Source organism: Lysobacter sp. TY2-98 (assembly GCF_003367355.1).
Lineage (GTDB): Bacteria > Pseudomonadota > Gammaproteobacteria > Xanthomonadales > Xanthomonadaceae > Cognatilysobacter.
The window spans coordinates 1,193,964-1,251,494 of sequence record NZ_CP031413.1; the positions used below are offsets into that span (position 1 = coordinate 1,193,964).

The 57,531-nt window shown below is 67.9% G+C and carries 52 protein-coding genes and 1 other RNA gene (2 of these 53 running past the window's edge); 19 read left to right on the forward strand and 34 right to left on the reverse strand.

Going from position 1 to position 57,531, the window contains the following annotated elements; genetic code table 11:
- The 7 genes from DWG18_RS05625 to dapB all read right to left on the reverse strand — a co-directional run.
- Window positions 1-877: the 5' portion of a phosphoglycerate mutase gene (locus DWG18_RS05625; RefSeq protein WP_115646166.1), read on the reverse strand. Its footprint begins 71 nt before the window's first position; 877 of the gene's 948 nt are visible here — the first part of the coding sequence; it begins with the start codon at window positions 875-877; its stop codon lies beyond the left edge, outside the window.
- A gap of 3 nt (window positions 878-880) precedes the next feature.
- The gene (greA, locus tag DWG18_RS05630; protein ID WP_115646167.1) at window positions 881-1,357 is read right to left on the reverse strand and encodes a transcription elongation factor GreA; all 477 of its coding nucleotides are present in this window, start codon (window positions 1,355-1,357) and stop codon (window positions 881-883) included.
- A 140-nt stretch (window positions 1,358-1,497) separates the two neighbouring features.
- Entirely contained in the window at window positions 1,498-4,740 is a 3,243-nt protein-coding gene (gene carB / locus DWG18_RS05635; protein ID WP_115646169.1) for a carbamoyl-phosphate synthase large subunit, read from the reverse strand.
- Window positions 4,741-4,747: 7 nt separating this feature from the next.
- Window positions 4,748-5,134, reverse strand: coding sequence for a hypothetical protein (locus DWG18_RS05640; protein WP_115648055.1), 387 nt, complete (start codon window positions 5,132-5,134; stop codon window positions 4,748-4,750).
- Window positions 5,135-5,190: 56 nt separating this feature from the next.
- Entirely contained in the window at window positions 5,191-5,754 is a 564-nt protein-coding gene (locus DWG18_RS05645; protein ID WP_115646170.1) for a hypothetical protein, read from the reverse strand.
- Entirely contained in the window at window positions 5,751-6,875 is a 1,125-nt protein-coding gene (carA, locus tag DWG18_RS15240) for a glutamine-hydrolyzing carbamoyl-phosphate synthase small subunit (RefSeq protein ID WP_162823731.1), read from the reverse strand. The genes DWG18_RS05645 and carA overlap by 4 nt, the downstream gene beginning before the upstream one ends.
- 177 nt (window positions 6,876-7,052) lie before the next feature.
- Window positions 7,053-7,763, reverse strand: a complete 711-nt coding sequence (dapB, locus tag DWG18_RS15245) for a 4-hydroxy-tetrahydrodipicolinate reductase (RefSeq protein WP_162823732.1) — start codon at window positions 7,761-7,763, stop codon at window positions 7,053-7,055.
- Window positions 7,764-7,844: 81 nt separating this feature from the next.
- On the opposite strand from dapB, the gene DWG18_RS05655 reads away from it, so the two are divergent.
- A complete protein-coding gene (locus DWG18_RS05655) occupies window positions 7,845-8,534 on the forward strand; it encodes a 2OG-Fe(II) oxygenase (protein WP_115646172.1) in 690 nt (229 codons plus the stop codon).
- Window positions 8,535-8,776: 242 nt separating this feature from the next.
- On the opposite strand, the gene dnaJ is transcribed toward DWG18_RS05655, so the two are convergent.
- The 5 genes from dnaJ to hrcA all read right to left on the reverse strand — a co-directional run bounded on the left by dnaJ (window position 8,777) and on the right by hrcA (window position 14,220).
- Entirely contained in the window at window positions 8,777-9,901 is a 1,125-nt protein-coding gene (dnaJ, locus tag DWG18_RS05660; RefSeq protein WP_115646173.1) for a molecular chaperone DnaJ, read from the reverse strand.
- The gene (locus DWG18_RS05665; protein ID WP_115646175.1) at window positions 9,888-10,487 is read right to left on the reverse strand and encodes a TMEM175 family protein; all 600 of its coding nucleotides are present in this window, start codon (window positions 10,485-10,487) and stop codon (window positions 9,888-9,890) included. The genes dnaJ and DWG18_RS05665 overlap by 14 nt, the downstream gene beginning before the upstream one ends.
- A 57-nt stretch (window positions 10,488-10,544) precedes the next feature.
- A complete protein-coding gene (gene dnaK / locus DWG18_RS05670; protein WP_115646177.1) occupies window positions 10,545-12,473 on the reverse strand; it encodes a molecular chaperone DnaK in 1,929 nt (642 codons plus the stop codon).
- 93 nt (window positions 12,474-12,566) lie between these two features.
- Complete coding sequence (gene grpE / locus DWG18_RS05675) at window positions 12,567-13,091, reverse strand: nucleotide exchange factor GrpE (protein WP_115646178.1); 525 nt, start codon at window positions 13,089-13,091, stop codon at window positions 12,567-12,569.
- A gap of 73 nt (window positions 13,092-13,164) precedes the next feature.
- Window positions 13,165-14,220: a heat-inducible transcriptional repressor HrcA gene (hrcA, locus tag DWG18_RS05680; protein ID WP_115646180.1), complete on the reverse strand. Its 1,056-nt coding sequence runs from the start codon at window positions 14,218-14,220 to the stop codon at window positions 13,165-13,167.
- 84 nt (window positions 14,221-14,304) lie between these two features.
- Between hrcA and recN the strand changes: the two genes are divergently transcribed.
- Window positions 14,305-15,981 (forward strand): DNA repair protein RecN, encoded by a 1,677-nt coding sequence (gene recN / locus DWG18_RS05685; RefSeq protein WP_115646181.1) that lies wholly within the window; start codon window positions 14,305-14,307, stop codon window positions 15,979-15,981.
- A gap of 81 nt (window positions 15,982-16,062) precedes the next feature.
- Here the strand turns inward: recN and fur are convergent, their stop codons facing one another.
- On the reverse strand, window positions 16,063-16,470 hold the full coding sequence (gene fur / locus DWG18_RS05690; RefSeq protein ID WP_115646183.1) for a ferric iron uptake transcriptional regulator: 408 nt from the start codon (window positions 16,468-16,470) through the stop codon (window positions 16,063-16,065).
- A 165-nt stretch (window positions 16,471-16,635) separates the two neighbouring features.
- Here fur and bamE point away from each other — a divergent pair, with 165 nt between their 5' ends.
- The gene (gene bamE, locus DWG18_RS05695; protein WP_115646184.1) at window positions 16,636-17,037 is read left to right on the forward strand and encodes an outer membrane protein assembly factor BamE; all 402 of its coding nucleotides are present in this window, start codon (window positions 16,636-16,638) and stop codon (window positions 17,035-17,037) included.
- Window positions 17,038-17,045: 8 nt separating this feature from the next.
- On the opposite strand, the gene DWG18_RS05700 is transcribed toward bamE, so the two are convergent.
- Both DWG18_RS05700 and DWG18_RS05705 read right to left on the reverse strand, forming a co-directional pair.
- The gene (locus DWG18_RS05700) at window positions 17,046-17,297 is read right to left on the reverse strand and encodes an RnfH family protein (protein WP_205289403.1); all 252 of its coding nucleotides are present in this window, start codon (window positions 17,295-17,297) and stop codon (window positions 17,046-17,048) included.
- Window positions 17,294-17,725: an SRPBCC family protein gene (locus DWG18_RS05705; RefSeq protein ID WP_115646186.1), complete on the reverse strand. Its 432-nt coding sequence runs from the start codon at window positions 17,723-17,725 to the stop codon at window positions 17,294-17,296. The genes DWG18_RS05700 and DWG18_RS05705 overlap by 4 nt, the downstream gene beginning before the upstream one ends.
- 48 nt (window positions 17,726-17,773) lie before the next feature.
- Here DWG18_RS05705 and smpB point away from each other — a divergent pair, with 48 nt between their 5' ends.
- Window positions 17,774-18,283: an SsrA-binding protein SmpB gene (gene smpB, locus DWG18_RS05710; protein WP_115646187.1), complete on the forward strand. Its 510-nt coding sequence runs from the start codon at window positions 17,774-17,776 to the stop codon at window positions 18,281-18,283.
- A 12-nt stretch (window positions 18,284-18,295) separates the two neighbouring features.
- Here the strand turns inward: smpB and DWG18_RS05715 are convergent, their stop codons facing one another.
- The 16 genes from DWG18_RS05715 to DWG18_RS05785 form a co-directional block, all read right to left on the reverse strand.
- The gene (locus DWG18_RS05715) at window positions 18,296-20,458 is read right to left on the reverse strand and encodes a CHASE domain-containing protein (RefSeq protein WP_115646189.1); all 2,163 of its coding nucleotides are present in this window, start codon (window positions 20,456-20,458) and stop codon (window positions 18,296-18,298) included.
- A 77-nt stretch (window positions 20,459-20,535) separates the two neighbouring features.
- Window positions 20,536-20,889, reverse strand: a transfer-messenger RNA (tmRNA) gene (gene ssrA, locus DWG18_RS05720).
- A 52-nt stretch (window positions 20,890-20,941) separates the two neighbouring features.
- The gene (pdeM, locus tag DWG18_RS05725; RefSeq protein ID WP_115646190.1) at window positions 20,942-21,640 is read right to left on the reverse strand and encodes a ligase-associated DNA damage response endonuclease PdeM; all 699 of its coding nucleotides are present in this window, start codon (window positions 21,638-21,640) and stop codon (window positions 20,942-20,944) included.
- Window positions 21,630-24,362, reverse strand: coding sequence for a ligase-associated DNA damage response DEXH box helicase (locus DWG18_RS05730; protein ID WP_115646192.1), 2,733 nt, complete (start codon window positions 24,360-24,362; stop codon window positions 21,630-21,632). Before DWG18_RS05730 ends, pdeM begins: the two co-directional genes overlap by 11 nt.
- Window positions 24,359-25,951, reverse strand: coding sequence for an ATP-dependent DNA ligase (locus DWG18_RS05735; protein ID WP_115646194.1), 1,593 nt, complete (start codon window positions 25,949-25,951; stop codon window positions 24,359-24,361). The genes DWG18_RS05730 and DWG18_RS05735 overlap by 4 nt, the downstream gene beginning before the upstream one ends.
- On the reverse strand, window positions 25,948-26,943 hold the full coding sequence (locus DWG18_RS05740) for a ligase-associated DNA damage response exonuclease (protein WP_115646195.1): 996 nt from the start codon (window positions 26,941-26,943) through the stop codon (window positions 25,948-25,950). Before DWG18_RS05740 ends, DWG18_RS05735 begins: the two co-directional genes overlap by 4 nt.
- Window positions 26,944-27,137: 194 nt before the next feature.
- Window positions 27,138-27,815: an OmpA family protein gene (locus tag DWG18_RS05745; RefSeq protein ID WP_115646197.1), complete on the reverse strand. Its 678-nt coding sequence runs from the start codon at window positions 27,813-27,815 to the stop codon at window positions 27,138-27,140.
- 85 nt (window positions 27,816-27,900) lie between these two features.
- Window positions 27,901-29,346 carry a deoxyribodipyrimidine photo-lyase gene (locus DWG18_RS15385; RefSeq protein WP_205289404.1) on the reverse strand — a complete coding sequence of 482 codons (1,446 nt, stop codon included), beginning with the start codon at window positions 29,344-29,346 and terminating at the stop codon, window positions 27,901-27,903.
- A gap of 3 nt (window positions 29,347-29,349) precedes the next feature.
- On the reverse strand, window positions 29,350-30,444 hold the full coding sequence (alr, locus tag DWG18_RS15390; RefSeq protein ID WP_205289405.1) for an alanine racemase: 1,095 nt from the start codon (window positions 30,442-30,444) through the stop codon (window positions 29,350-29,352).
- A gap of 20 nt (window positions 30,445-30,464) precedes the next feature.
- Window positions 30,465-30,677 carry a KTSC domain-containing protein gene (locus DWG18_RS05755; protein WP_115646199.1) on the reverse strand — a complete coding sequence of 71 codons (213 nt, stop codon included), beginning with the start codon at window positions 30,675-30,677 and terminating at the stop codon, window positions 30,465-30,467.
- Between the two features lie 9 nt (window positions 30,678-30,686).
- Entirely contained in the window at window positions 30,687-32,099 is a 1,413-nt protein-coding gene (locus DWG18_RS05760) for a replicative DNA helicase (RefSeq protein WP_115646201.1), read from the reverse strand.
- Between the two features lie 299 nt (window positions 32,100-32,398).
- A complete protein-coding gene (gene rplI / locus DWG18_RS05765) occupies window positions 32,399-32,851 on the reverse strand; it encodes a 50S ribosomal protein L9 (RefSeq protein WP_115646203.1) in 453 nt (150 codons plus the stop codon).
- A 128-nt stretch (window positions 32,852-32,979) separates the two neighbouring features.
- Window positions 32,980-33,210: a 30S ribosomal protein S18 gene (gene rpsR / locus DWG18_RS05770; RefSeq protein ID WP_031372470.1), complete on the reverse strand. Its 231-nt coding sequence runs from the start codon at window positions 33,208-33,210 to the stop codon at window positions 32,980-32,982.
- Window positions 33,211-33,222: 12 nt separating this feature from the next.
- Window positions 33,223-33,645 (reverse strand): 30S ribosomal protein S6, encoded by a 423-nt coding sequence (rpsF, locus tag DWG18_RS05775; RefSeq protein ID WP_115646204.1) that lies wholly within the window; start codon window positions 33,643-33,645, stop codon window positions 33,223-33,225.
- 184 nt (window positions 33,646-33,829) lie between these two features.
- The gene (locus DWG18_RS05780) at window positions 33,830-35,632 is read right to left on the reverse strand and encodes a DUF885 domain-containing protein (RefSeq protein ID WP_115646206.1); all 1,803 of its coding nucleotides are present in this window, start codon (window positions 35,630-35,632) and stop codon (window positions 33,830-33,832) included.
- A 73-nt stretch (window positions 35,633-35,705) separates the two neighbouring features.
- Complete coding sequence (locus DWG18_RS05785) at window positions 35,706-36,041, reverse strand: iron-sulfur cluster assembly accessory protein (RefSeq protein WP_115646208.1); 336 nt, start codon at window positions 36,039-36,041, stop codon at window positions 35,706-35,708.
- 135 nt (window positions 36,042-36,176) lie between these two features.
- Between DWG18_RS05785 and asnS the strand changes: the two genes are divergently transcribed.
- From asnS to DWG18_RS05860, 15 genes are all read left to right on the forward strand, one after another.
- Window positions 36,177-37,577 carry an asparagine--tRNA ligase gene (gene asnS, locus DWG18_RS05790; RefSeq protein WP_115646210.1) on the forward strand — a complete coding sequence of 467 codons (1,401 nt, stop codon included), beginning with the start codon at window positions 36,177-36,179 and terminating at the stop codon, window positions 37,575-37,577.
- On the forward strand, window positions 37,577-37,885 hold the full coding sequence (locus DWG18_RS05795; RefSeq protein ID WP_115646212.1) for a hypothetical protein: 309 nt from the start codon (window positions 37,577-37,579) through the stop codon (window positions 37,883-37,885). The genes asnS and DWG18_RS05795 overlap by 1 nt, the downstream gene beginning before the upstream one ends.
- Window positions 37,886-37,887: 2 nt before the next feature.
- Window positions 37,888-38,184: a hypothetical protein gene (locus DWG18_RS05800; protein ID WP_115646213.1), complete on the forward strand. Its 297-nt coding sequence runs from the start codon at window positions 37,888-37,890 to the stop codon at window positions 38,182-38,184.
- Window positions 38,181-38,822, forward strand: coding sequence for an FMN-binding negative transcriptional regulator (locus DWG18_RS05805; RefSeq protein ID WP_115646215.1), 642 nt, complete (start codon window positions 38,181-38,183; stop codon window positions 38,820-38,822). The genes DWG18_RS05800 and DWG18_RS05805 overlap by 4 nt, the downstream gene beginning before the upstream one ends.
- A gap of 4 nt (window positions 38,823-38,826) precedes the next feature.
- Window positions 38,827-39,612: an SDR family oxidoreductase gene (locus DWG18_RS05810; RefSeq protein ID WP_115646217.1), complete on the forward strand. Its 786-nt coding sequence runs from the start codon at window positions 38,827-38,829 to the stop codon at window positions 39,610-39,612.
- Window positions 39,613-39,652: 40 nt separating this feature from the next.
- On the forward strand, window positions 39,653-41,086 hold the full coding sequence (locus DWG18_RS05815) for an aldehyde dehydrogenase (RefSeq protein ID WP_115646219.1): 1,434 nt from the start codon (window positions 39,653-39,655) through the stop codon (window positions 41,084-41,086).
- Entirely contained in the window at window positions 41,083-41,748 is a 666-nt protein-coding gene (gene can, locus DWG18_RS05820; RefSeq protein WP_115646221.1) for a carbonate dehydratase, read from the forward strand. The genes DWG18_RS05815 and can overlap by 4 nt, the downstream gene beginning before the upstream one ends.
- A complete protein-coding gene (locus tag DWG18_RS05825; protein ID WP_115646222.1) occupies window positions 41,745-42,173 on the forward strand; it encodes a RidA family protein in 429 nt (142 codons plus the stop codon). Before can ends, DWG18_RS05825 begins: the two co-directional genes overlap by 4 nt.
- Window positions 42,170-42,721 carry a 3-hydroxyanthranilate 3,4-dioxygenase gene (locus DWG18_RS05830; RefSeq protein ID WP_115648057.1) on the forward strand — a complete coding sequence of 184 codons (552 nt, stop codon included), beginning with the start codon at window positions 42,170-42,172 and terminating at the stop codon, window positions 42,719-42,721. The genes DWG18_RS05825 and DWG18_RS05830 overlap by 4 nt, the downstream gene beginning before the upstream one ends.
- Window positions 42,722-42,828: 107 nt before the next feature.
- Window positions 42,829-43,839, forward strand: coding sequence for an amidohydrolase family protein (locus DWG18_RS05835; RefSeq protein ID WP_115646224.1), 1,011 nt, complete (start codon window positions 42,829-42,831; stop codon window positions 43,837-43,839).
- 7 nt (window positions 43,840-43,846) lie between these two features.
- Window positions 43,847-45,118 (forward strand): kynureninase, encoded by a 1,272-nt coding sequence (gene kynU / locus DWG18_RS05840; RefSeq protein WP_115646226.1) that lies wholly within the window; start codon window positions 43,847-43,849, stop codon window positions 45,116-45,118.
- A 44-nt stretch (window positions 45,119-45,162) separates the two neighbouring features.
- Entirely contained in the window at window positions 45,163-46,524 is a 1,362-nt protein-coding gene (locus DWG18_RS05845) for an NAD(P)/FAD-dependent oxidoreductase (RefSeq protein WP_115646227.1), read from the forward strand.
- Window positions 46,521-47,960, forward strand: a complete 1,440-nt coding sequence (gene sbcB, locus DWG18_RS05850; RefSeq protein ID WP_115646229.1) for an exodeoxyribonuclease I — start codon at window positions 46,521-46,523, stop codon at window positions 47,958-47,960. Before DWG18_RS05845 ends, sbcB begins: the two co-directional genes overlap by 4 nt.
- 181 nt (window positions 47,961-48,141) lie before the next feature.
- Window positions 48,142-51,033, forward strand: coding sequence for a ligand-binding sensor domain-containing diguanylate cyclase (locus DWG18_RS05855; protein ID WP_162823733.1), 2,892 nt, complete (start codon window positions 48,142-48,144; stop codon window positions 51,031-51,033).
- Window positions 51,034-51,079: 46 nt separating this feature from the next.
- On the forward strand, window positions 51,080-51,640 hold the full coding sequence (locus DWG18_RS05860; RefSeq protein ID WP_115646232.1) for a DUF2939 domain-containing protein: 561 nt from the start codon (window positions 51,080-51,082) through the stop codon (window positions 51,638-51,640).
- Here DWG18_RS05860 and DWG18_RS05865 read toward each other — a convergent pair.
- The 3 genes from DWG18_RS05865 to DWG18_RS05875 form a co-directional block, all read right to left on the reverse strand.
- On the reverse strand, window positions 51,637-52,566 hold the full coding sequence (locus DWG18_RS05865; RefSeq protein WP_115646234.1) for a 5'-nucleotidase: 930 nt from the start codon (window positions 52,564-52,566) through the stop codon (window positions 51,637-51,639). The genes DWG18_RS05860 and DWG18_RS05865 overlap by 4 nt on opposite strands.
- Before the next feature lie 192 nt (window positions 52,567-52,758).
- On the reverse strand, window positions 52,759-53,532 hold the full coding sequence (locus DWG18_RS05870) for an NAD kinase (RefSeq protein WP_115648058.1): 774 nt from the start codon (window positions 53,530-53,532) through the stop codon (window positions 52,759-52,761).
- Between the two features lie 143 nt (window positions 53,533-53,675).
- Window positions 53,676-57,531: the 3' portion of an NAD-glutamate dehydrogenase domain-containing protein gene (locus DWG18_RS05875; RefSeq protein WP_115646236.1), read on the reverse strand. It continues 1,100 nt past the right edge of the window; 3,856 of the gene's 4,956 nt are visible here — the last part of the coding sequence; its start codon lies off the right edge, out of view; the stop codon is at window positions 53,676-53,678.

The following is a 57,531-nucleotide window of genomic DNA, read 5'->3' on the forward strand; positions in this document are numbered from 1 at the left end:
TGTCGAAGCGCTCCCCGTCGGCCCACATCAGGCGTAGCGTGCCGATGCGCTTTGCAGCGACGGCCGCCAGTGCGGGCTCGATCCATGCCTGGCACAGGGCGGCGAAGTTACGGGCCGGACGAAGATCGAAGGCGGCGTCGCCGTCCGGCAGCGACCACATCTCCAGCGGGGCGACGGTCACACCCGCGAGTTGCGCGAACGCACGCACCGTCGGGTCCTGCGAATGGATCGAACCGTATGACGTGCGCACATGATCGGGCAGACGGCCCGCACCCCAGAACCAGATCGAATTGATCGGCGCGAGGCCGCGATTCAGCCGATCCGCATTGATCGGATGGTGATGCAGCAGCACCTGCGCCTCGGACATCAGCGCACGCCAGCGGCGGCCTTCCGGGCCCTGCGGCATCTGCTCGAACAGATCGCTGCCGAGCGCGTCGTCGGGCGACGGAAACGTCGGCAGCGGCGAACCGGGCGCGAGCCGCAGGTACCACGCGTTCGGTCGACCGGCATCGATCGGCATGCCCGCATCGCCGAAGAGCGGACGCAGCGGTCGCAGCAACGCTTCGCTCGCGTCCGCATCGAGACCAAGCATCTCGCCGATAGCCAGCAGTCGCGCACCATTGATGTCGGCGCGCACATAGGCGGGATCGGCGCGCACCCATGAGGCATCGCCCGCGTCACCGCATTCCGCCTGTCGCGTCACCGCCGCCGCGGGCCAGCCGCGCGGCAGCACGTCGAACAAGATCTCGACGCCGGTTGCGGTGATCGCGCGATCCGCGCGGCCGAGCGCACGCGCGACCACGTCGGGCAACAGCTCGCCCGCGAACCGCTGGCGCGACGGCAGGACGAACGTGACGTCGACGGCGCGCGCAGGCATGGCTCAGCCGATGTAGCGGACGCTCACGATCTCGTATTCGCGCGTGCCGCCCGGGGCGTCGATCGTGATCGCGTCGCCCTCGTGCTTCCCGATCAGCGCGCGCGCCACCGGCGACGAGATGGCGATCAGGCCGGCCTTGATGTCGGCTTCGAGGTCGCCAACGATCTGGTAGGTCTTCTGCTCGTCGGTGTCGACGTCCGCAAGCTCGACCGTCGCCCCGAACACGACGCGCGAACCGGCGTTGAGCTTGGTGACGTCGATGACCTCCGCGTGCGACAGCTCGCCCTCGAGCTGCTTGATGCGGCCTTCGATGAAGCCCTGCTGCTCGCGGGCGGCGTGGTACTCGGCGTTCTCCTTGAGGTCGCCATGCGCGCGCGCTTCCGAGATCGCGTTGATCACGGCCGGGCGCTGCACCGACTTCAGGTTCTCGAGTTCGGCGCGCAGACGCAGCGCACCCTTGGCGGTGATCGGAGCTCGCATAAGGATTCCTTGATGGCGACGGCGTCAGGCGCCGGCGCCCGGTTCGATGGGTCGATTGTGCCGCGTCCAGGCCCGAAAACGCAGCCCGCGAAACGCGACCGGCCGCACGCGGCGGCCGGCCGGGCATCACTGTGAATAGATCAGGCGATGCTGGCGTGCAGTTCCTGCAGCGACCAGACCGGGCCGGTGCCCCGGTATTCGAGCGATTGCAGCAGCGCACGCGCACCGGACACCGTCGTCGAATAGGTGACGCGGTGCTGCAGCGCTTCGCGGCGGATGGAGAAGGAGTCCGCGATCGCCTGCCGGCCTTCCGTGGTGTTCACGATGTAGGCGATCTCACCATTCTTGATGAGGTCGACCACGTGCGGGCGGCCCTCGATCACCTTGTTGACGACTTCACACGGCACGCCATTAGCCTGCAGGAAGTCGGCGGTGCCCTTCGTAGCGACCACCGTGTAGCCCCGTGCGACAACTTCGGCCGCAACAGGCAGCACGCGCTGCTTGTCCGGATCGCGCACCGAGATGAACACCTTGCCCGCTGCCGGCAGCGCGCGGATGCCCGCGGCCTCATGCGCACGCGCGATCGCCGCGCCGAAGTTGCGGCCGACGCCCATCACTTCGCCGGTCGAACGCATCTCCGGCCCGAGGATCGGGTCGACGCCCTGGAACTTGGCGAACGGGAAGATCGCTTCCTTGACCGAGAAGTAGTCGGGGACGATCTCCTTCGTCGCGCCCTGCTCCGCCAGCGTCATGCCGGCCATGCAGCGCGCCGCGATCTTCGCCAGCGGCATGCCGATCGCCTTCGACACGAACGGCACGGTGCGCGAGGCGCGCGGGTTCACTTCGAGCAGGAACACGGTGTCGCTGCCGTCGGCTTCGTGCTGGATGGCGAACTGCGTGTTCATCAGGCCGATGACCTTCAGCGCCCGCGCGAGGGCGACGACCTGCTCGCGTAGCTTGTCCTGCGTGGCCGTCGACAGCGAATACGGCGGCAGCGAGCACGAGGAGTCGCCCGAATGCACGCCGGCTTCCTCGATGTGCTCCATGACGCCGCCGATCAGCACGTTGCCATCCTTGTCCGCGATGACGTCGACGTCGACCTCGACCGCGTGGTCGAGGAAGCGGTCGAGCAGCACCGGCGAGTCGTTCGATACCTTGACCGCGTCTCGCATGTAGCGCGCGAGGTCGGAGTCGGCGTGCACCACTTCCATCGCGCGGCCGCCGAGCACGTAGCTCGGGCGCACGACCAAGGGATAGCCGATCTCGCGCGCCAGCGTCAGCGCTTCCTCGGCGCTGCGCGCGGTGCGGTTCGGCGGCTGCTTCAGGCCGAGATCATCGACGAGCTTCTGGAAGCGTTCGCGGTCTTCGGCCAAGTCGATGCTGTCCGGCGAGGTGCCGATTACCGGCACGCCGTTGGCTTCCAGCGCACGCGCCAACTTGAGCGGCGTCTGGCCGCCGTACTGCACGATCACGCCGAACGGCTTCTCGAGATCGACGATCTCCAGCACGTCTTCCAGCGTCAGCGGCTCGAAATAGAGGCGATCCGACGTGTCGTAATCCGTCGACACGGTCTCCGGATTGCAGTTGACCATGATGGTCTCGAACCCGTCCTCGCGCAGCGCGAGCGCCGCGTGCACGCAGCAGTAGTCGAACTCGATGCCCTGCCCGATGCGGTTCGGCCCCCCGCCGAGCACGATGATCTTCTTGCGGCTGGATGGATTGGCTTCGCACTCGTCCTCGTAGGTCGAGTACATGTAGGCCGTCTCTGTCGCGAACTCGCCCGCACAGGAGTCGATGCGCTTGTAGACCGGGCGCACGCCCAACGCCCGGCGCAGCACGCGCACGGCGGCTTCGTCGGTGCCGGTGACCTGCGCGATGCGCGCATCCGAGAAGCCCATGCGCTTGAGCGCGCGCATGCGGCGTGCGTCGAGCGACGCGAGGCCGGCATCGGCCAGTTCGTTCTCCGCCTGCACGATCTCCTCGATCTGGTCGAGGAACCAGCGGTCCACGTGCGACAGCGCATGCACGTCCTCCACGCTCATGCCGGCGCGGAAGGCGTCGCCGATGTGGAACATGCGTTCCGGACCCGGCTCTTTCAGCTCGCGACGCAGCTTCGCGAGATCCTCGGCGTCGGTCAGGTCGAGACCGGTGGGATCGAGGCCGACCTTGCCGGTTTCCAGCCCGCGCAGCGCCTTCTGCATCGATTCCTGGAAGCTCCGCCCCATGGCCATCACCTCGCCCACCGACTTCATCTGCGTGGTGAGGCGCGCGTCGGCCTGCGGAAACTTTTCGAACGCGAAACGCGGGATCTTGGTGACGACGTAGTCGATCGACGGCTCGAACGACGCTGGCGTCTGGCCGCCGGTGATCTCGTTGCGCAGCTCGTCGAGCGTGTAGCCCACGGCGAGCTTGGCGGCGACCTTCGCGATCGGGAAGCCCGTTGCCTTCGACGCCAGCGCCGACGAGCGCGACACGCGCGGATTCATCTCGATCACGACGACCCGACCGTTCTGCGCGTTCACGCCGAACTGGACATTCGAGCCACCGGTATCCACGCCGATCTTCCGCAGCACGGCGATCGACGCGTCGCGCAGGCGCTGGTATTCCTTGTCGGTGAGCGTCTGCGCCGGCGCGACGGTGATCGAGTCGCCGGTGTGCACGCCCATTGCGTCGAAGTTCTCGATCGAGCAGACGATGATGCAGTTGTCCGCCTTGTCGCGGACGACTTCCATCTCGAATTCCTTCCAGCCAAGCACCGATTCCTCGACGAGGATTTCGTGCACAGGCGAAAGCTCGAGGCCGCGCTTGGCGATCTCCTCGAACTCTTCCTTGTTGTACGCGATGCCGCCACCCGTGCCGCCGAGCGTGAAGCTCGGACGGATGATGGTCGGGTAGCCGACGGTCGTCTGGATCTGCACGGCTTCGTCGAAGCTGCGCGCGACCGCGGCCTTCGGGCATTCGAGACCGATCTCCGCCATCGCAACGCGGAACAGCTCGCGGTCTTCCGCCATGCGGATGGCGTCGCGCGACGCGCCGATCAGCTCGACGCCATACTTCTCCAGCACGCCGTTGTCGGCCAGGTCGAGCGCGCAGTTGAGCGCCGTCTGGCCGCCCATGGTCGGCAGCAGCGCGTCGGGCTTTTCCTTGGCGATGATCTTCTCGACCGTCTGCCAGTTGATCGGCTCGATGTAGACCGCGTCCGCCATGTTGGGGTCGGTCATGATCGTCGCAGGATTGCTGTTCACCAGCACGACGCGGTAGCCCTCGTCGCGCAGCGCCTTGCAGGCCTGCGCGCCCGAGTAGTCGAACTCGCACGCCTGTCCGATGACGATGGGGCCCGCGCCGATGATCAGCACGGTCTTGATGTCGGTGCGCTTGGGCATCGTGTCCTCAGTACAGTCGGTTCTGCCACCGCGACGGCGGCAGCCAGGTGATTCGATCCGGATCGGTCGCGTCGACGGCGCCGTGGCGCACGGCGTCGCGGATCGCGGCCTGCATGTCGCTCCAGCTCGTGGCGTTCGCGCCGATGCGCGCGCCGAGCAGGTTGTTGTGCGCGTCCATCGTGCGGGCGCTGTTGCCCTGCCCGCCGCGTTCCATCACGGCGGTGACCCATTCGACGCAGCGTGGTGACGCCGTGTAGGCGACGATCGCGCTCGCGAGCGAGTGGCGGTATGCGTCCGCCGGGCCGTTACGGCCACCCGGAAGATCCGCCTGGAAAAACTGCGCATACGTCGCGGCGAGCACGAACGCGGGATAGACGCCAAGCACCAGCAGCATCGCGATGGCCACGCGGACGCGTCGCCGTAAGATCGAATTGCGGGGCTTGGCGGTCGTCATCGCGAGCCGCTGGTACTCGGCAGGTCGCACGCTGCAATTACGCGATGGGCGAGCGCCTGCGACTCTGCGTCGCTCGCTACGAAACCCGGGATGAGGTCGCCGTCGAGCAACTTCGCGGCGGGGGTCGCCATGAAGTCCAGGATGTCCTTCTGCTCGACCGCGGACAGGCTTGCGGCCTCGGACTGTGCGTCAGGCGAGGTCGCGCCCGAGATAGCCGCGGTTACCGCGCGACCGAAGATGTCCATCCTCTTCTTGCCCCCGGCTGTGCGCGAAAACGCGATCCATGTCTCGATGTTTTCGCCGCTCGCGAAGCCACGACCAAGCGATGCCTGCAGTCGAAGCTCGAATTCTCGCGAGAACCCGCCGACGACACAGGCCCGCTGCGCCGGGGTCCAGACGGTGGCCGCCTCGGCCGGAATCGCCTTGTCGACGACCGCGGGAATTGCAGCGTCGAGGCCTAGCACCGCTTCGATCTGATTGATCTGCGCCGGCGTAGGCTCGCTCGCCGATGCCGAGGCGCTGAGGATCGTCACGAGCGCCGCGACTGCGACTCGCATCATCGAGCCGACTCCATCGCGGTGATGAAGCGATCGAACAACGGTGCAACGTCATGCGGACCGGGACTCGCTTCCGGGTGGCCCTGGAAGCTGAAAGCCGGCGCATCGGTGACGGCGATGCCCTGGTTCGAACCGTCGAACAGCGAGCGATGCGTGACGCGCACGTTCGCCGGAAGCGTCGCCTCGTCGACCGCGAAGCCGTGGTTCTGGCTCGTGATCAGCACGCGCCCGCTGTCGACGTCCTGCACCGGATGGTTCGCTCCGTGGTGGCCGAACTTCATCTTCAGCGTCTTCGCGCCGACGGCGAGACCGAGGATCTGGTGGCCGAGGCAGATGCCGTAGAGCGGCAGCTTGCGCGAGAGGAACTCGCGCGTCGCATCGATCGCATACGTGCACGGCTCCGGATCCCCCGGGCCGTTCGAAAGGAACACGCCGTCTGGATTCATCGCGAACACATCGGCTGCGGGCGTCTGCGCGGGCACGACGGTGATGCGACAACCGCGCGACGCAAGCATGCGCAGAATGTTGAGCTTGATGCCGAAGTCGTAGGCGACGATGTGGAAGCGGCCATCGGTCTGCGCGAACGCATCGGTGTCGAGATCGAGTTCCGTCTCGCGCCATTCGTACGGCGTGCGCGTGCAGACCTCCTTCGCGAGGTCCATGCCCTTGAGGCCGGGGAACTTGCGGGCGGCTTCGATCGCGCGATCGGCATCGATCTCGCCCGCCATCAGCGCGCCGTTCTGCGCACCGCGGTCGCGCAGGATGCGCGTGAGCTTGCGGGTATCGATGTCGGAAATCGTGACCACGCCCTTCGCCGCCAGCCATTCCGGCAGGGAGAGCTGCGAGCGCCAGTTGCTGGGGCGCTTCGGCACATGACGCACGATCAGCCCGGCCGGCCAGACGGTCTTCGCCTCGTCGTCCTTGTCGGTCGTGCCGGTATTGCCGATGTGCGGATAGGTCAACGTGACGATCTGCCGCGCGTACGACGGATCGGTCACCACTTCCTGGTAGCCGGTCATCGCCGTGTTGAACACGACTTCGCCGACGGACAGGCCGGGCGCGCCTACGGAAACGCCCTCGAAGATCGTTCCGTCTTCGAGCGCGAGGATGGCAGGTTGATTCACGGGGGACGCCTGTGCAGCTACGGGATGCCTCGCCGTGCAGGCGCTGGATCGCGGCTGCAGAAAATCGCGGACGCGGTGCGGGACCGGTCCGACGATGGGCTTCAGGCGAGCGGGAATTCTAGACGGCCGGGGCCTCGGGCGCCAGCGGCGGTTTCACGTTTTGCGCTGAAAACGTCGTCAGTCGAGCAGATCGGCGACGCGGTAGGCGCCCGGCGCGCGAGCGTGCAGGCGTCGCGCAACGTGAAGGGCGCCGCGCGCGAAGATGTCGCGATTGGTCGCACGGTGGATCAGCTCGACGCGCTCGCCGGCCGTGGCGAACTGGACCGTGTGCTCACCGACGATGTCGCCCGCACGCAGTGACGCATAGCGCGGCGTTGCGCCACCCGCTTCCGCTCGGGCGCCCAGTGCGAGCGCGGTGCCCGACGGCGCGTCCTTCTTGTGGACGTGATGGGACTCGACGATGTCGCAGTCCCAATGGGCCAGCGCACGCGCGGCGCGTTCGACGAGATCGCCGAGGACGGCAACGCCGAGGCTGAAGTTGGCGGCCCAAACAACGGCAATCGTTTTCGCCGCCGCGTCCAGCGCCGCGCGCTGCGCGTCCGACAGGCCGGTGGTCCCCGACACCAGCGGCACGCCGCGGCGCACGCAGAGATCGAGCACCGGATCGAAGGCCTCCGGCAGGCTGAAGTCGATGGCGACATCGAAGTCCGGGGCGGCGTCGAGCGAAGCAGCGGTGATCGACTGCGCACCCGCCGGGAGGTCCCCGGGGGCGCGGCGCGCCGCGGCCGCCACCACGCGGAGGTCGTCACGCTCCCCAGCGAGTCGCATCAGGGCCTGGCCCATGCGGCCGGAAGCGCCGTGGATCAGCAGTCGGGTCGATTCATTCATCGCGCGCAGGCTAGCGGCCGTCGACCGGTGCGACAAGCGCCGGTGACGCCCTAGAATCATGTCAACACGCACGGAGCCGCCATGGACGCACTGCTCGACATGCACCGCCTGCGGGCGCCGATCGACGGGCGCACCCCCACGCCCTTCCCGCTGTTCGTGCTCGACCGCATGCTGCCGGGCGACGCCACCGACGCACTCGAGGCCGATTTCCCGCGCTACAGCAGCGCCGGCTTCTTTCCGTACGCAGCCGAGGACTGCGGGCCGACGGTGCGCGCGGTCGTCGAGCAGATGACGTCACCCGAATTCGGCGACGCGGTCGGTCGGCAGCTGGGGATCGAGGGGCTGGGCGCCAAACCAACGCTCGCGACGCTGTGCCGCTCGCTCAATCGCCGCCACGGCACGATCCATACCGACAGCCGCTCGAAGGTCGTCACCGCCCTCCTCTATCTCAACCGGGATTGGCCGGCGACCAGCGACGGCTGCCTACGTTTTCTCGCGAAGATCGACGACATCGATGCGCTGGTGGTGCCCGAGGTGCGACCGGTCTACGGCACGCTCGCGGCGTTCAAGCGCGAGGACAACTCCTTCCACGGGCATCTGCCTTTCGAAGGCGAGCGGCGCGTGGTGCAGGTGGCGTGGCTCACCAGCGAGGAGGAGAAACTACGCAAGACCAAGCGCGGCCGGTTCTCACGGGGGCTGAAGTGGTTGCTCGGCGCGCTGGACAAGCGGTTCGGTGCGGGGCGGGCGGATAACGCATCGCATCGGGATTGATTGCCGAAGCGGTCCCGAAGAAGAAAAAGGCGAGCTCGTGGCTCGCCTTTTCTGGTTGGTCCGTTTGAGAGGGTGGCGCGCAGCGGCTCGCTGCCGTCACGTCGCCCGCCCATCGCTAATCGCGATGGTGTTTGAGCCTGCAGGACGCGGAAGGTCGCGCTCGGGCGCTTCTCGTTGCCCTGCCATCGCTATTCGCGATGGCGTTCGCGCCCGCAGGACGCAGTGCGTCCTAGCGCGGGCGCTCACCCCGTCATTCGTTCCCAGAACCCTTTGACGCCGTCGAGAAACGTGGACGCCCGCGGCGAATGGCGACGCGCCCCCTCGCCCACGAACGTCGCCTCGAACTTCTCGAGCAACTCGCGCTGCTCCGGCGTCAGGTTCACCGGCGTTTCGACGACCACGCGGCAGTAGAGGTCGCCCTCGCTGCGGCTGCGCACCGAACGCACGCCCTTTCCGCGCAGGCGGAACTGCTTGCCCGTCTGCGTCTCCGAGGGAATGCGCAGCTCGACCTCGCCACCCAGCGTCGGCACGCGGATGGTGTCGCCGAGCGACGCCTGCGAGATGCGGATCGGCACTTCGCAGTGCAGGTCGTCGCCGTCACGCTGGAATATCTCGTGCTCGCGCACGCGGATGTCGACGTAGAGATCGCCGGGCGGCGTGCCCGCGGGGCCGGCTTCGCCCTCACCGGCGAGCCGGATGCGATCGCCGTTGTCGACGCCGGCCGGAATCTTGACCTGCAGCGTCTTGGTGCGTTCGACGCGGCCCTGCCCGCCGCAGTCGTCGCACGGGTTGGCGATGATCTTGCCGCGCCCGCCGCAATGCGGGCAGCCCTGCTGCATCGAGAAGATGCCGCGCTGGAACCGCACTTGGCCACGTCCCTGGCAGGTGCCGCAGGTCTCGAGCTTGCCGTCTTCAGAACCGCTGCCGTCGCAGGTTTCGCACTCTTCGAGCGTCGGGATCTCGATCTGCTTGTCGACGCCGCCGACCGCTTCCTCGAGCACCAGTTCCATCACGTAGCCGATGTCGGCGCCGCGGCGTGGGCCGCGCTGCGCGCCGCCACCAAAGATGTTGCCGAAGATGTCGCCGAAGATGTCGCCCATGTCGGCGAAACCGGGGCCCGGGCCGCCACCGCCCATGCCGTGCTCGAACGCGGCGTGGCCGTGCGCGTCGTACGCGCGGCGCTTGTTGGCGTCGGACAGCGTTTCGTACGCCTCCTTGCACTCCTTGAACGCTTCCTCGGACGCCTTGTCGTCCGGATTGCGGTCCGGATGGTGCTTCATCGCCAGGCGGCGATAGGCCTTCTTCAGGTCGTCGTCGCTGGCGTCGCGGGCGACGCCCAGGACTTCGTAGTAGTCACGCTTGCTCATGGTGCACGGTGTCTTGGAGGCGGTGTTCGATACGGCGGTCGGGGACAATCCACATCGCGGCGACGAGGGCGTACAACGCCTGCGCTGCCCATGTGTTGACGAAGGCCAGCGCGATGCCGGTCATGTAAAGCGCAACGGGTAGAACGGATTTCCAGCCCCACGGATCGACTGCGCGCGATAGCGTCGAATCGCGTCCGCTGGCGCGCATCAGCGATGACTGGAACGGCAACCACGCGATCGCCGCCATCATCAGCATCACGCCGTAGACCGCCACCGGCGTCGCCGCGTCGTGGTGTTCGCCCATCCACGCGGTGGCGAAGGGGAACATCGACAACCAGAACAGCAGATGCAGGTTCGCCCAGAGCACCCGACCGTCGACACGCGTCGCCGCGTGCAGGAAATGATGGTGGTTGTTCCAGTAGATCCCGACGTAGATGAAGCTCAGCACGTAGCTCACGAACACAGGCAGCAGGGGCTGCAGGTCCGCGAGCTGGTTGCCGTGGGGCGCGCGCAGCTCCAGCACCATGATGGTGATGATGATGGCGAGCACGCCATCACTGAACGCTTCGAGCCGCCCCTTGTTCATCGCCGTCCCCGTCGAAGGAAAGGCGCCGGTCGGTGACCGGCGCCTCGCGACAGCATCTTACTTGGCGTCGTCGCCCTTCACCTCGGTGAATTCGGCATCGACGACATCGTCGTTGCGCGACCCACCGCCCGGATTCGCACCCGCGGCGCCGTCATCACCACCGCCCGCACCTGCCTGCGCGACCGCCAGCAGCGACTGCGCCGCCTCTTCAAGTGCCCGGCTCTTCGCCTCGATCTGGCCCTTGTCGTCGCCCTTCATCGCGGTCTCGAGGTCGGCGATCGCCGTTTCGGCGCGACCGATCGCGTCGCCCGGCACCTTCTCGCCGTGCTCCTTGATCGCGCCGCGGGTCATGTGGATCAGGCCGTCGGCGTGGTTACGCGCAGCGACGAGTTCGTGGAACTTCTTGTCCTCTTCGCGATTGGCCTCGGCGTCCTCGACCATCCGCTTGATCTCGTCCTCGGACAGACCGGAGCCCGCCTTGATCTCGACCTTCTGCTCCTTGCCCGTCTTCTTGTCCTTGGCGGTGACGTGCACGATGCCGTTGGCGTCGATGTCGAACGTGACCTCGACCTGCGGCAGGCCGCGCGGTGCCGGCTCGATGCCGGTCAGGTCGAAGCGCGCCAGCGACTTGTTGTAGCGGGCCTGTTCGCGCTCACCCTGCAGCACGTGCACGGTGACAGCGGACTGGTTGTCTTCCGCGGTCGAGAAGGTCTGCGAGGCCTTGGTCGGAATGGTCGTGTTCTTCTCGATGATCTTGGTGAACACACCGCCCAGCGTCTCGATGCCGAGGCTCAGCGGGGTCACGTCGAGCAGCAGCACGTCCTTGACGTCGCCCTTCAGCACGCCGCCCTGCACGGCCGCGCCGATCGCGACCGCTTCGTCCGGATTGACGTCCTTGCGCGGCTCCTTGCCGAAGAAATCGGCAACGGCCTGCTGCACCTTCGGCATGCGGGTCTGGCCGCCGACGAGGATGACTTCGGTGATGTCGGAGGCGCGCAGGCCGGCATCGTTGAGCGCGACACGGCACGGCTCGATCGTCTTCTTGACGAGGTCGTCGACCAGCGCTTCGAGCTTGGCGCGCGTCAGCTTGATGTTGAGGTGCTTCGGGCCCGACGCGTCGGCCGTGACGTACGGCAGGTTGACGTCGGTCTGCTGCGCGCTGGAGAGCTCGATCTTCGCGCGCTCGGCCGCGTCCTTCAGGCGCTGCAGCGCCAGCGGATCCTTGCGCAGGTCGATGCCCTGCTCGCGCTGGAATTCCTCGACGAGGTAGTCGATGACGCGCTTGTCGAAGTCCTCGCCGCCGAGGAACGTGTCGCCGTTCGTCGCGAGCACTTCGAACTGCTTCTCGCCGTCGACTTCCGCGATCTCGATGATCGACACGTCGAACGTGCCGCCGCCGAGGTCGTACACGGCGATCTTGCGATCGGCGCCGCCCTTGTCGAGGCCGTAGGCCAGCGCGGCCGCGGTGGGCTCGTTGATGATGCGCTTGACGTCGAGACCCGCGATGCGGCCGGCGTCCTTGGTCGCCTGGCGCTGCGAATCGTTGAAGTACGCCGGCACCGTGATCACGGCTTCCGTGACCGTCTCGCCCAGGTAGGCCTCGGCGGTCTTCTTCATCTTCGCGAGCACTTCGGCGGAGATCTGCTGCGGCGCCATCTTCCTGCCATCAGCGGTTTCGACCCACGCGTCGCCGTTCTCGTGCGCGACGATCTTGTACGGCACCAGGTCGATGTCCTTCTGCACCTCCGCGTCGGTGAACTTGCGGCCGATGAGGCGCTTCACCGCGTAGAAGGTGTTCTTCGGATTGGTCACCGCCTGGCGCTTGGCCGAGGCGCCGACGAGGACTTCGCCGTCCTTCGTGTAGGCGACGATCGACGGGGTGGTGCGATCACCCTCCGCGTTCTCGATGACGCGCACCTTCGTGCCTTCCATGACCGCGACGCACGAGTTGGTCGTGCCGAGGTCGATACCGATGATCTTGCCCATGGGTTGCTCCTGCGAATTCAAATGTCGGGGGCGCGGTGCGCCGATAAGCCGTATCTATGGACCGTCGGCGCCGGTTCAAGGCGCCGGCCGCGATCAGGACTGCGCGACGACCACCAGCGCGGGCCGCAGCAGCCGGTCGTTCAGCAGCCAGCCCTTCTGGTAGACCTGCACCACATGGTTCTCCGGGGTGTCGCCGCCCGGCACCATGCTCATCGCCTGGTGGTGTTCGGGGTTGAACGGCTGGCCCTTCGGATCGACGGGCACGAGGCCATTGTCCGAGGCCACCTTCAACAGCTGGCGCAGCGTCAGCTCCATGCCTTCGCGCAGCGCCCCTGCGCTCTCGCCGGCCTGGCCGAGGCCTGCCTCGAGGCTGTCGATCACCGGCAGCAGGTCGCTGAGCAGGCGCTCGTTCGCGAACTTGCGTGCGCTGTCGATATCGCGCGCTACGCGGCGGCGCTGGTTCTCGAGATCGGCGCGGTCGCGCAGGACGTCCTCGCGCAACTGGGCGAGTTCGGTGGTCGCGGCGTCGAGCTGGGTCTGCAGTGCGGCGCAGCAGTCCTTCACGGCGCCATCGCTGACGGGTGCGGCGTCAGGGGGCATCGGCTGTTCGGTGGTCATCGCAGGCGGGGTCTCCATCGCGCAGGGTCGCGCGCCGGTGCCTGCTATGGGGTCGTACGGTCTCGATTCAAGGTCAGACGCTGCGATCGCCGGTGTTCAGCGCATCGCCGAGGATGTCCGCAGCCGCCTGCACCACGGGGATCACGCGGTCGTAGGCCATGCGCGTAGGCCCGATCACACCCAGCACGCCGAGCACGCGCCCACCCGACGTATACGGCGCCGTCACGAGGGACACGCCGTCGAGCGGTGCGAGCCCAGTCTCCTCGCCGATGAAGATGCGGACACCCGGCGCCTGTGCAGTACGTTCGAGCAACTGCAGGATCTCCCGCTTGCGCGAAAACGCGTCGAACAATTCGCGAAGCCGCTCCACGTCGGCGAGTTCCTGCACGCCCATGAGCCGCGTCTGCCCGGCGACGAGCATGTCCTCGTCGGCTGGCGCGAGTGCCTGCTCCGCGAGTTCGATCGAACGCCCCATCAGGCGATGCAGTTCGTCCTGCGCAGTGCGCATCTCGTGCAGCAGGACGTTGCGGATGTCCGCGAGCGGACGTCCCGCGAAGTGCTGGTTGAGATAGTTCGCGACGCGTTCCAGCTCGCCCGACTCGAAGGGCCGTCGCGCCTGGATAATGCGGTTCTGCACGTCGCCGTCGGCGAATACCACGATCGCGAGCACACGCTGCTCGTCCATCGGCACGAATTCGATGCGTCGGAATGCGAACTGCTCGCGCCCGGGCACGCTGACGACGCCGACGAAATGCGTCATCGCGGACAGCAGCTCCGTCGCGCTCCCCAACAATGCCTGCGTGCCCGAACCGGTCGGCAGCTCGCCGCGCAGGCGCGCGACTTCGCCGTCGGGCAGCGGGTTGACCTGCAGCAGCGAGTCGACGAACAGTCGATAGCCCTGCGCCGTCGGAATGCGCCCGGCGGACGTATGGGGCGCGCTCAGCAGGCCGGCCTCCTCCAGGTCCGCCAGGATGTTGCGGATCGTGGCCGCGCTGACGTCCAGCCCTGCATGGCGTGCCAGCGTCTGCGAGCCGATCGGCTCGCCGCTATGGATGTAGCGCGCGATCAGCGTGCGCAGCAGCTGGCGCGCACGCGGATCCTGGGCGGGGTCGAGGGGACGGCGACTCATGGCGGACCTATAAGCTGCGGGACGGGCGCGTGCAAGCCGTGTCGTCGCTTCGCGTGCGACGCCCGCCCGGGCACAATTCGCGCCATGCTGACCCAACTCTCGCTGAAGCAGTTCGCCGTCGTCACGGGGGCCGAGCTCGAATTCGGACCCGGCCTCACGGTCATCTCCGGCGAGACCGGCGCCGGCAAGTCGCTGCTCGTCGACGCGCTGGGCCTGTTGTCGGGCCTGCGCGCGGACAGCGGCGTGGTCCGCCACGGCGCTGAGCGCGCGGAACTCTCCGCCGGGTTCGACCTGGCCGACGCACCCGCCGCCCGCGACTGGCTGCGCGAGAACGAGCTGGACGACGAGGACGAGGTCGGCGCCTGCCGCATTCGCCGCGTCATCCGCGCCGATGGCGGTTCGAAGGCCTGGATCAACGGCCGACCGGCGACGATCGCGCAGCTCACCGAGCTCGCCGGCCACCTCGTCGAGATCCACGGTCAGCACGAGCATCAGGCCCTGCTCTCCCGCAGCAGCCAACTCGCGCTGCTCGATGCGTTCGGCCGCACCGACGCCGAAGTCGCCGCGGTGGCGACCGCCGCGGCTGCGTGGAGCGAACTGCTGCGCGAACGCGAACACCTCTCCGCGCAGGGCGACGTCTCCGATCGCATCGACTGGCTGCAGCACCAGCTCGAGGAGCTCGAACGCGAGGACCTGGAACCCGAGAGCCTGGAAAAGCTGCAGGCCGACCACCGCCGCTTCGGTCACGCCACCGCGCTCATCGGCGCCTGTGACAACGCCTTCGCGCGCCTTGGGGGTGACGACGGCCCGTCGATTTCACGCGTGCTCGGCCAGGTGCGCGGCGAACTCGCGCGTGCGACCGAACACGAACCACGCCTGGCGGAGGTCGACACCATGCTCGACCTCGCCACCATCCAGATCGACGAGGCCATCGCGGCGCTCGACCGCGTGCGCAGCGATCTCGACATCGAGCCGGACACCTTCGAGCGCCTCGAACGCCGGCTCGGCCGCCTGCACGAGCTCGGACGCAAGCATCGTGTGCCGGTGGAGCAGCTCGCCGCACGACGCGACGGCATCCGTGAGGAAGTCGATGCGCTGCGCGGTGCCGGCGAACGTCTTGCGAAACTCGACGATGAGATTGTCCGCGCACGCGACGGCTGGAGCCTCGCCGCCGTACGCCTCACCGCGGCGCGCACGAAGGCGGCGCGCGAGCTGTCCTCAGCAACGACGGCGCTGATGGGCGAACTCGGGATGGGCGGCGGCACGTTCGACGTTGCCTTCGAACCGACGTCAGCCGACCGTCCCGATCCGCACGGCGCCGAGCGCATCGAGTTCATGGTCAGCGCCAATCCCGGCCAGCCGCCGCGCGCACTGCGCAAGGTTGCTTCGGGCGGTGAACTCGCGCGCATCTCGCTGGCGATCGAAGTCGCGTCGCTGGGCATGGATGCGGTGCCGACGATGATTTTCGACGAGGTCGACACCGGAATCGGTGGCGCCGTCGCGCACATCGTCGGGCAGAAGCTGCGTGCGCTCGGGGACCATCGCCAGGTGCTGTGCGTCACCCACCTGCCGCAGGTCGCCGCGCAGGGCCATTCGCACTATCGCGTCATGAAGTCCAAGAGCGACGGCGTCACGCAAAGCGAAGTGCGGTCGCTGTCGACGAAGGAACGCGAAGAGGAACTCGCGCGCATGCTGGGAGGCGTCGAGCTCACCAAGGAAGCGCGTGCTGCGGCGAAGCGCCTGCTGCAGGACGTCGACTGAGAACGTCGAGACGCGCTTCGCTACGCGATCAACGCGGTCTCTTGGGGCGCCGCCGCCAACCGCGGCAGCGGCAAAGGCCCGTCAAGCGGTCTTCTTGCGACGCACGTACAGCACGAGCGAGTGCGCCTCGATCTCGTAGCCATGCTGGGCGGCGATCTTCTGCTGCAGCGCCTCGATCTCGGCGCTTTCAAATTCGATGATCTTGCCGGTGTCGACGTCCACCATGTGGTCGTGATGGTCGCCGCGATCGAGTTCGTACACCGACTGGCCCGACTCGAAGTGGTGCTTGAGCACCAGCCCGGCGGCCTCGAACTGCGTCAGCACGCGGTAGACGGTGGCGAGACCGATGTCCTCGCCGTCCTCCAGCAGACGCCGGTAGATGTCCTCGGCGGTCATGTGGCGCACCTGCGCCTTCTCGAGCACGTCGAGAATGCGGAGCCGGGGGTGGGTGACCTTCAGGCCGACGTTGCGCAGGTCTTGCGATTCCATCGAAGCTCCGGAGCGGCCGCGTGCGATGCGCGGCCCGGCGGGACGGGATCGCCGAATCGCACGCTCAACCGGAGCTGACGCGGCGTTCCGCGCGGGGTGCGACAGGCGGACGGCAGTGTATCATCCGCCGGTCCACGACCCTCGTCGTGCCGAGTCTTCGAGCCCATGCGAAAGCTGCTTCCCGTCCTCGCCGCCGCCCTGCTCACCGCGGGTTGCGGCATCGTCTATCACCAGCCGGTCTACCAGGGCAATCTGCTCGAGAAGTCGGCGGTCGATCAGCTCCAGGCGGGCATGGACAAGCAGCAGGTCATCCTCCTGCTGGGTTCGCCGTCGGTGTCCGACCCGTTCCATCAGGATCGCTGGGACTACACGTCCACCGAGCGCACCGGTCGCACGAGCCGCGTCGAGAAGAAGAACTTCACCGTCTACTTCGAAGGCGACCACGTCACGCGCTGGGAAGGCGACTACTTCCCGGAGCAGGACGAGCAGCTCGCGCGCGAGACCGTGCGCCAGTTCGGTCCGAACCTCGCGAAGGACAAGGACAAGAAGAAGCGTCGCGGCGGCTGATCGCCGCCTCAGGGCACCTTGCGCTGGGCGCGCCGTCGGCGCGCGTCTTTCGGGTCCGCGATGAGCGGACGCAGTATCTCGATCCGGTCGCCATCGGCGAGCACACGCTCGCCGTTCGCACGTTCCCCGAACACTGCCACGTCGCCCGCGTCCCATCCGCTGGCCTGCAGCGCCTGCGCGACCGTCGTTCCGTCGGCGAGATCCAGCCACAGCGATTCGTGACGGCGCGGCCACGCGCGCACGAGTTCGACGCGGATCATGCGTCGCCGCGGTCCGCGGCTTTGACGAAGTCGTCGACCATGCGATCAGCCAGGCTCTGGAAGCCGAGCGCGAAGGCGCCGCCGAGCAGCTTCACGGTCGGCTCGAACTCCAGGGTGAGCGTGACGCGGCAGGCCGACTCGTCCAGCGCGTGGAATTCCCAGCGTCCCTTGAGGCGACGGAAGGGCCCGTCCACCAGCTGCAGGTCGATGTGGTGCGGCGGTGCGAGCGTGTTCTCGGTGACGAACCAGGTGCGGAAAGCGGCGACGCGCAGGTCGAGCCGCGCCTTCATTCGATCCGTCGATTCCTCGAGCACGGTCGCGCCGTCGCACCAGTCGAAACGCGACGGATAGGCGCGGACGTCGTTGACCAGCCCGAACATGCGGGCGGCGGAATGCTCGACGAGCGCCGTGCGGCGGATGGTGGGCATCTGCAGTCCTTCTCGCCGGGCCGCCCCGCGATCGGGGACAATGGCGCGATGAGCAAGAATTCGAAGGGTAAGGCCGGCAAGGATAAGTCAAAGGCCGCCGGCGGCACGATCGCGCTGAACAAGCGCGCGCGCCACGAGTACCACCTCGAGGAGCGCACCGAGGCCGGTCTCGCGCTGCAGGGCTGGGAGCTGAAGGCCATCCGTGCCGGTCGCGCCAACATCGGTGAGGCGTATGCCGTGGTGCGCAACGGCGAGATGTTCCTGTTCAACGCACAGATCACGCCGCTGATCTCGACGTCGACGCACACGATTCCGGAGGAACGTCGCACCCGCAAGCTGCTCATGCACCGCAACGAGATCGACTCGCTGATCGGCCGCATGCAACGCGACGGCTACACCGTCGTGCCCACCGCGCTGTACTGGAAGGGCAACAAGGTGAAGGCCGAGGTCGCGCTCGCGAAGGGCAAGAAGGAGCACGACAAGCGCGATACGGCGAAGGAACGCGATTGGCAGCGCGAAAAGCAGCGCGCCATGCGTGCGCACAACCGTGACGCGTGAACCGGCGCCGATCTAGACGTCGACCGCACCGGGCAGCGTGAAGTAGAACGTCGCGCCCTCGCCCACCGCGCCTTCCGCGCGGATCGTGCCGCCATGGCGTTCGACGATGCGGCGGACGGTCGCCAGTCCAATGCCGTGGCCGGCGAAATGCTCTTCGGTATGCAGGCGCTGGAACGGGCGGAACAGCTTGTCGACGTAGTCCTGCGAGAAACCCGCGCCGTTGTCGCGGACGAAGTATTCGCCGAGGGCGGTCATGCCAAACGCGATGACCGCCGGGTCGCGGTCACGCGTGAACTTCCACGCATTGCCGATCAGGTTGTGCAGCAGGTTGCGCAACAGCGTGGCGTCGCCGTCGAGTTCGAGGCCGGGCTGGACGATGGCTTCGACCCTGCGCGTGGAGTCGGCGACGTGCAGCTCCTCGATGACTTCCGTCGCCATGCGGCTGAGGTCGACCGCCTCGATCTTCAACGCGCTGCGTGACAGGCGCGACAGCTGCAGCATCGAATCGATGAGCTCGCCCATCCGCGTTGCCGCACGCCGCACGCGGGACAAGTAGTCGCGACCCGGGTCGTCGAGACGATCGGCGTAACGTTCGGCGAGGATGCGACTGAAGCCGTCGATCGCACGCAGCGGCGCGCGCAGGTCATGCGAGACGCTGTAGGCGAAGGACTCCAGCTCCTGATTGGCCCGCATCAGCTCGCGCGTGCGCAGCGCGACGCGCGCTTCGAGTGTGCGGTTGAGTGCGTGTACGCGTGCTTCGGCGAGCAGCCGCTCGGTGACGTCCTCCATCTGCAGCAGGCCGGAGACGTCCTGCCCGATGTTGCCGGGAATCGGCGAATAGGTGAGATGCACGTGGCGCGTCGTGCCGTCCGGGCGATGGAACCGACGCATCGCGCGCCAGACGCCGTCGCCGTCGTTGCGCGCCAGCGATTCGCCTTCGCGCAGCTCGAACAGCGATTCGAACGGCAGCCCGACGATCACATCGGGACGGCGCCCGAACATCGCAGCGAACGCCGGATTGATGTCGACGATGCAACCACGACTGTCGACCAGCGCCTTGCCGATGGCGGAGTACTGCATCGCAGCGCGGAAGCGGACTTCACTGCGGCGGAATTCTTCCGTCAGCCGACCGGCGATCTCGCGCGCCCGTGTGCCCGTCCGCGCCAGCGTGAACGCGACGCCGTACAGCAGCAACGCAGCGATCAGACCGAGCGCGAGACTGCCCTGCAGCGTGCGCAGACCGGGCACGGCATCGTTGACTGGTTGCGACGCGAAGTCGAAGCGCCAGCGACGTCCGTAGAGATTGACGGTGGTGCTACGTCGGAAGGCCGGATCGACGACACGACGACCGCCGTCGTACAGGGAGCGCGCCACCGGGTCGCTGACGTCGACGATGCGCACGTGCATGTCGTCGAGATGGCTGCCGAGCGCCGTTTCGACCATCTCGCGCACGTGGAACGGCACGTAGATCCAGCCCTGCATCGCCTCGCGACGCGCCGACACCGTCGCCGGCTGGTCGCCCGCGCGATAGATCGGCAGGTAGATCTGCACGCTGCTGCGGGGCGTCGGGGCGTCCTGGATCAGCTGCACCGCGCCACTGAGGCGCGGCCGACCCGTCTCCAGCGCCGCCTCCATCGCCTCGTGGCGGATGGGCTCGCTGTACATGTCATAGCCGATCGCGGCGACGTTTTCGGGGCGACGCGGCTCGAGATAGAGGACAGGGCCGTAGTACGCGCGGATGCCGCGGGGACGGACGTTCAGTAGGCCGTAGCCGGACTCGCGCCACTCCAGCTGGAGATCGGGCAGGCGCGAATTCGGCACGAAGCCTGCGAAACCGAGGCCGAGGATCGCCGGATAGCGGTCGGCGATGCCCATGCCTTCGACGTAGGACTGCCACTGTCGCGGCGTCGGGCGCGCGACCGAGGCAAACAGCGAAACGCCGCCGCGCGTGATGAGTTCGTACTGCGCGAGCCGCGCCTGCACGATGCCCGCGACTTCATCGCTGTCGGCTTCGAACTGCGCACGCGCGGCGCGCATCTCGCGGGTGCGCGTATTCGTCCAGGCCCACGCGACCAGCAGCAGCGACGCGATGAGCACGCCGAACGCCAGCAAGTGGCTGCCGCGTGGCACCACCCGCGACCACAGCGATTCCTTCGGCTGGCCACCCTCGTCCATCGCCACAGCATACCGTCGCGGTTCGGGGTGTCGTCACGCGTAAAAAAAGGCCCAGCCTTGCGGCCGGGCCTCTTGATTGGTGGAGGTGGGCGGAATCGAACCGCCGTCCGAAGGCACTCCATCCCCGGCACTACATGCTTAGCGCTCCGTTAGATCTCGTCCCGTGACAGCACGGCGCGCAAAGCGCGTCAAAGGACCAGCCTGCGAACTCTTAGCTGGCGACGGGCAGGCGGCCCCCTCCAGCGATTCCGTGATAATGACCCTACGCTGCGAGCACGGACACAAGCAGTTTCGGGGCTTACGCCTTAAGCGGCGAGAGCGTAGTTGTCGTCGTTGGCAACTAAAGTTTTGCGGCTGGATTTACGAGGAAAGCTGCCCCCTCGGCATGCGCCAGGCGATTTCGCGACCCCCGTCGAAGCCAGTGCACCCCCGGGGACAGCATGTTTCGCTGACCCGGCCAGTATAGGCCTGCCGGCGCCCGCCTCAACCCTTCGCGCGACGGCGGCTGGCCGCCGATTCAGCCGCCCGGCGCTGGACCCACGCCGCCGTGCCCGCCGCGCAGACGACGATACCGTCCGCCCGCGACGCTTCGACCTGACAGCCGCCGGTGAACTCCGAGAACGCGGGCAGCACGGTCGTCCGCGGCTGCAGCCAGAACGCGGGCCAGCGCCTCGCGCCGAGTTCCGCGATCCCGATGCAGGGATGCAGGTGACCGCTCAACACGTGGAGGCCGTCCACCTCGACCGGTTCGTGCCGGAGTGCGAACGGTCCGATATCGAAGGCTTCCCCGAGCAGCTCGACGTCGAGTCCGGCCTGCGCCAGCACGCGATCGTGGTTGCCGGTGAGCGCGGCGACATCGACCTGCGCATGCGCCGCGTACCACGCCGCCCAGTCGCGCAGCCACGCGCTGTCATGCACCGCGCCGTGCAGCACGTCGCCGAGGATCCAGACCGACGTCGCCCCGGTGAGCGCCACGGCGTCGGCGAGCCGGCCGAGATCGCTGGCCGTGCCACCACGCGGCAGACCGATGCCGGCCCGGCGGAATACGTCGCCCTTGCCGAGGTGCAGGTCCGACAGGAACAAGCGCCGCTCGCGCGGCCAGAACAGCGCACGCGCCGCGAGCAGTTGCATGGACTCGCCGGCGATCTCGGCGTCGACCCAGAGGCCGTGATCAGCGGCCATGCCGCTTCTCCAGCCGGGCGGCGGCACGCTGCACGCGCGTCTTCCAGTCCTCGGTGCTCAGATGCCCGCGGATGCCTTCCGCCCACAGCGGGAACGACAGCGGCGTGAGCCCGCGCGGACGCAGCAGCATCACGTCGCGCGACGCGCAGTCGTCGAGCACGCGTTGCAGGCGCTGCACTTCGAGCTGTCCGGCGAACACCTCGCGCTCGGCGAGTTCGAGCAGCATGTGATGGGGGTCGTAGCGCTGCAGCACGTCGTACAGCAGCCCGCTCGATGCCTGCAGCTGGCGCATGCTCTTCTGCGGTCGCCCGGGCACCGTCGGCGGCAACAGGCCCGCGATGCGCGCGATGTCGCGAAACTGGCGACGCGCGAGCTCGCCCAGATTGAGGCTTTCGCGAAGATCCTCGAACAGGCGTTCGGGCGACATCAGCTCGTGCAGCAGCGCTTCTTCGACGTGCAGCTCGCGCGTGGGCTTGAGGACGAATCCGTAGTCATTCGCGGCGTAGCCGAACGTATTGGGCTCGACGCGTCCCCACCGCAACGACAGCAGCGCGGCGAGCCCTTCGTTGGCGAGTCGTCCCGCGAACGGGAAGACGAACAGCTGCGGCCCTTCGCGCGTCTTCGTCCATTCGACGAGCAATTGCCCCGCGCGCGGCAGAGACGAGATGCGCGACTGCAGTTCCAGCAGGCCCGCGACCGCGCGCATCTCCGGCACATCGAGCGGCCGCGCGAGCAGGCGCTCCACGCGTGCCGACAACTCCATCGACAGCGGCTGTCGGATGCCGGTCCACTGCGGCACCATCCCCTCGCCCGCCGGCGCGCGTTTGACGAGTGCCGTCATCGCTTCCATGCGAACCAGTTCGAGCATGCGCCCGGAAAACAGGAAACGATCGCCCGGCTTCAGACGCGCAACGAAGACTTCCTCCACCGCACCCAATGTGCCGCCGCGCACCAGTCGCACCGCGACGCTGCCCTCACTGGTGATCGTGCCGATCGACAGACGATGACGCAGCGCGACGCGGCGGTCGTGCACGACGTAGCGCCCGCACTCATCGCGCACCACGCGCTGGAAATCCGGATAGTGCTCGAGCGCGCGGCCGCCCTGGACGATGAAGTCGAGCACCGACTGCCAGGCTTCGTCCGCGAGCCCCGCGAACGCGTGCGTACCGCGTACCTCGCGCAGAAGCTCGTCGGCGTCGAAGCCGCCACCGAGCGCCAGCGTGACGCAGTGCTGCGCGAGCACGTCGAGACTCAGGCGCGGCGGACGACGCGCTTCCACCTCGCCCGCAGCGACGGCATCGCGCACTGCAGCGAACTCCACCATCTCGAGCATGTGCGTCGGCACGCAGACCACGTGCCCCGACTCGCCGGGCCGATGCTTCGCGCGTCCGGCGCGTTGCAGCAAGCGCGCCGTTCCCTTCGGGCTGCCGAGCTGGAACACCTGGTCGACGGCGGGGAAATCCACGCCGAGGTCGAGGCTCGACGTCGCCACCACGCAGCGCACACTGCCGTCGCGCAGCCCCGCCTCGGCTTCGGCGCGCAGGTGCGGATCGAGCGATCCATGATGCAGCGCGAGCGTCGACAGGTCCTCGGGCCACACCGCCTGCAGCGCCTGATGCCAGAGCTCGGCGAAGGCCCGCGTGTTGGTGAACAGCAGACTGGTGCGCGCCTCGAAGATACGTTCGGCCACGCGCGAGAGTTGTGCGAGTCCGAGATGGCCCGCCCACGGAAAGCGCTCGCCGGCTTCGGGCACGAGCGTTTCGAGCGTGACCGCGCGCGGCGTCGCGCCCGAAACCACCACCGACTCCGGCGCATGGGGCACCAGCACATCGCGCGCTTCGTCGAGATTGCCGAGCGTCGCCGACAGGCCCCAGATGCGGAGCGTCGGCGACATCGCGCGCAACCGCGCGAGGCAGAGCTGCAACAGCACGCCGCGCTTGGTGCCGAGCAGTTCGTGCCATTCGTCGACGACGACGCCCCGTAGCGACGTGAGACGCGCGGCGGTCTCGGGATACGACAGCAGCAACGCCAACGATTCGGGCGTGGTGACCAACGCATCGAGATGGCCGTCGCGTGCAAGCTTCTTGTCGCGCGCACTTGCGTCGCCCGTGCGCAGGCCGATCGACCAATCGAGCCCCAGCGCGTCCGCGGGTTCGCGGAGTGCGCGAAGCGTGTCGGCCGCAAGGGCGCGCAGTGGCGTGATCCACAGCACCTTGAGTTCGCGCTCGTCGGAGGTGCGCGCTGCTCCGCGCTGCATATCGCTGATGGCCTCGATCAGCGGCCCGCCGAACGCAGCCAACGTCTTGCCGCTTCCGGTCGGCGTGTGCAGCAGTCCGCTTTCGCCGCGCAGGTAGCGCGTCCAAACCTCGCGCTGGAATGGGGCCGGTGACCAGCCGCGGCGGTCGAACCAGTCGGCGAGCACCTGTTCCGGATCGCCCGTCGGTGCGTGACGTGCCGCGTGCGGTTGCGCGTCGACATCGACGACGCCTTCGAGCGCGCAGATGGGATCGGCATCCGCCGCGCGTCGTTGCTGCTCGCGCAGACGTTCTGCGCGTGCCGCGGCCTCAGCGCGTCGTCGCTCCGCCGCCGCACGACGCGAACGATCGCGACGGATCGATTCGACCGTCTGCCGCGGCGCTGTCGGATCGGGGCGTTCCGGATACGCCGCGTACGGATCCTCGCCTTCCGGCGGCGCCAAGCCCTTCAGCAACCAGCCGCTCATCGCGCCAGCGCCCGCAACGTATCGAGTTTGTCGGCGTCGCGGGGCGTCTTGTCGTGGCGCCAGCGCAGGATGCGCGGGAAGCGCACGGCGATGCCCGATTTGTGGCGACTCGAGCGGTTCACCGCTTCGAAGCCGAGCTCGAATACATGCGCGGCTTCCACCGAACGCACCGGCCCGAACCGCTCGATCGTATGTGCGCGGATCCAGCGGTCGAGCGCGAGGATTTCCTTGTCGTCCAGACCGGAATACGCCTTCGCGACCGGCACCAGCAGGTCGCCGTCCCACAAGCCGAACGTGTAGTCGGTGAACAGCGTGCTGCGTCGTCCGTGGCCCGACTGCGCATAGATCAGCACGGCATCGATGTTCAGCGGGTCGATCTTCCACTTCCACCAGTCGCCGCGACGGCGGCCCACCTGGTACGCCGACGCGCGACGCTTGAGCATCAATCCCTCGACACCGCGCTCGCGCGCCGCCTCACGAAGCGTGCGTGCATCGCTCCAGTCGCCGGCATCGACGACGGGCGACGGTACGAGACGCGGATCATTCGTCGACGACAGCAGGTCTTCGAGCAGCGAACGACGCTCGGCGAGCGGCAGCTCGCGCAGGTCGCGACCATCGAGTTCCAGCAGGTCGTAAGCGAGCACGCAGACCGGCGTATCCGCCAGCGTCTTCGGCCCCGGCTTGCGGCGCTGGATGCGCGTCTGTAGTGCAGTGAACGGCATGGGCTGCTCGTCGCCGGGCTTCCACGCCATGAGCTCGCCGTCGATCACGCAGTCACGCGGCAGCCGCGTGGCGGCGTCCTCGATCTCCGGAAAGCGTCCATCCAGACGTTCCTCGCCGCGCGACCACAACGCGATCTCGGGCCCGCGACGGATCAGCTGCAGGCGGATGCCGTCCCACTTCCATTCGAGCAGCCAGTCATCGACGGGGCCGAGCGTGTCGGCGTCCGCTTCCAGAGGCGACGCCAGGAAAAACGGATACGGTTGCTCGCGATCGCCCGGAAGCTCGTCCGGATTGAGCAGGTCGCGCAGGAACTGCGGCGTCGGCGCCCACGCGCCCAGCATGCGCTGCGCGAGGCGCGCGATGTCGATCCCCGACATGTCCGCCAACGCCTGCTGGACCAGGCGTTGCGACACGCCCACGCGCAGCGCACCCGTAAGCAGTTTGTTGAACGCGAGACGCTCGTCCGCGCACAACGAGCGCCAGCCCCCGACAACCGCTGCGCGGCGCTTCTCCGGATCGCGACCGGCGACCGGCAGCAAGCGCTTCTCGATCCAGTCGTGGAGCGGAACGTCGACAACGCCCTTCGCAGGATCGTCATAGAGCAACGTCAGTGTTTCGGCGAGGTCGCCGACGTGCGCGTAGCTCTCGTCGAACAGCCATTCCGGCGTGCCCGTTTCCTGCGACAGCCATTCACGCAGTTCGCGGGTGTTGGCGATCTTGGTGAGCTTGCCGCCCGACAGAAGCCGCAGCGCCCAGACCGCATCTTCGGGCGGCGCGTCGCGGAAATAGGCGACCAGCGCGGCGCGCTTGTCGAGCGTCGCGGTGCTGCGATCGAGTTCGGTGTAAAGCGCAGCAAAGCGTTTCACTCCGCCTCCTGTCCGTAGTCGGTCGCGAACGCTTCGGCGTCGATGCCGTCTTCGATCAGTGCACGGATGATCGCGTCGGTGTTGCCGTGCGTGGCGATCACGCGACGCGCGCCGGTCTCGCGGATCGTGCGCATCAGGTCCGGCCAGTCGGCGTGGTCGGACACGACGAAGCCGCGATCGTAGTTGCGACGCCGACGGTTTCCGCGCACGCGCATCCATCCCGAGGCGAACCCGGTCTGCGCGCCCCGGAAACGTCGCATCCACGGACTGCCCGCGGCGGACGGCGGCGCGATGATCAGCTCGCCCGCAAACTCCGCGCCTTTGGAGGTTTCCGAGACGGGGAGCGTCTCGACCATGCGGATGCCGGCATCGCGATACACCTGCACGCCGGCAGCAACCGCGCCATGCAGGTAGACGGGGCGATCGGTCCACATCCCCAGTTCCGCCAGCACGCGTTGCGCCTTGCCCAGGGCGTAACACAGCAGCACCGCCGCTTCGCCGCGCGTGGCGCAGTGGTCGCGCCACTCAACGATCTCGCGGGCGACGTCGCTGGTGTCGGGCCAGCGATAGATCGGCAGGCCGAACGTCGCCTCGGTGATAAAGGTGTCGCAGTCGACGACCTCGAAGGGCGCGCAGGTCGGATCGTGCTGGCGCTTGTAGTCGCCCGACGCGACCCAGACCTGTCCGTCGGCCTCGATGCGCACCTGCGACGAGCCCAACACGTGGCCGGCGGAATGGAACGAAACGCGGGCGTTGCCGAGTTCGAAGGCTTCGCCGTAGTCGAAGATCCGATACGCCTGCTCGCCCAGCCGCCAACGCAGGATGGGCAATCCATCACGCGCGGCAAAATATTCGGCATTGCCGATGCGCGCGTGGTCGCCGTGGCCATGCGTGATCACCGCACGCTCCACGGGTTTCCAGGGATCGATGTAGAAGTCGCCCTGCGGGCAATACAGCCCTTCACGGCGAAGCACGACGAGATCGGAAGGCATGCAGCGACCGTATGCAACGGTGCGTCGGCGCGCTGACAAGGGCGCAGATCGACGGTAGGCGGTGGGCGTCTCACCTGCTGGGACGGCGCCCCCGTCCCGTCACGGGCCGTTGGGGTGAACGCTATCGGCCGCTTGGCTCTACCTAAAAAAAAACGGGGCGCCGAAGCGCCCCGCCCTGCCCGTCCACCCGACGGTTAACCCTGACGCAGCGGCACCAGCGTGATTTCGACGCGGCGGTTGCGCGACCAGCACGACTCGGTGTTTTCCGTGCACAGCAGCTGCGTTTCGCCACGACCGACGACGACCATGCGATCGCGCGTCACACCCTTGGTGTTGAGGTAGCCCGCGACCGATTCGGCACGCTGCTGCGAAAGATTCAGGTTGTAGCTGGCATCGCCGCGCTGGTCGGTGTGACCGGCCACGTTGATGACGGTCTGGTTGTACTGCGTCAGCGTGCTCGCCAGGTTGTCGAGCACCGGACGGAACTGCGGCTGCAGTGCAGAGCTATTGGTGCTGAACGTGATCGCGTCCGGCATGGTCAGCACGATGTTGTCGCCCTGACGGACGACGCCGACGCCCGTGCCCTGCAGCCTGTCGCGCAGCGCGCGTTCTTGGCGGTCCTGATAGTTGCCGATCGCGCCGCCGGCGAGTGCGCCGACACCGGCGCCGACCAGCGCGCGCTGACGGCGTTCGACGGCGTCGTCGCCCGACAGCACGCCTGCAGCGGCACCGACCGCGGCACCGATGAGCGCGCCGTTGCGCGTGCGGTCATTGGTGTCGGGGTTGGTGGAATAGGAATTGGGATTGGTGGCGCAACCGGCGACCATCGCACCGATCAGCGTGGCCAGCAGGATCTTCGACGTTGTTTTCATGTAGTGCCCCTCGCGGCGTTGGACGGCGCCACGCTAGGGCCGCTGTCGTCACCGGTAGGTGAGGGGCGCAAGGGCCGTTCAGCCTCTAGCGATGTTCGTCATCGCCATGTCGTGCGTCGCGCAGTTTCCGATACGCGAGCAGTGCGTCGTCGCGGCCGCGCGCAAGGTCGACGAGTGGTGTTTTCGAATACGACGGCGCGACGCGTGCCAAAAGCGCCGGATCGCGCCACGGTGCATGCCGCAGCGGCACCGGGATCCCCGCGAGTTCGGGCAACCACCGCGCAACGTACTCACCGCGCGGATCGAAACGCTCGGCCTGCGTCACCGGATTGAACACGCGGAAGTACGGCGCGGCATCCGCCCCGGTGCCCGCCACCCATTGCCAGCCCATCGTGTTGTTGGCGAGGTCGGCGTCGACCAGCGTGTCCCAGAACCATTCCGCACCGACGCGCCAATGCACGCGCAGGTGCTTGCACAGGTAACTCGCGACGATCATTCGCACGCGGTTGTGCATCCATCCGGTCGACCACAGCTCGTGCAGCCCCGCATCCACGATCGGAACGCCCGTGCGACCGCGGCGCCAGCGATCGACGATGTTTCGTGGCGGCTTCGCCCAGTCGAAGGTCGCGAAACGTTCGTCCAGATCGGATTCGGAGGTATGCGGGAAGTGGTGCAACAGGTGCGTTGCGAACTCGCGCCACACGAGCTGCCGAAGGAAAGCGTCGATCTGCGCGTCCGGAACACTGCCACGCTGCGCTTCGATGACCTGCACGACACGCCAGGGCGCGATCTCGCCGAAATGCAGGTGCGGCGACAGGCGCGATGTGCCGGTACGATCCGGCCGATCGCGGCCTTCGACATAGCCATGCAGGCCGCCGTCGACGAACACCTCCAGCGCCTCGCGGGCGCCGGCTTCACCGGGCGTCCAGTGCGCCCAGAAGCCGCCGTCCCAATCGGTGTGCGGCGTCAGCTTGAGATGGTCGAGGCCCACGCCCTCCGGCCCGTCGTTGCTGTGCGGGATGCGCTCCGGCGCGTCGTACGGCGCAGTGGGCGCCCACCGGGCCAGCGCCGCACGATAGAACGGCGTGAACACCTTGTACGGCCCGCCCTTGCCGGTCTTCAGCGTCCACGGTTCGAACAGCAACGCGCCGTTGAAGCTCTCGACCTGCAGGCCCTGTTCGCGCAGGTCGCGCTTGATGCGTGCGTCGCGGTCCTCGACCGCGGGCTCGTAGCGGCGATTCCAGAAGACGGCGTCGGCACCCGCCGCGGCGGCGATGCCGGCGAGGGTCGGTCCTGCATGGCCGAGGAAATAGCGCAGCGCGTTCCCGTGCGCGCGCAGGTCGTCGTCGAGCGCCTGCAATGACCGAGCTCGCCAGGCGTTCGACGCCGCGCCCGGCGCCCACGCGCCCTCGCCGTCCGGGTCGTGGATGTAGACCGGCACCACGTCGAAGCCGCCTTCGAGCGCGGCCTGCAACGCCGGGTTGTCGTCGAGGCGCAGGTCGTTCCGGAACCAGACGAGCGCGACGGGCATGGGTCAGCGCTCGAGGAAGCGGACGCGTCGCGTGATCGAACACGTCAGCTCGTAGCCGATCGTGCGCGCAGCGCTGGCAATGGTTTCGACCGGAAGCTCCGGCCCCCACAGAGTGACGGGATCGCCGACGCGCGCACCGGGCACGCCGCGCAGATCGACCGTCATCAGGTCCATCGACACGCGCCCGATCACCTGCGTGCGATGGCTGCCCACGAGCACCGGCGTCCCCGCGGGTGCGGCGCGCGGATAGCCGTCGCCGTAACCGATCGCTGCGACGCCGACATCCATGTCCTCCGGGCACTCCCACGTGCCGGCGTAGCCGATCCGCCCACCCTTGCAGACGCGGTTCACCGCGATCAGGCGCGTCGACAGCGTCATGGCCGCCCGCAGGCCGAAGTCCTCGCCGGTGCGACCGTCGACGACGGAGATGCCGTACAGCGCGCCGCCGGGGCGCACCCAGTCGTCATGCGCGTCGGGCCAACCGAGCACCGCCGCGGAGTTCGCCAGCGAGCGCGCGCCGTCCAGGCCCGCGGTGACCGCGCGGAATACTTCCATCTGCTCACGCGTCTGCGCGCCGAGCGACGGGCTGTCGAGGAATTCGTCGGAACTCGCGAAATGATTCATCAGCACGATCGCGCCGACCGTGCCGCCGCGCAGGGCAGTCAGGCGTCGATGCGCGTCGTGGAACGCATCGGGCGCGAAGCCCAGGCGATGCATGCCGCTGTCGAGCTTGAGCCAGCAGTCGAGCGGTTCGCCCGGCGCGGCCTGCTCCAGCATCTCCAGCTGCGAAACATGGTGCACCGCCGTCCACACGTTGAGCGCGCGCAGGCGCTCGATGTCCGACGGTTCGTCGAATCCCGACAGCAACAGGATCGGCTGTGAAATGCCCGCCGCGCGCAGGCGCTCGGCATCGGACAGCGCGGCCACGCCGAACGCATCGGCACCCGCCAGCGCTCGCGCCACGCGCTCGAGACCGTGGCCGTAGCCGTCGGCCTTCACCACCGCCATCACGCGACTGTTCGGCGCGCGGGCGCGGATCTGGCCGAGGTTGTGACGCAGGGCGTCGACGTGGATGGTCGCGGAGGTCGGTCGTGCCATGCCCGCATTCTAAGGCGGCGTCAGTGCACCTGCTCGAAGCGGTAGCGGTCGCGCACGCGTTCGCTGAAGTAATGGCCGAGCGACCCGGATTCGAACAGCCGCAGCGCCTCGCGCATCGGCACGTCGAAATACCGGTAGATGCTGCCGCTCGTGAACTCGATCTCGAGCACCCGATGCGCCGGGTCGTAGCCCACGCTGCTCAATGCTTCCGAATCGACCGGGATGCGCTGCACCCCGCGACGTTATTCGAACGAACCGATCGAATCGTGTGAAAGATTGTCGAAGCGGGTGTACTCGCCGAAGAACTTCAGCTTGAACGAACCCGTCGGACCGCTTCGCTGCTTGCCGATGATGACTTCGGCCAAGCCCTTGTCCGGCGAATTTTCCTTGTTGTAGTAATCGTCGCGGTAGATGAAGACGATCATGTCGGCGTCCTGCTCGATCGCGCCGGATTCGCGCAGGTCGGCCATCACCGGGCGCTTGTCGGTGCGCGTTTCCAGCGAGCGGTTGAGCTGCGAGAGCGCGATCACCGGCACCGCGAGCTCCTTCGCCAGGCCCTTGAGCGAGCGCGAGATCTCCGAGATTTCCGTCGCGCGGTTCTCGTTGTTGCCCGGCACGCTCATCAGCTGCAGGTAGTCGATGACGATCAGGCCGATGCCGTGCTCGCGCTTGAGGCGGCGGCACTTCGACGCGAGCTTCGCCGGGGACAGGCCCGGCTCGTCGTCGATGAAGATCTTCGCGTCGCGCAGCTGACGGATCGCGCCGGTGACGCGGCTCCAGTCCTCGTCCTCAAGCTGGCCCGTGCGTAGGCGCTGCGCATTGACGCGGCCGACCGACGAGATCAGGCGCATCGCCAGCTGCGAGGCCGACATTTCCATCGAGAACACCGCCACCGGCAGGCGACTCTTGAAAGCCGCGTACTCGGCCATGTTGAGCGCGAGCGTCGTCTTGCCCATCGCGGGGCGCGCGGCAAGGATCACCAGGTCGGTCTTCTGAAGGCCGGCCGTCATCTCGTCGAATTCGGTGTAGCCCGTCGGCAGACCGGTGACGCCGCTGCCGTTGGCATAACGCGTCTGAAGTTCGTCGAAGGCTTCCGACAGCGCCTTGGTGACCGGCGTGAAGTCGCTGCGTCCGGTGCGGTTCGCCTGCGAGATCGCGAGCACTTCGCGCTCGGCTTCCTCGAGGATCTCGCCGCTCTCGCGGCCGTCCGGCTGGAACGCGTTGTTGACGACCTCGGTACCGACCTCGATCAGCTGCCGCAGGATCGCCTTGTCGCGCACGATCTCGGCGTACGCCGCAATGTTCGCGGCCGACGGCGTGGTGCTCGCCAGTTCGATCAGGTACGCGCCTCCGGCCACCATTTCGGACTGGCCCATCGACTCGAACCATTCGCCGAGCGTCACCGCATCGAACGGGCGATTCTTCTCCGCGAGTTCGCGGATCGCGCGATAGATGAGCTGGTGATCGCGACGATAGAAGTCGCTGTCGCTGATCTGGTCGGCGACGCGGTCGTAGGCGTCCGGCGCGAGCATCAGGCCACCGAGCACGGCCTGCTCGGCCTCGACGGACTGCGGCGGCACGCGCAGCTGGTCCACGCGCTGCTCGGCGCGCGTCTCGAAGCGCTTTTCGTTACGGAAGCCGGCGCGTGCGCTCATCGTGATTGCTGTTCTCTAGCTGCCATCGCGGTGCGATGTCCCCGCGGCATCCTAGCCAGCACGAGCCTGCGTCCGTTGCAGATAAGTCTGTGGGTAAGTCGGGATAACTCGACCGGTTTATCCGCCCTGGGCGTCTCGCGCGCTGCGACGGTCTATACGCCGACGATCGCTGGAGCGGATCCGGGTGCTTGCCATCCTGTTCGTCGCATGTCGCACCTCGAATCCGCGACAGCAACGCGACGCCCGAAACGACGAAGGGCGCCCGGAGGCGCCCTTCGGATGTCGCGATGAGGCGTGGATCAGGCGGCTTCGCCGACCACGATCACCTTGACCTGCTGCTCGACGTCGGCGTGCATGCGCACGAAGACTTCGTACTCGCCCACGCGACGGAACGGGCCTTCGCCCATCACGACTTCGGACTTGTCGACCTTGTGGCCGAGCTTGGTCAGCTGGTCGGCGATGTCACGCGGCGTGACCGAACCGAAGAGCTTGCCTTCGGCCGACGCATTCGCGGCGATCGTCACTTCGACGCCTTCCAGGTCGGCGCGGCGCTTCTCGGCGCCTTCCAGCTGCGCCTTGGCCTTGGCTTCGAACTCGGCGCGGCGCGCCTCGAAATCGGCCAGGTTCGACGCGGTGGCCGGCACGGCCTTGCCCTGCGGAACGAGGAAGTTACGACCGTAACCCGGCTTGACGTTGACCTTGTCGCCGAGCTTGCCGAGGTTGGTGACGTTCTGGAGAAGAATGAGCTGCATGGTGATGCTCCGTATTCGTTAGTGCCGTCCGGCGCTCGCCGGCGACACAGCGGATCGCTGTCCGAATGGATGACTCAGTGGCTGCCGACGGGAACCCGCATCGATGCGGACTCCCGTGCGGAACGCACTCAGGCGTTGTGGTTGTCGGTGTACGGGATCAGCGCGAGGAAGCGAGCGCGCTTGACCGCGGTCGCCAGCTGGCGCTGGTACTTCGACTTGGTGCCGGTGACCCGGCTCGGGACGATCTTGCCGGTCTCGGTGAGGTACTGGCGCAGGGTGTTGAGATCCTTGTAATCGATCTCCTTGACACCTTCGGCCGTGAACTTGCAGAACTTGCGGCGACGGAAGAACTTGGACATGGGTCGGATTCCTTAGGCGGCTTCGGCGTTGTCGGAGGCGTCGGCGGCGGGTGCACCGTCGCCATCGTCGTCACGGCGGCGGCGCTCGCCGCGCTCGCCCTTGTCGCCCTTCTCGTCCTTGAACTTCATGATCAGCGACTGCTCGGTGTCCGCCTCGTCGCGCTTGATGACGAGGTGGCGGAGCACGGCGTCGTTGAAGCGGAAGCTGTCGACGAGCTCGTTCATCGCGGCCTGCGAGGCTTCGATGTTGAGCAGGACGTAGTGGGCCTTCACCAGGTTCTGGATCGGGTACGCCAGCTGACGGCGGCCCCAGTCTTCCAGGCGGTGGACCTTGCCCTCAGCGCCTTCGATCAGCGACTTGTAGCGCTCGATCATGGCCGGGACCTGCTCGCTCTGGTCCGGATGGACCAGGAACACGACTTCGTAATGACGCATTTTCGTTTCCTTGTGGATGGCGGCGCTCGTCGCGCCGTACAGCCCCCCGCGGTGAAGCGGCAGTGGGGCAAGGTCTCCGCGGCGGTGGGCCACGGAGCCGGAAATTATGGCAGCTCAATGGGTTACGTGCAATCCGCGTGAAACCGGGCGAGCGGCACGGCCGCCCTACCCGGCCGGGCCGCGGTCAGCGCGCCTTGGCGGCCGCTGGCGCCTGCTTGCGGGCGGCGATCCACTCGTCGATGTGCTTCTCCAGCACCGAAAGGGGGACCGAGCCGGTTTCGAGTACGGCGTCGTCGTAGTCGCGCAGGTCGAAGCGGTCGCCGAGCTCACGGGCCGACCTCTCACGCAGCTCCGAGATCTTCATCTGGCCGATCTTGTAGCCCAGCGCCTGGCCGGGCCAGCTGATGTAGCGGTCGATCTCGTTGACCACGTCCTGCCGGGTCTTCGGCGAGTTGTCCATGAAGTACTCAATGGCCCGGTCGCGCGACCACCCCTTCGCGTGCATGCCGGTGTCGACCACCAGCCGCACCGCGCGCCACATGTCGTAGGCCAGCTGGCCCATGCGGTCGTACGGGTCGTCGTAGAGGCCCATGTCGTAGCCTAGGCGCTCGGCGTACAGGCCCCAGCCTTCCCCGTAGGCCACGAAGTACGCGGTGCGGCGGAACATTGGGGCTTCCTGCATCTCCAGTCCCCGTGCGAACTGGAAGTGGTGACCCGGGACGGCCTCGTGCAGCGACAGCGGGACCATCTCCCACGTCGGCCGCGTTTCCGGCTTGTAGAGGTTGACGTAGTAGTAGCCCGCGCGGCTGCCGTCGCTGGCGCCGGGCTGGTAGTACGCCGTGGTCGTGTCGGGTGCGGAGGCCGCCGGGATCGGACGCACGCCGTACGGCAGGCGCGGGATCGTGCGGAACACCTTCACGAGCTCCGGATCGATGCGCTTGGCGACCGCCTGGTAGGCCTCGAAGAGCTCGTCCGGCGTCTTCTTGAAGAACCTCGGGTCGGTGCGCAGGTACTGGAAGAACTCCTGCATCGTGCCCTTGAAGCCGACTTCCGCCTTCACCTTCTCCATCTCGCCGCGGATGCGCGCGACTTCCTTGAGGCCGATCTCATGGATCTGGTCGGCCGTGAGATCCGTCGTGGTGAAGTAGCCGGCAAGAAAGTCGTAGTACGCCTTGCCGTCCGGCAGGTCCACCGCCGCGATCGACGTGCGCGTCTTCGGCAGGTACTCGGTGTCGAAAAACGTCGCGAACTCGCGATAGGCCGGAATCACGCGCTGGCGGATCAGCTCGGACGCTCGCGCTCGCAAACGCGCGCGATCGGCTTCTGGGACGGTGTCGGGGAATTTCAGGAACGGCTGGTAGAACCGGCTCTTGGTGACGTCGTCGACCAGCTGCGCGCGGATCTGCGCCGGCACGCGTTCCATCAGCACGTGCGACGGCGTGTTCCCGGCCTTGACGCCTTCGCGCATCAGCGCTTCGGTCTGAGTGAGGACAGTCGGCAGCGCGTCGAGGCGCTTGAGCCAGTCCTCGTAGTCCTTGACGGTGCGGAACTCCATCAGCTCGACGATCTCGTCGGCGGTCTGCACGCCACCGCGCTGCGTGAGCGGGCGCTGCCATTCGTTGAAGCGCTGGCGTTCGACCGTGCGCTGCAGATCCCATAGGTAGACGTCGTAGTTGAGGCGGTCGGCCTCGGACAGCGCGTTGCGATCGATCGCCTTCAGGCGCGCCAGGGCGTCGCGGTCTTCGGCCTCGCGCTTATGGATGGCATCCAGGCTCTGGTCGGTCCACCGATCATTGAAGCGCGTGTCGCCGTTCGCCGTCGCGTTCTCCGGGTATTCGCGCAGGCCGCGTTCCCACTCTTCGTCGAAGAAGCGGTGCAGCGACGTGGTGGCGGCATTCGCGCTCACGGCGACAGGCGCGGTGGCGGCGAACGAAATGCCGGGCAATAACGTCGACAGCGCGACGGCGAGCAGCAGCGGACGAAGCATCGGCGGACTCCGGACGGGACCGCCCGAGTCTAGCGCCGCCTCGGAGCGTGTCGCCCGTGCCGGGCGTCGCGGATCAGTGCTCGTCGGAGGTGGTGAAGCTCTCGCCGCAACCGCATTCACCGCGCACGTTCGGATTGCGGAACACGAACTGCTCGCCGAGCTTCTGGCGGATCAGGTCGATCTCGGTGCCGTCCACGATCGCCAGGCTCGCCTCGTCGACGTAGATGCGCACGTCGTCCTGCAGGAAGACGCGGTCGCCCTGCTCCGTCTGCTTGGCGAGGTCGGCGATGTACTGCCAGCCCGAACAGCCCGTCTTCTTGACCCCGAAACGCAGGCCCAGCGCGTCCGGCGTCTCGCTGAGGTAGCGACGGACGCGGTCGAGGGCGGCGGGGGCGAGCGAGACGGCCATGCGGACTCCGGTACGGCAAGGATGCGGGACGAGTATAGGCATCGGGGCCGCAACGCCCCTGCAACAGCACGTAAACTCTGCGTCCCACGTCGGGCCGACCGGCCCGGAAATCAAGATCAGGACGGACGGTCACGCATGACGATCATGAGCGTCGAGCAGGTGCTCGCGGGCAAGGTGCCGGTTGGCGGCGAAGTCACGGTGCGTGGCTGGGTCCGCACGCGCCGTGACTCGAAGGCGGGGCTGAGCTTCGTGAACGTCAGCGACGGCTCGTGCTTCGCGCCGATCCAGGTGGTCGCGCCGGCCGACCTTCCGAACTACGAGTCCGAAGTGAAGCGGCTGACTGCCGGCTGCGCCGTGATCGCCACCGGCAAGGTCGTGCAGTCGCAGGGACAGGGTCAGGCATTCGAGCTGCAGGCGACGTCGATGGAGGTCGTCGGCTGGGTCGAGGACCCGGAGACCTATCCGATCCAGCCCAAGGCGCACTCGCTCGAGTTCCTGCGCGAGGTCGCGCACCTGCGTCCGCGCACGAACCTGTTCGGCGCCGTGACGCGCATCCGCAACACGCTCGCGCAGGCCGTGCACCGGTTCTTCCACGAACGCGGCTTCTACTGGATCTCGACGCCGATCATCACCACGTCCGACGCCGAGGGCGCGGGCCAGATGTTCCGCGTGTCGACGCTCGACATGGCCAACCTGCCGCGCGACGCCAAGGGCAATGTCGACTTCAGCCGCGACTTCTTCGGCAAGGAAACGTTCCTGACCGTGTCGGGCCAGCTCAACGTCGAGGCCTACTGCCTCGCGCTCAGCAAGGTGTACACGTTCGGCCCGACCTTCCGCGCCGAGAACTCGCACACCACGCGCCACCTCGCGGAGTTCTGGATGATCGAGCCGGAGATCGCGTTCGCCGATCTCAACGACGATGCCGACCTCGCGGAGGAATTCCTCAAGTATCTGTTCCGCGCGGTGCTCGCTGAGCGCGCGGACGATATGGCGTTCATCGCCGAACGCGTGCAGAAGGATGCGATCACGCGCCTCGAGGCGTTCGTCAACGCACCGTTCGAGCGCATCGACTATTCCGAAGCGATCACGCTGCTGCAGAAGTCGGGCAAGAAGTTCGACTTCCCCGTCGAGTGGGGCCTGGACCTGCAGACCGAGCACGAGCGCTGGCTGACCGAGGATCACGTCGGTCGCCCGGTCGTCGTCATGAATTACCCCGAGCACATCAAGGCGTTCTACATGCGCCTCAACGACGACGGGAAAACCGTCGCCGCGATGGACGTGCTCGCGCCGGGCATTGGCGAAATCATCGGCGGCAGCCAGCGCGAAGAGCGCCTCGACGTGCTCGACAAGCGCATGGCGCAGTTCGGCCTCGATGCCGAGCACTACAGCTGGTATCGCGATTTCCGTCGCTACGGCACCGTGCCGCACGCGGGCTTCGGCCTCGGCTTCGAGCGCCTCGTCGTCTACGTCTGTGGCCTGTCGAACATCCGTGACGCACTGCCCTACCCGCGCGCGCCTGGCCAGGCGGAGTTCTGATGATCCTGTTCCTCGCCCTGTGCTTCGTGGCGCTTTCGATCGCCGGTGCTACGGCGCTGGTGATCTTCTGGCCGCTGGCGCTGGTGCACATCCGCGACCGCCATCCCGAGCTCGACGCCGAACTGGGGCCGAATGCGTTCTTCCGCCTGCGTGCGTGGAAGTGGCTGCTGTTCGCGGGCTATCGCGATACACCGGACCGGAACCTCAGCGGGCTGGCGACGCCGGCGCGCGTCTCGCTGCTGACGATCATCGCCGGGCTCGTGCTGGCGTGGCTGCTGTGGCTGGTGTCGTACTGGATGGGAGCCTGACGATGCATGACGAATGGTGGCTCGCAACTGCGGGCGACACGCTGATCTGGGCGCGTCTTCGCGTCAGGGAAGCCGGTACCGCCGAAGTGCTCGACTGCGACGGCGCCACCCTGCCCTACGACAGTGAGGACAGCGCCCGCGCCGCGCTGATGGATGCCGAATTCGTTTCGCTGGACGGCCTCGATGCCGACGATGCCTACGCACGTGGTGTCGACCTGGACACGCTGTCCACGCCGCAGGGCACGACCGACGACGCGCTGCGTCGCCAGATGATCGTCAAGCTGCCGCGCCGCCAGTGACGCTCTACCTGCCGCGGGCATTCGATGAGCGCGATCTCGCGCGGCTCGACGCGCTCACGGCGGCGCATCCGTTCGTCACCCTCATCACGGTCGACGACAGCGGGCCCGTCATTTCGCACCTGCCGGTGCTGTACCGGCGCGACGGTGATTCGGTCGAGCTGTGCGGCCATCTCGCACGCCCCAACCCGCAGACGCGTCATCGCGGCCGTGCGCTGGCGATCTTCCGCGGCCCGCACACCTATGTGTCGCCGAGCTGGTACACCGACAAGGCCGAACAGGCGCGTGTGCCGACGTGGAACTACGTCGTCGCACACCTGTCGGGCGAGCTCGAGTGGTTCGATGACGACGCATTGTTGGGTGACCTCCTCACCGCGCTCGGCGACACGCATGAAGCCCGCGTGGGCGGTGACTGGCGCTACGACGCGAGCAATGAAACCGAGCGCGTGCAGCTGCGCGGCATCCTCGGGTTTTGGTTGCCCGTCGATCGCATCGACTTCAAGGCCAAGCTGAGCCAGAACCATCCGCTCGCGAACCGCCACGCCGTGATCGACCGCCTTGCAGCGTCAGCCGACGCCAGCGATCGCGACGTCGCTGCGTGGATGCGCGGGACCCTCGAATCGACGCACGCAGGAGACTGACCCCATGGATCTCGACCTCACCGGCCGCCACGCGCTCGTCTGCGGCGCCTCCGAAGGCATCGGCCGCGCAACCGCGCTCGAACTCGCGTTGCTGGGCGCGGATATCACCTTGCTGTCGCGTCGCCCTGACGTGCTTGAGCAGGTCGCGGCTGAGCTGCCCAGGCGCGGCGCGCAGGCGCACGGCTGGATCGCTGCCGACGTCAGCGATCTCGATGCGCTGCGCGCAAAGGCCGAAGGCGTCGCCGCCGGCAAGCCGGTGCACATCCTCATCGACAACACCGGCGGCCCGCCGGGTGGCCCCGCGCACACCGCGTCACTCGACGCGTTCCGTGATGCCTTCACCCGCCACCTGCTCGCCAACCAGGTGCTGGTGCAGGCGGTGCTGCCGGGCATGCGCGGCGCGGCGTGGGGACGCATCGTCAACATCATCTCGACGTCGGTGCGTGAGCCGATTCCGAATCTGGGCGTGTCCAACACCATCCGTGGCGCGGTCGCGAGTTGGGCGAAGACGCTCTCGCGGGAACTCGCCGCCGAAGGCATCACCGTCAACAACGTGCTGCCCGGCTACACCAGGACCGGACGCCTGGCGCAGATCCTGGCTGATCGCTCCAAGGCGACCGGCCAGAGCGAGGATGACGTCGCCGACGGCATGCGTCGCACCGTGCCTGCCGCGCGGTTCGCCGAGCCGAGCGAAATCGCCTCGGTCATCGCTTTCCTGTGCTCGCCGGCCGCGGCTTACGTCAACGGCGTCAGCGTGGCGGTCGACGGCGGGCGCATGCAGTCGATCTGATCGCGACGGCCGCTACACGCGGTCCGTTAAGCTTGTACGTATGCGCCTCAATCACTGGATCGACGGGCAGTCCGTACCGTCGCGAACGGATCGCTGGATCGACGTGCACGAGCCGGCCAGCGGTCGCGTTCTCGCACAGGTCGCCGCCGGTGACGCCGCGGACATCGAAGCGGCGGTCGACGCCGCGCGCCGCGCCGCCCCCGCATGGGCCGCGCTGCGCAACAGCGAGCGCGCGATGTGGCTGGAGCGCCTCGCCGATGCCATCGAAGCCAAGCTCGAAGCCTTCGCGACCGCCGAATCACGCGACGCCGGCAAACCGCTGCGTCTGACGCGCACGATCGAGATCCCGCGCGCGATCTCGAACTTCCGCTTCTTCGCGCACGCGGCGACGCAATTCGCCAGCGAATCGCACCACGGCGAGGCCGGGCTGAATTACACGCTGCGCACGCCACTCGGCGTCGTCGCGGCAATCTCGCCGTGGAACCTGCCGCTCTACCTGCTGACGTGGAAGATCGCGCCGGCGCTCGCGGCGGGCAACACGGTGGTCGCTAAACCGTCGGAAATCACACCGTGGACGGCGGCGCTGCTGGGCGAACTCTCGGGCGAGATCGGTTTTCCGCCCGGCGTGCTGAATATCGTGCATGGCCTTGGCGCGGAGGTGGGCGAGCCCCTCGTCTCTCACGCGGACGTCAAGGCCGTGACCTTCACCGGCAGCACGGCGGTCGGCCGTCGCATCGCGGGGGTCGCGTCGCCGCTGCTCAAGAAGGTGTCGCTGGAACTCGGCGGCAAGAACGCGACGCTCGTATTCGCCGACAGCGCATGGCGCGAGCATCTCGACCTGCTGGTGCGCTCCGCGTTCCAGAACACCGGGCAGATCTGCCTGTGCGGCTCGCGCCTGCTGGTCGAGCGCTCGATCCACGACGAGTTCGTCGACGCTTTCGTCGAGCGCGTTCGCGCGCTGCGGGTCGACGACCCGATCGACACCGACACGGACATGGGGCCACTGGTCTCGCAGGCGCACTTCGACAAGGTCACCGCCGCGATCGCCCGCGCCACCGCCGAGGGCGGACGCATCGTCTGCGGGGGAAGGCGAATCGATCGCCCGGGCTGGTACCTCGAGCCCACCGTGATCGACGGCCTCGGCCCGGACTGCGCGACCAATCGCGACGAGATTTTCGGGCCCGTCGTCACCGTGCAGGCGTTCGACGACGAGGCGCAGGCGCTGGCGCTCGCGAACTGCGGCGACTACGGGCTGTCGGCGTCGGTGTGGACGCGCGATCTCGGCCGCGCGCACCGTCTCGCCGCCGCCCTGCGCGTCGGCATGGTCTGGATCAACACCTGGATGCAACGCGACCTGCGTACGCCGTTCGGCGGTGCAGGCGCGTCCGGGCTCGGCCGCGAAGGCGGCTGGGAAGCGATGCGCTTCTTCACCGAGCCCAAGAACGTCGGAATCTGCCTGGAGAACTGCGAGTGACGGAAACCCTCGACGACCTTCTGCAACGCAACCGCGAGTGGTCCGCGCGCATCGAGCGCGAGCATCCCGGTTTCTTCGCCAGCCTGTCGCAACAGCAGGCGCCCGAATACCTGTGGATCGGCTGCTCGGATTCGCGCGTGCCCGCCAACCAGATCATCGACATGGCGCCGGGCGAGGTGTTCGTCCACCGCAACATCGCCAACGTCGTCGTCCACACCGACCTGAACTGCCTGTCGGTGCTGCAGTTCTCGGTGGACGTGCTGAAGGTGCGGCACATCCTCGTCGTCGGGCACTACGGCTGCGGCGGCGTGCACGCGGCGCTGACGCATCGGCGACTCGGCCTCGCCGACAATTGGGTCCGCCATGTCGCCGACGTGGCCGAGAAGCACCAGTCGCTTCTGCAGCCGCTGGGCGACGAGCACGCGATGCACGACCGCCTGTGCGAACTGAACGCGCTGGAGCAGGTCATGAACGTCGCGCGCACGTCGATCCTGCAGGATGCATGGGCGCGCGGGCAGCAGGTCACGGTGCACGCCTGGTGCTACCGGCTCGACGATGGCCTGGTGCGCGATCTCGGCCTGCACGTCGACGGCAATACCGTGTTGGCGGATGCCTACGCGCACGCGCTGACCCACATCGATTCACCGGAGCGAACCGCATGAGCGACAGCATCATCCTGAAGGACCACGCGCCGCGCCCCGTCGGCATGTACCCGCACGCGCGCCGGGTCGGCAACCTGCTGCTGTTATCGGGCATCGGCCCGCGCGACCCCGACACCAACCAGGTCAGCGGCGACGTGCGCGATACCGAAGGCAAGCTGATGAGCTACGACATCGAGGCGCAGTGCCGCGCGGTGTTCCGCAACGTGCGTGCGGTACTGGGCTCGGCCGGCCTGGGGCTCGAGGACCTGGTCGACGTCACCGTCTACCTGACCGACCTGCCCCACGACTTCCGCGTGTTCAACGAGATCTGGGCCGAGTACTTCCCCTCGCCCGAGGCCGCGCCCTGTCGCACGACAGTCGGCGTGAGCTGGCTGCCGACGCCGATCGCCGTCGAGATGAAGTGCGTGGCGGCGCTGCGGTCGTGAAACTGCCCGACGCCCTCAACCTGCAGAAGTGGGTCGACGAACATCGCGACCTGCTGAAGCCGCCGGTGGGCAACAAGTGCATCGTCGATGGCGACTACATCGTGATGATCGTCGGCGGGCCGAACGCGCGCACCGACTATCACTTCGAGGAAGGGCCGGAGTTCTTCTACCAGCTGGAAGGCGAGATGGTGCTGCGCATCCAGGAAGACGGCGCGGTTCGCGACATCCCGATCCGCGCAGGCGAGATGTTCTACCTGCCGCCGCGCGTCCCGCACAGCCCGCAGCGCAGCGCGGGAGGCGTCGGTCTCGTGATCGAGCGCAAGCGCCTGCCGCACGAGGACGACGCGCTCATGTGGTTCTGCGAGCGCTGCAACGCGAAGGTGTACGAGGAGTTCTTCCATCTGGTCGACATCGAGCAGGACTTCTTCCGCGTGTTCGAGCGCTTCTACCGGGACGACCACCTGCGCACCTGCAAGGCCTGCGGCCATCTGAACCCGCGTCCCAGCCGCTACGAGCTGCAGGCGACGACCGAGGCGGACGTCACCTGATCCAAAACCCGGTTTTCGCGCGGAACGTGACCGTCGACCGGCGGTCGCGGCCGTAGTGGCGCCGGCCGTCGGTTATCTTTGCGTCTCCCGAGCGCGCCGTCGGCCCGATGCTGAAGATCGATACCCACGCCCACTACCTGCCGCGCGACTGGCCTGACCTCGCGCGCAAGTTCGGTGACGAGCGTTTCCCGGTGATCCACCACACCGACGACGGCCGCCATCGCATCTACAAGGACGGCAAGTTCTTCCGCGAGATCTGGTCCAAGACCTGGGATCCGCAGGAACGCATCGACGACTACGCGCGCTTCGGCGTGCAGGTGCAGGTCATCAGCACCGTGCCCGTCATGTTCAGCTACTGGGCGAAGCCGCAGCACGCGCTGGAGCTGCACCAGGCGCTCAATGACCACATGGCGCAGACGGTCAACGACTTCCCGCGCCACTACGCGGGCATCGGCACCGTGCCGCTGCAGTCGCCCCGTCTGGCCGTGCAGGAACTGGAACGCTGCATGGACCAGCTGGGCCTGCAGGGCGTGCAGATCGGCAGCCACATCGGCGACTGGAATCTCGACGCGCCGGAGCTGTTCGAATTCTTCGAGGCTGCCGCGGAACTCGGTGCCGCCATCCTCGTGCACCCTTGGGACATGATGGGCAGCGAGTCGATGCCGAAGTACTGGCTGCCGTGGCTGGTCGGCATGCCCGCCGAACAATCGCGCGCGGCCTGCTGCCTGATCTTCGGCGGCGTGCTGGAGCGGCTGCCGAAGCTGAAGGTCTGCCTCGCGCACGGCGGCGGCTCGTTCCCCTACACGATCGGCCGCATCGAGCACGGCTTCAACATGCGGCCCGACCTGGTCGCCACCGACAACCCGCGCAATCCGCGCGACTACCTGTCGCGGCTGTATTTCGATTCGTGGGTCGCCGACCCGCGCGCGCTGCAGTACCTGCTCGACACCTGCGGCGCCGACCGTGTGATGCTCGGCACCGACTACCCGTTCCCGCTCGGCGAACAGGAGCCCGGAGCCGGCATCGCAGCGCTGCATCTCAACGACGCCGAACAGAACCGCCTGTATCACGGCACCGCGCTGGAATGGCTCGGCCTGCCACTCTCCCGTTTCGCCTGACGATCGCATGACCGACCTCTACACCGACGCGCACGCCGCCGCCCTCGACGCGGCCGATCCGCTGCTCGCCTTCCGCGACGAGTTCCTGATCCCGCGTCACCGCGGCGAGCCGATGGCGTATTTCGTCGGCAACTCGCTCGGGCTGCAGCCGCGGGGTGCACGCGCGCACGTCGAAACGGTGCTGCGCAAGTGGGAAGAGGACGCCGTCGAAGGCCATTTCACCGGCGACGCGCAGTGGATGAGCTATCACGAACTCGTGCGCGAATCGCTGGCGCGCCTGGTGGGCGCGAAGCCGCTGGAAGTGGTGGCGATGAACACGCTCACCGCCAACCTGCATTTCCTGATGGTGAGCTTCTACCGGCCGACGCGCGAACGCCCGGCCATCCTCATCGAAGCGGGCGCGTTCCCTTCGGATCGACACGCGACCGCGTCGCAGATCGCGTTCCACGGGTTCGATCCGGCGACGGACCTCATCGAGGTCGAACCCGATTCGGCCAGCGGCACCATCTCGATGGCGGCGATCGAGCGCGCGATCAGCGAGAACCGTCATCGACTCGCCCTCGTCCTATGGCCCGGCGTGCAGTACCGCACGGGTCAGGCGTTCGACCTGAAGGCGATCGCGAAACTCGCGCACGACGCCGGCGCGAACGTTGGCTTCGATCTCGCGCACGCGGTCGGCAATCTCGACCTCGCGCTGCACGACAGCAATGCCGACTTCGCCGCGTGGTGTCACTACAAGTACGTGAACTCCGGCCCGGGCGCGGTCGCCGGCGCGTTCGTGCACGAGCGGCATTCGCGTGAAGACCTGCCGCGCTTCGCCGGCTGGTGGGGTCACGACGCTGGGACCCGCTTCCGCATGGGTCCCGAGTTCATCCCGGCGCCGGGCGCGGACGGCTGGCAGCTCAGCAATCCGCCCATCCTGTCGATGGCGCCGCTGCGCGCCTCGCTCGAGCTGTACGACCGCGCCGGCCTGCCCGCGTTGCGCAGCAAATCGCGCTCGCTCACCGGCTATCTCGAGGCGCTGATCGACGCACGCCTTGCCAACACGCTCGACGTCCTCACCCCGCGTGATCCCGCGCAGCGCGGCTGCCAGCTGTCGCTGCGGGTCCATGGGGGTCGCGAACGCGGCCGCGCGCTGTTCGAGCATCTGCAGGCGCACGGCGTGCTGGGCGACTGGCGCGAGCCCGACGTCATCCGCATCTCGCCGGCGCCGCTCTACAACACGCACGCCGACGTGCTGCGGTTCGTGCGCGAGGTCGAGCGCTGGGCGACGGCCTGATCCACGGCACTACACTCGACAACGACCTTCGAACGGATGCGCCCGTGAGCGATACCTCCCGCAGCATCACGATCATCGGCGCCGGCCTGGCCGGCGCGCTGCTCGCCACCCTGCTCGCGCAGCGCGGCTGGAGCGTCGACGTCTACGAGAAGCGCAGCGATCCGCGCGTGCGTGGCTATGCGGGCGGCCGCTCGATCAACCTCGCGCTGGCCGAACGTGGTCGTCATGCGTTGCGCCTCGCCGGTGCAGAAGATGCGGTGATGTCGCACGCGGTGATGATGCGCGGCCGCATGGTGCATTTCGCGGACGGGCGTACGGACCTGCAGCGCTACGGCCGCGACGACAGCGAAGTCATCTGGTCGATCCACCGCGGCGAGCTCAACATCAGCCTGCTCGACATCGCCGAAACCGCGGGTGCGCGGCTGCATTTCGACCGCGGCCTCGTGGCTGCGGATTTCGATCGACACGTGGCAACGTTCGCCGATGCCGGTGGTGGCTTGCTGGATGTCGGATTCGATTCGCTGGTCGGCGCGGATGGCGCGGGTTCGGCGCTGCGCGTCGCGATGGCGAAACGCGAAGGTCTCGGCGAGCGGACCGAGAACCTCGGCCACGGCTACAAGGAACTCGAGATCCCGCCGGCGGACGACGGTGGTTTCCGCATCGAGCCCAACGCGCTCCACATCTGGCCGCGCGGCCGCTACATGTGCATCGCGTTGCCCAACGACGAGCGCACGTTCACCGTCACGCTCTTTCTGCCAAGCCATGGCGAGCCGAGTTTCGACACCGTGCGCAGCGGTGCGGAAGCCCGCCAATTCTTCGAGCGCGATTTCACCGATGCGTCGCCGCTGATTCCCAATCTCGAAGCGGATTTCGACGGCCACCCGACCGGCACGCTCGCCACGCTCTATCTCGACCGCTGGCATCTCGGCGGCGATGCCGTACTCCTCGGCGATGCGGCGCACGCGATGGTGCCGTTCCACGGCCAGGGCATGAATTGCGCATTCGAAGACTGCGTCGCGCTCGCCGAACATCTCGACAACGCGCCCGACCGCGCCACCGCATTCGAAGCATTCCAGGCCGAGCGCCTTCCGAACGCTCGCGCGATCCAGCAAATGGCGCTCGAGAACTATCTCGAAATGCGCGATCGTGTCGACAACGAGGACTTCCTGTTGCAGCGCGCGCTCGAACGCGAGCTGGCCGCGCGTCATCCCGACCGTTTCGTGCCGCGCTATTCGATGGTCACGTTCATGCGCATGCCGTACGCGACGGCATTAGAACGCGGCCGCGTGCAGCGCGAGCTGCTGGCCGAGGTGACGCGCGGGCATGCCAGCCTCGACACGATCGACCGCGCCCTCGCCGATCGCCTCGTCGCCGAGCGCCTGCCGCCGCTCGGGATGCCGGCGTGACGGCGAGCTTTCTCTTCTACGACCTCGAAACCTTCGGCGCCTGCGCTCGCCGCAGTCGCATCGCGCAGTTCGCGGGCATCCGCACCGACAGCAAGCTCGAGCAGATCGACGACGAGATCAGCTTCTTCGTGAAGCCTGCCGACGATCTCTTGCCATCACCGATGGCCGCCGTCATCACCGGCATCACGCCGCAGCATGCGTTCGCGCATGGCGTCAATGAAGCCGAGGCGTTCGCGCGCATACATGAACAGATGATGCGACCCGGCACCTGCACCGCGGGCTACAACTCGTTGCGGTTCGACGACGAGTTCGTCCGCCATGGGCTGTTCCGTAACTTCTACGACCCGTACGAGCGCGAGTGGCGCGGCGGCAACTGCCGGTGGGATCTGCTCGATGTCATGCGCCTCGCCCACGCGTTACGGCCCGATGGCATCAATTGGGTGTATCGCGAGGACGGCACGCCGAGCTTCACCCTCGAAGGCCTGTCGGCCGCGAACGGCGTGCGCATCGGCGACGCGCACGAGGCCCTGTCCGACGTGCGCGCACTGATCGGCCTGAGCCAGCGCCTTCGCGCCGCGCAGCCGCGCCTGTGGGAGTACGCGCTGAAGCTGCGCGACAAGCGCTTCGCCGGCAGCCTGCTCGACGTCGCCGCGATGACCCCGGTGCTGCACATCTCGCAGCGCTTTCCCGCCAGCCGCCTCTGCGCCGCACCGGTGATCCCGCTGGCAATGCATCCACGCATCGGCAATCGCGTGATCGTCTACGACCTGGTGCAGGATCCCGAACCACTGCTGACGCTCGATCCCGCGGCCATTGCCGAACGGCTCTACGTGCGACAGGACGCGCTGCCTCCGGGCGTCGAACGCGTCGCGCTGAAGGAAGTCCACCTCAATCGGTGCCCTGCGCTGATCGCGTGGAATCATCTGCGCGACGCCGACATCGAACGTCTGCGCATCGATGTCGACCGCGTCGAACGCCATGCCGAACGCATCCGAGTGAGTGCGGGCGAGATCGCCGAGAAGGTGCGGCGCGTGTTCGCCGCCACGCTGGATCGTGGCGCGTCCGATCTGGACGCATCGCTCTACGACGGGTTCCTGCCGGACGCAGACCGTCTGCGTTTCTCCGACGTGCGTGGCACGCCGCCGCAGCATCTGGGTGACACGGACTTCGGTTTGACCGATGCGCGTCTGCCGGAGTTGTTGTTCCGCTATCGCGCGCGCAACTGGCGCGACTCGCTGCGAGACGACGAACGCGATCGCTGGAACGCGTTCCGTCGCGAACGCCTCGCCGACCTCGCGCGGTCGGAGTACACGTTCGACACCTTCTTCGACGAGGTCCGCACGCTCCGCGCCGAGCGCGGGGGCGATGTGCGCGTGGCCGGGCTGCTCGACGCGGTCGAAGCCTGGGGCCGCGAACTCCACGCCGAACTCGCCTGACCGGCGGCCAGGCAGCCTTGATTCGCCGTCGATCCGAACGGAGTGATTCCCGCCGGACGGGCGTGGCACAGTAGCCGCGGGGATCCAACCGGTCGGGGTCATGACAGGAACGTTGAGGGCGTGCGCCTGCGCGCGTGCCCGCGCCATGTGGCAGGCAGCACTGCACACGTCGGCTCGACGCGTGGTCGCACTGTTGGCGATCGTCCTGACCCTCGCTGCCCTTCCCGCCTTCGCCGCTCACTCGTTGGCGGACGACTTCGTCGAAGCCTGGACCACGCGCGACGGCCTGCCCCACAGCACCATCAACGGCATCGGCCAGACCGCCGACGGCTACCTCTGGCTCGCGACATGGGAAGGCATCGCGCGCTACGACGGCCACGAATTCCGCCTGTACCGGCGCGACGACATCCCCGGCCTGGGCGACGACAGCGTGCGCGCCCTGCACATCGGCCCGCACGGCGACCTCTGGGCCGGCAGTGCGCGCGGCGGCATCGTGCGCTGGCACGCCGGCCGCTGGGACACGCGTCCCGCCGTCGACGGCCTGATCACCGACCTGCTGGAGGAACCGGGCGGCCGCCTGTGGGTGGCGACGCTGCGCGGTGGGCTGGTGCGCATCGACGTCGACGGCAAGCGCCTCGTGATCGACCGCAGCCGCGGCCTCCCCAGCGATACGGTCAACGCGCTCGCCCGCGACGCGAAGGGCCGCATCTGGGCGGCAACGAGTCTGGGCGTCGCGCGTCTCGACGGCGACCGTGCCGTGAAAGCGACCCAGTCCGGCCTGCCGGCCGGCCCGGTCTTCTCGTTGTTTCCGCTGCCGGACGGCGGCCTGCTGATCGGCACCGAGCACGGAGCGCTCGTGTCCGGGTCGGGAACCGTGCGCCTCCTGCACGCCGACCTCGCGACGCGCACGGCCACGCGCATCTGGCGCGATCCGGACGGCGTGGTCTGGGTCGGCACCAACAATGCCGGCCTCGCGCGCATCGAGGGCGACCGCATCGAATGGCTGGACGCGCCGCAGGGCCTGCCGAACAACCGCGTGCTCGCGCTCAGCCGCGACACCGAAGGCAGCCTGTGGGTCGGCACCAACGGCGGCCTGGTGCGCGTGCGCACCGCGCCCATCCACACCTTCACCCGCCAGCAGGGCCTGGCCGACGACTTCGTCCGCGCCACACTCGTCACCCGCGACGGCCAGCTCTGGATCGGCAGCGGCCAAGGCCTCGACCGTCTGGATCCCGCCACCGGCGTCATCACCCGAGTCGGCCTCGGCACGCGCTTGGCCGACGTCTCGGTGCTCGCCCTCGCCGAGGACGCGAACGGCGACGTGCTGGTCGGCACCTTCCACGACGGCCTGCTGCGCCTGCACGCCGGCGCGGTGACCGACGCCGTGACCATGGACGACGGTCTGCCCTCCAACGAGGTGCGCGCCGTGCTGGCGGCCCACGACGGCCGAATCTGGATCGGTACCAAACAGGGCGTCGTGGTGCACGACGCCACGTCGCAGCGGGTCTACGGCGCCCACGACGGCCTGCCCGCCGAGTTCGTGCAGGCGCTGCACGAGGACGCCGATGGCGCGGTGTGGGTCGGCACCAGCGCGGGCGTGGCGGTCATCCGCGGCGGCCACGCGCGCCCGCTCGACCTGCGTGCCACCGATGCGCAGTACGTCTACGCCTTCGTGCCATCCGCCGATGGCGATGCGCTGTGGCTGGCGACCGATCGCGGCCTCGTCCGCATTGCGGGCGACGGCACGACACCGCGACGTGTCGCACGTGCCGAAGGCCTGCCATTCGAGAAGATCTTCGCCGCCGTGCCGGACGCCCAGGGCCGCCTGTGGCTGACCGGCAACGAGGGCATCGCCCGCCTGCGCATGGCCGAGCTGGAGGACGTCGCCACGGGCCGCCGCCAGCACATCGACGCGCACCTGTTCGGCCGTGCCGACGGCATGGCGTCGGCGCAGGCGAACGGCGGCTCGATGCCCGCCGCCGCGCTCGACGACGCCGGAAGGCTGTGGGTGGCGACGGCGATCGGCGTCGCCCGTCTGGATCCCGACGCGACCGTGCGCCAGTCGCTGCCGTTGCCGCCGGTGGCCATCGAACGCTTCGAGGTAGACGGCCGCGAGCGCGATCCGCATGACGCCACCACACTGGTGCCCGGCGACCACCGCATCGTCATCCGCTTCGTCGCGCCGACGCTGATCAATGCGCAGCGCGTGCACTACCGCTACATGCTCGACGGGCTGACCTCATCGTGGGTCGACCTCGGCGACGGCCGCGAAGCGCAGTTCACCAACCTCGATCCCGGCCACTACCGCCTGCGCGTGCAGGCCTGGGTGCCCGGTGAGTCCGCGATGTCGCACGGCGAACTCGACTTCGCCATCGCCTCCTACTGGTGGCAGCGTCCCCTGGTGTGGGGCCTGATCATCGTGGCCGCGATGCTGCTGCTCGGGCTCGCCTACGGCGCGCGCATCGGCCAGTTGCGCCACACCGAACTCCGCTTGCGCGCACTCGTCGACGACCGCACGCACGCGCTGCAGGTGCAGACGCGCATCGCCGAACGCCTGGCGCGTACCGATGCGCTCACGCTGTTGTCGAACCGCCGCGCGCTCGACCAGGCGCTGGAGGACGAGGAGCTCGAACATCTCGCGCAGGGCCATCCCGTCGCGCTGATGCTGGTCGACGTCGACGGCTTCAAACCGATCAACGACCTGCACGGCCATGCCGCGGGCGATGTTGCACTGCAGGCGGTCGCCGACGTCATCCGCGCGCAGGCGCGCCAGCACGACATCGCCGCGCGCTGGGGCGGCGACGAATTCGCGCTGCTGCTGGTCGACTGCACGCTGGAGCAGGCGCTCGCCGGTGCAGAGCGCATCCGCGACGCGGTGGAAGCGATCGACTGCGAACCGTTCGCGCCGGGGTTCAATGTCACCGCGAGTGTGGGCGTCGCCTGGAGTCGCGGCCGCGCCCACAGCGCGAGCCTGCGCACCCTCGTGCCACGCGCCGACGAGGCGCTGTATCGCGCCAAGCGCGAGGGCCGCAACCGCGTGCGCGCGGCGGTGGAGCCCGAAGCCGCGGGCTGAGGCGGAACCTCGCGGTCCTCACGCGCGTTCGCTAGGCTGCGGTCGCATGAAGACCCTCATCGCCCTCATCCTCGCCGCCGTCCTCGCCATCGTGGCCTACGGCGCGGCCGGCCCGTTCCTTACCGCCCGTTCGATCAGCGACGCCGTGCAGCGCGGCGACATGCGCACGCTGGAACGCGACGTCGACTTTCCGCTGGTGCGGGCAAGCATCCGCGCGCAGCTGGAGGACTACCTCGCCCGCAAGATGGGCGACCCGTCGACCGACGGCCGCCTCAAAGACCTCGGCCGCCAGGTCACCGCCACGATGACTGGCGGCGTGGTCGACGCGCTGGCGACGCCCGCCGGCATCGGCGCCATCCTGCAGGGCCGCAGCGTGATCCGTCGTGCGATGGGCTATCCGGCCGAGCATTCGGGCGAGCCGGGCGCACAGTTCGATCCGATGCGCGGCGCGAGCTATCACTACGAGTCGATGTCGCGTTTCACCGCCACCGTGCAGAACGCGGACGGCGTGCCGATCGTGTTCGTGTTCACCCGCGACGGTCTGAAGTGGCGCGTCACCGACGTGCGTCTGCCCGTCGACCAGCTGATCTCGAACCTGACCGGCTAGCGCGGCGTATTCGCAACGCCGTGCGGCACGTGTCCGGCGGCGACGTGGTCGCGCGCCGAGACGATGTTGTGTTCTGAATCGTCGAAGAAGATGTCGGCACCGAAGGCTTCGAGGAACGGCCCCTTCGCGCGGCCACCGAGAAACAGCGCCTCGTCCAGGCGGATGCCCCACTCGCGCAGCGTGCGGATCACGCGTTCGTGTGCGGGCACGCTGCGGGCCGTGACAAGCGCGGTGCGGATCGGTGCATCCTCGCCGGTGGGAAACGCCTGCTGAAGGCGATGCAGTGCATCGAGGAAACCCCGGAACGGACCGCCCGAGAGCGGCTCGCCAGCACGCTGCATCTCATGTTCCGCGAACGCGGCGAGTCCGCCTTCGCGCGACACGCGCTCGCCCTCGTCGTCGAAGATCACCGCGTCGCCATCGAAGGCGATGCGCAGCTGGTCCGGATAGCGCGCAGCCGCTGACGCAGCCGATCGCGACGTCGACGGCAACAACATCGCCGCGGCGACGCCGGCCTCGAGCGCTGCACGCACATCCTCGCCGTGCGCCGACAGAAACAGATCCGCATTGAACGGCCGGATGTAGGGATACGGCGGCGCGCCATTGCTGAAGGCGGCACGACGGATCGACAGGCCGTGGTGCGCGATGGAATTGAAGATGCGCAGGCCGGTGTCGGCCGAATTGCGCGAGATCAGGATCACTTCGACGCGCGGCGCCTCCGGCGGCGCACCCTCGTTGAGGCGCAGCAGCTTGCGCACCAGCGGGAACGCGATGCCGGGCGCCAGCACGTCGTTCTCGTGACCGCGCTGGAAACTCGCGTAGGCCTCGAGGCCTTCGCGTTCGAACAGGTCGTGGCTTTCCTCCAGGTCGAACAGCGTTCGGGAGGAAATGGCAACGATCAGGGGATCGGCATCGCGGTCGGGCATGCGCCTATTCTGCACGGCTGCGTCGCGGAGGTTCGGATTGAGCCCCCGCGCGTCGTCGCGGCATCGGGTCAGGGCGCCCGTGGCACGCTGCGGCGGTTGTCGCGGTCGCCCGGGCGCCTGCACATCACCATGCAGGCACGCGCGCCCCCTGCCCGCGACTGATTCACTGCCGCCTAGCGGGCACGGCAACGCTCAGCCGCTGGTGAACTGCTCCGCCAGCATGCGCTCTTCGAGATTGTGCTCCGGGTCGAACAGCAGCGTGACTGTGCGATCGCGCGATTCGCGGATCGTCACTTCCACCGCGTCGCGCACCTCGTGCGAATCGGCCGTCGCGCTTACCGGTCGCTTCAGCGGATCGAGCACCCTGAACCGCACTTCCGTATCCGCCTTGAGCACCGCACCGCGCCAGCGACGCGGACGGAACGCGGCGATCGGCGTCAGTGCGATCACGTTGGCACCGAGCGGAAGGATCGGCCCGTGCGCGGAGAAGTTGTAGGCGGTGCTGCCTGCGGGTGTCGCGACCAGCACGCCGTCGCAAATGAGTTCCTCGAGCCGTGTCTGCCCGTTGAGTTCGATGCTGAGATGCGCGGCCTGTCGCGTCTGGCGAAGCAGGGAGACCTCGTTGTACGCAAGCGAACCGACGGTGGCGCCGGACTCGCTCTGCACGATCATCTCGAGCGGCCGTAACACCGCTGGCTCGGCCTTGTGAATGCGCTCGACCAGCGAATCGATGCGCTGGTGGTTCATCAGGAAGCCGACCGTTCCCAGCTTCATGCCGTACACCGGCTTGCTCAGCGCGGCGTGGCGATGGAGCGTCTGCAGCATGAAGCCGTCGCCGCCCAAGGCGACGAGCACATCCGCTTCGGCCGGCGGCGTATCGCCATGGACCTCGACCAGCGCGGTGCGCGCGGCCTGGGCTTCGGGGGTCGGCGCGGCGAGAAAGGCCAGCCGGGGGTTCGCTTTCAGGAGCGTGTCGGTCGCCATGGCCGCAGCATAGCGGCTCGACCGTGCAGGCGTGCGACACGGGCGCTTGCACAAACGAAAAGCCCGCCGCAGATGCGGCGGGCTCCGTAGTCAGCGCGGTGCGGCGAACCGCATCGGCGCTGCGCTTACGCGGCTTGTGCCAGCTGCGCCAGTCGACGCACGGCCACCGACACCGTCGGATAGTCGAGCGACTTCTGCGACGCCAGCTCCGACAGCATCGTCAGCGTGAACCGCAGGCTGGAGTCGTCGCGCTGGAGCCAGGCCTCGACCTTTCCGTCGGCCGGCTTGCGGCCGCCTTCGGCGAGGATATGGCCGACCAGCGCACGCTGCTGCGCGCCCAGCTCGTCCCGCAGCGAACCGCGGGCCAACGCCTGCCAGCGGCTGTCCACCGGCAACGCCTCGATCTGGTCGTACAGCCACGACAGGTGCAGCGCGCTGCTGAAGGCGAAGTAGGCCTTGGTGACTTCGGCCGCCGGCAGCTTGCGGGCGTGCGCGATCTCGACGATGTCGGTGACCGCATCCAGCAGCGGCAGCGCGGCGAGCTGCTGCGCGAGCGCGGCCGGAATGCCGCGGCCGCGCCAGTCCGCGTCGCGCTTGTCGAACGCCGCGCGCAGATCCTTCGTCATCGCAGTCGGCAGCGCGGCGCGCACCGCGCGGATGCCATCGCCGTAGCGCGCGACCGCAGCCTCGATCGCCGGAATCGCACCCGGACGCGACAGCAGCCAGCGCGTGATCGAACGCATGAGGTGCCAGATCGCCATCAGCGCGTCGACCTGCGCGGACTCGGCGACCTTGCCGTCGAGCGCGTCGATCTGCGCCCACATATCGCGCGCTTCCAGCGCCTCGCGGGCGATGGTATAGGCCTTCGCGATCTCGGCCGGCGTGCGGCCCGTGTCTTCCTGCATACGCAGCACGAACGTCGCGCCCATGCGGTTGACCATCGAGTTCGTCACGGCGGTCGCGATGATTTCGCGCTTCAGGCGATGGCCGTCCATCTGCTTGGTGTACTTCTCCTGCAGCGGCTTCGGGAAGTAGCGCACCAGCTCCTTCGAAAGGTACGGGTCTTCCGGCACGTCCGACTGAACGAGCTGCGGGAACAGCACGAGCTTGCTGTACGACAGCAGCACCGACAGCTCGGGACGCGTCAGGCCCTGGCCGCGTGCCTTGCGCTCGGCAAACTCGGCATCGGACGGCAGGAACTCGATCTGGCGATCGAGCAGGCCCTGCGACTCGAGCGTGCGGATGAAGTGCTGCTTCGAACCGAGGCGCGACACCGACATGCGCTCCATCATCGACAGCGCCTGGTTCTGGCGGTAGTTGTCGGTGAGCACGAGGGCGCCAACTTCGTCCGTCATCGACGCCAGCAGCTTGTTGCGGTCGTCGAACGTGAGCTTCTTCTGCTGCACGGCGGCGTTGAGCAGGATCTTGATGTTGACCTCGTGGTCCGAGGTATCCACGCCCGCCGAGTTGTCGATGAAGTCGGTATTGAGCAGCACGCCATGCTGCGCCGCCTCGATGCGGCCCAACTGGGTGAAGCCAAGGTTGCCGCCCTCGCCCACCACGCGCGCACGCAAATCACGGCCGTCGACACGGAGCGCGTTGTTGGCGCGGTCGCCGACGTCCGCATGCGTCTCGCGGCTCGACTTCACGTAGGTTCCGATGCCGCCGTTCCACAGCAGGTCGACCGGTGCCTTGAGGATGGCGCTCATCAGCTCGGTCGGGCTCATCGACTCCACGGACGCATCGATGCCGAGCGCCTGCTTGATCTGCGGGCTCAGTGCGATCGACTTCGCGCTGCGCGGGAAGATACCGCCGCCCTTGCTGATCAGCTTGGTGTCGTAGTCCTCCCAGCTCGAACGCGGCAGCTTGAACATGCGTGCGCGCTCCTTGAAGGAGATCGCGGCGTCCGGCGTCGGGTCGAGGAAGATGTGGCGGTGGTCGAACGCGGCGACCAGGAGGATGTGCTTCGACAGCAGCATGCCGTTGCCGAACACGTCGCCCGACATGTCGCCGATGCCGACGCAGGTGAAGTCGTCCTTCTGCGAATCGCGGCCCATCGCGCGGAAGTGGCGCTTGACCGACTCCCAGGCGCCCTTGGCCGTGATGCCCATGCCCTTGTGGTCGTAGCCGACCGAACCGCCCGATGCGAACGCGTCGTCGAGCCAGAAGCCGTGCTCACGGGCGATGCCGTTGGCGATGTCGGAGAACGTTGCCGTGCCCTTGTCCGCCGCGACGACCAAGTAGGGATCGTCGTTGTCGTAACGCACGACCTCGTTCGGCGCGATGATCTTGCCGTCGACGATGTTGTCGGTGATGTCCAGCAGACCGTTGATGAACATCTTGTAGCAGGCGATGCCTTCGGCCTGGATCGCATCGCGATCGCCACCCGCGGGCGGGCGCTTCACGAAGAAGCCGCCCTTCGAGCCAACCGGCACGATCACGGTGTTCTTCACCATCTGCGCCTTGACGAGGCCCAGCACTTCCGTGCGGAAGTCCTCGCGACGATCCGACCAGCGCAGGCCGCCACGCGCGACCGGACCGAAGCGCAGGTGCACGCCTTCGACACGCGGGCCGTAGACGAAGATTTCGCGGTACGGACGCGGCTTCGGCAGGTCCGGCACCTTGGCGGAGTCGAACTTGTAGCTGACGTAACCAGTGTCTGCGCCACCGCGCGCACCCTGGTAGAAGCTGGTGCGCAGCGTCGCTTCGATGACGCCCATGAAGCTGCGCAGGATGCGGTCCTCGTCGAGGCTGGACACGCGGTCCATCAGGCCGAAGATGCCTTCGCGCGTCGCCTGGACCTGGCCCTCGCGCTTGCCGGCGCGGGCTTCGATGACCGGCTTCACTGCCGCCGACAGCGCCGCGTCATCACCGGCCAGGCGCTCGAGCTGCGACTGGAATTTCTGCATGCCGGCGCGGATCTCGGCCTTGCTCTCCTTGCCGGTGGTCGGATCGAAGCGCGCTTCGAACAGTTCGACCAGCAGGCGTGCGAGCAGCGGATAACGCGCGAGCGTCTGCTCCATGTACGCCTGCGAGAACGTCACGCCGACCTGCAGCAGGTACTTGCAGTACGCACGCAGCATCGCCACCTGACGCCACGACAGACCGGCCGCGAGTATCAGGCGGTTGAAGCCGTCGTTCTCGGCCTGGCCGCGCCAGATGGCGGCGAAGGCTTCTTCGAAGTCCTGGTCGATCTCGGTGACTTCGAGCGCACGCGGGTATTCGACCTCGAAGTCCTGGATGAAGAACACCTTGCCCGCCGCTTCGATGCGGTACGGGTGCTCCGCGATCACACGCAGGCCCATGTTCTCCATCATCGGCAGCGCATCGGACAGCGGGATGTCGTCGCCTTCACGGTAGAACTTGAAGCGCAGGCCGCCCTCGCCCTGATGCGAGCGATACAGGCTCAGGCGCAGATCGTCGGCGCCCTGCAATGCCGCCAGATGCTCGACGTCGTTGGCGGCGACTTCCGCCGACACGTTCTCGATGTAACCCGCCGGTAGCGCGCGCCCGTACGCGTTCGCGAGCGGAAGGCCGGTGTTCTCGCCATGGCGCGCGATCAGCGCATCGCGCAGGTCGTCCGCCCAGTTACGCACGATTTCGGCGAGGCGTGCTTCGATCTCGGCGACGTCGACATCCGGCACCGTGCCCGAATGGCCGTCCGACGGCTTCGGACGCACCATGATGTGCAACTGCGCGAGCGGCGATTCACCGAGTTGCACCGACGAGTCCACGTGCTCCGCATTGAGCATCTCCTTGAGCATCGACTCGATGCGCAGGCGGACTTCCGTGTTGAAGCGATCGCGCGGGATGTACACCAGCGCCGAATAGAACCGACCGTACTTGTCGCGACGCAGGAAGATGCGGCTGCGCACGCGTTCCTGCAGGCCCAGCACGCCCATCGACGTGCGGAAGAGATCGTCCTCGCCCGACTGGAACAGCTCGTCGCGCGGCATCGACTCGAGGATGTGGCGCAGCGCC

Bases quoted from the DNA above. Each gene is read 5' to 3' on its own strand.
- greA (WP_115646167.1), bottom strand. From the start codon at position 1,357: ATGCGAGCTCCGATCACCGCCAAGGGTGCGCTGCGTCTGCGCGCCGAA.
- carB (WP_115646169.1), bottom strand. From the start codon at position 4,740: ATGCCCAAGCGCACCGACATCAAGACCGTGCTGATCATCGGCGCGGGC.
- DWG18_RS05640 (WP_115648055.1), bottom strand. From the start codon at position 5,134: ATGCTGCTGGTGCTTGGCGTCTATCCCGCGTTCGTGCTCGCCGCGACG.
- DWG18_RS05645 (WP_115646170.1), bottom strand. From the start codon at position 5,754: ATGATGCGAGTCGCAGTCGCGGCGCTCGTGACGATCCTCAGCGCCTCG.
- dapB (WP_162823732.1), bottom strand. From the start codon at position 7,763: ATGAATGAATCGACCCGACTGCTGATCCACGGCGCTTCCGGCCGCATG.
- DWG18_RS05655 (WP_115646172.1), top strand. From the start codon at position 7,845: ATGGACGCACTGCTCGACATGCACCGCCTGCGGGCGCCGATCGACGGG.
- dnaJ (WP_115646173.1), bottom strand. From the start codon at position 9,901: ATGAGCAAGCGTGACTACTACGAAGTCCTGGGCGTCGCCCGCGACGCC.
- DWG18_RS05665 (WP_115646175.1), bottom strand. From the start codon at position 10,487: ATGAACAAGGGGCGGCTCGAAGCGTTCAGTGATGGCGTGCTCGCCATC.
- dnaK (WP_115646177.1), bottom strand. From the start codon at position 12,473: ATGGGCAAGATCATCGGTATCGACCTCGGCACGACCAACTCGTGCGTC.
- grpE (WP_115646178.1), bottom strand. From the start codon at position 13,091: ATGACCACCGAACAGCCGATGCCCCCTGACGCCGCACCCGTCAGCGAT.
- hrcA (WP_115646180.1), bottom strand. From the start codon at position 14,220: ATGAGTCGCCGTCCCCTCGACCCCGCCCAGGATCCGCGTGCGCGCCAG.
- recN (WP_115646181.1), top strand. From the start codon at position 14,305: ATGCTGACCCAACTCTCGCTGAAGCAGTTCGCCGTCGTCACGGGGGCC.
- fur (WP_115646183.1), bottom strand. From the start codon at position 16,470: ATGGAATCGCAAGACCTGCGCAACGTCGGCCTGAAGGTCACCCACCCC.
- bamE (WP_115646184.1), top strand. From the start codon at position 16,636: ATGCGAAAGCTGCTTCCCGTCCTCGCCGCCGCCCTGCTCACCGCGGGT.
- DWG18_RS05700 (WP_205289403.1), bottom strand. From the start codon at position 17,297: ATGATCCGCGTCGAACTCGTGCGCGCGTGGCCGCGCCGTCACGAATCG.
- DWG18_RS05705 (WP_115646186.1), bottom strand. From the start codon at position 17,725: ATGCCCACCATCCGCCGCACGGCGCTCGTCGAGCATTCCGCCGCCCGC.
- smpB (WP_115646187.1), top strand. From the start codon at position 17,774: ATGAGCAAGAATTCGAAGGGTAAGGCCGGCAAGGATAAGTCAAAGGCC.
- DWG18_RS05715 (WP_115646189.1), bottom strand. From the start codon at position 20,458: ATGGACGAGGGTGGCCAGCCGAAGGAATCGCTGTGGTCGCGGGTGGTG.
- pdeM (WP_115646190.1), bottom strand. From the start codon at position 21,640: ATGGCCGCTGATCACGGCCTCTGGGTCGACGCCGAGATCGCCGGCGAG.
- DWG18_RS05730 (WP_115646192.1), bottom strand. From the start codon at position 24,362: ATGAGCGGCTGGTTGCTGAAGGGCTTGGCGCCGCCGGAAGGCGAGGAT.
- DWG18_RS05740 (WP_115646195.1), bottom strand. From the start codon at position 26,943: ATGCCTTCCGATCTCGTCGTGCTTCGCCGTGAAGGGCTGTATTGCCCG.
- DWG18_RS05745 (WP_115646197.1), bottom strand. From the start codon at position 27,815: ATGAAAACAACGTCGAAGATCCTGCTGGCCACGCTGATCGGTGCGATG.
- DWG18_RS15385 (WP_205289404.1), bottom strand. From the start codon at position 29,346: ATGCCCGTCGCGCTCGTCTGGTTCCGGAACGACCTGCGCCTCGACGAC.
- alr (WP_205289405.1), bottom strand. From the start codon at position 30,444: ATGGCACGACCGACCTCCGCGACCATCCACGTCGACGCCCTGCGTCAC.
- DWG18_RS05760 (WP_115646201.1), bottom strand. From the start codon at position 32,099: ATGAGCGCACGCGCCGGCTTCCGTAACGAAAAGCGCTTCGAGACGCGC.
- rplI (WP_115646203.1), bottom strand. From the start codon at position 32,851: ATGCAGCTCATTCTTCTCCAGAACGTCACCAACCTCGGCAAGCTCGGC.
- rpsR (WP_031372470.1), bottom strand. From the start codon at position 33,210: ATGTCCAAGTTCTTCCGTCGCCGCAAGTTCTGCAAGTTCACGGCCGAA.
- rpsF (WP_115646204.1), bottom strand. From the start codon at position 33,645: ATGCGTCATTACGAAGTCGTGTTCCTGGTCCATCCGGACCAGAGCGAG.
- DWG18_RS05780 (WP_115646206.1), bottom strand. From the start codon at position 35,632: ATGCTTCGTCCGCTGCTGCTCGCCGTCGCGCTGTCGACGTTATTGCCC.
- DWG18_RS05785 (WP_115646208.1), bottom strand. From the start codon at position 36,041: ATGGCCGTCTCGCTCGCCCCCGCCGCCCTCGACCGCGTCCGTCGCTAC.
- asnS (WP_115646210.1), top strand. From the start codon at position 36,177: ATGACGATCATGAGCGTCGAGCAGGTGCTCGCGGGCAAGGTGCCGGTT.
- DWG18_RS05795 (WP_115646212.1), top strand. From the start codon at position 37,577: ATGATCCTGTTCCTCGCCCTGTGCTTCGTGGCGCTTTCGATCGCCGGT.
- DWG18_RS05800 (WP_115646213.1), top strand. From the start codon at position 37,888: ATGCATGACGAATGGTGGCTCGCAACTGCGGGCGACACGCTGATCTGG.
- DWG18_RS05810 (WP_115646217.1), top strand. From the start codon at position 38,827: ATGGATCTCGACCTCACCGGCCGCCACGCGCTCGTCTGCGGCGCCTCC.
- DWG18_RS05815 (WP_115646219.1), top strand. From the start codon at position 39,653: ATGCGCCTCAATCACTGGATCGACGGGCAGTCCGTACCGTCGCGAACG.
- DWG18_RS05825 (WP_115646222.1), top strand. From the start codon at position 41,745: ATGAGCGACAGCATCATCCTGAAGGACCACGCGCCGCGCCCCGTCGGC.
- DWG18_RS05835 (WP_115646224.1), top strand. From the start codon at position 42,829: ATGCTGAAGATCGATACCCACGCCCACTACCTGCCGCGCGACTGGCCT.
- kynU (WP_115646226.1), top strand. From the start codon at position 43,847: ATGACCGACCTCTACACCGACGCGCACGCCGCCGCCCTCGACGCGGCC.
- DWG18_RS05860 (WP_115646232.1), top strand. From the start codon at position 51,080: ATGAAGACCCTCATCGCCCTCATCCTCGCCGCCGTCCTCGCCATCGTG.
- DWG18_RS05865 (WP_115646234.1), bottom strand. From the start codon at position 52,566: ATGCCCGACCGCGATGCCGATCCCCTGATCGTTGCCATTTCCTCCCGA.